This window comes from Streptomyces sp. NPDC050856 (assembly GCF_040653855.1).
Lineage (GTDB): Bacteria > Actinomycetota > Actinomycetes > Streptomycetales > Streptomycetaceae > Streptomyces.
Genome location: NZ_JBFAGV010000022.1, coordinates 57,672 through 104,370 on the forward strand (window position 1 = coordinate 57,672; position 46,699 = coordinate 104,370).

Genomic DNA, 46,699 nt, shown 5'->3' on the forward strand with positions numbered 1-46,699 from the left:
CGAACAGACGTCGAACAACTGGTGCCACACGGATCAAGTCGGAGGTTCGGTATGCGCGTTCCTGCGCACTCGGTGTGCACGGCGATCCGCGACGACATCGTCTCCGGTGTCCTGGAGCGGGGCGGCCGGCTCACCGAGGAGCAGCTGGCGCGCCGCTACGGCGTTTCCCGGGTCCCGGTCCGCGAAGCGCTGCGGACCCTGGAGTCCGAGGGGTTCGTGGTCAGCCGCCGGCACATCGGGGCCTGCGTCGCCGAGCCCACCGAGCAGGAGGCCGCCGACCTGCTGGAGATCCGTACGCTGCTGGAACCGCTCGGCGCAGCCCGGGCGGCCCGGCGCCGTACCGAGGCACACCTCAAGGTGCTGCGCGGCCTGGTCAGGCTGGGTCAGGAGCGGGCCCGCCGGGGGCAGGGCGAGGACCTGCGCTCGCTGGGCGGCTGGTTCCACGAGACGCTCGCCCAGGCGTCCGGCAGCCCGGGGCTGACGGCGCTGCTCACCCAGCTCCGGCACAAGATCGACTGGATGTACGCGGTCGACAGGACCGCCCAGCCGGTCGAGACCTGGGCCGAGCACGGCGCGATCGTCGACGCCGTGGCGCGCGGTGACGCGGAACGGGCCCGGGCGCTCACCGCGCTGCACGCGGAGCGCTCGCTGGGCGCCCACCGGCTGCGCCGCCCCGAGCCGCTCTCCGGCCGGGTGAGGACTTCGCAACATCCCGTCAACACGGCCGGCGCCCGGAATTAACGGCGCGGCCGTATACAGAGGGGGCGCCGGACCGGGTGCTGTTTTCCGCGCCCGGAATTCCCCGGCGAAATGACGTACCCGGGAGAATTCTCCGCGGAAAAACAGCGGAGCCGTACCGCCCGGAATTCCAGGGCGATACGGCTCGGCCGTGATGTCTCCTCGGCCGCGCGGCGGCGCGGGCGACCGGACGGGTCAGACCGTCTCGGGGAGCTCGTCGAGTCCCTCGGAGACCAGCTTCGCCAGGCGGTCCAGGGCGGCGTCCGCTCCCTCCGCGTCCGAAGCGAGTACGACCTCCTCGCCGCCCTGCGCGCCCAGGCCGAGCACCGCGAGCATCGACGCGGCGTTGACCGGGTTGCCGTCGGCCTTGGCGATCGTCACGGGGACGCCGGCGGCCGTGGCGGCACGGACGAAGATGGAGGCGGGGCGGGCGTGCAGGCCCTCGGCCCAGCCGACGTTGACGCGGCGCTCAGCCATGGTGTTGCCCTTCGAGTCCTAGCGGTTGTCTAGACCAGTCTCTCATGTCGTGCCGGGTGGTCTCACCGTACCCTTGCCCCATGCGGACCCCGTCGGATCAGCCGGAGCACGTCTACCCCGACCACTGGGAGGCCGACGTGGTGCTGCGGGACGGCGGCACCGCGCGGATCAGGCCGATCACCACCGACGACGCGGACCGTCTGGTCAGCTTCTACGAGCAGGTCTCGGACGAGTCGAAGTACTACCGGTTCTTCGCGCCGTACCCCCGGCTCTCCGCCAAGGACGTGCGTCGCTTCACCCACCACGACTACGTCGACCGGGTCGGCCTGGCGGCCACCGTCGGCGGCGAGTTCATCGCCACGGTCCGCTACGACCGGATCGACGAACGGGGGCGTCCGGCCGGCGCCCCCGCCGACGAGGCCGAGGTCGCCTTCCTGGTCCAGGACGCCCACCAGGGCCGGGGTGTCGCCTCCGCGCTGCTGGAACACATCGCGGCGGTCGCCCGGGAGCGCGGCATCCGGCGGTTCGCGGCCGAGGTGCTGCCCGCCAACACCAAGATGATCAAGGTGTTCACGGACGCCGGGTACACCCAGAAGCGCAGCTTCGAGGACGGCGCGGTCCGCCTCCAGCTCGACCTGGAGCCCACCGACCGGTCGCTCGCCGTGCAGCGCGCCCGCGAGCAGCGCGCCGAGGCGCGCTCCGTGCAGCGTCTGCTCGCGCCCGGCTCGGTCGCCGTCATCGGCGCCGGCCGCGCCCCCGGCGGCGTCGGCCGCACCGTGCTGCGCAACCTGCTGGGCGCCGGGTTCACCGGACGCACCTACGCGGTCAACCGTGCCCTGCCCGAGGAGGGCGCCTCGCTCGACGGCGTGCCCGCCTTCCGTTCGGTCGGCGACATCGGCGAGCCGGTCGACCTGGCGGTCGTCGCCGTACCGGCCGAGCGCGTCCCCGAGGCCGTCGCCGACTGCGGCGAACACGGCGTCCAGGGGCTGGTCGTGCTCTCCGCCGGCTACGCCGAGCAGGGCGCCGACGGGCGGGAGCGGCAGCGGGAGCTGGTCCGCCAGGCCCGCTCGTACGGCATGCGCATCATCGGCCCGAACGCCTTCGGCGTCATCAACACCGCGGGGGCCGTCCGGCTCAACGCCTCCCTCGCGCCGGGGTCCCCGGCCACCGGGCGGATCGGGCTGTTCACCCAGTCGGGCGCCATCGGCATCGCCCTGCTGTCCGGGCTGCACCGGCGCGGGGCGGGCCTGTCGTCCTTCATCTCGGCCGGCAACCGGGCGGACGTCTCCGGCAACGACATCCTTCAGTACTGGTACGAGGACCCCGACACCGATGTCGTGCTGCTCTACCTCGAATCGATCGGCAACCCGCGCAAGTTCACCCGGCTCGCCCGGCGCACGGCGGCGGTCAAACCGGTCGTCGTGGTCAAGGGCGCCCGGCACAGCGGCAGCGCCCCGCCGGGCCACGCCGTGCCGGTCACCCGCATCCCGCACGCCACGGTCTCCGCCCTGCTCCGGCAGGCCGGCGTGATCCGCGTCGACACGGTCACCGAGCTGGTCGACGCCGGCCTGCTGCTGGCCGGCCAGCCGCTCCCGGCGGGCCCGAGGGTGGCGATCCTCGGCAACTCCGAGTCGCTGGGCCTGCTGACGTACGACGCCTGCCTGACCGAGGGGCTGCGCCCGCTGCCACCGCTGGACCTGACGACCGCCGCGACCCCGGAGGACTTCCGCGTGGCCCTGGCAGGGGCGCTGCGGGACGACGCCTGCGACGCGGTCGTGGTCACCGCCATCCCCTGGGTCGGTGAGAACGGGACGACCGAGTCCGGCGACGGCCAGGTGCTGGCCGACGCCCTGCGCGCCGCCTCGGCCGCCTCCCCGGCGAAACCGGTCCTGGTGGTCCACGTCGAGATGGGCGCGCTGGCCGACGCCCTGGCCGCGGCCACCAGTACGGCCCCGGCGCGGGAGGCGCGCCGGGCCGGGCACGACAGCGAGGCACCGTGGGCACCACCGGTGCCACCGGCACCATCGCTGCCGCCGGCCCCCGGCGCCACGCCCGCGCCCCTTTCCCCGTCGGTCTCCGCCACCGGGGCAGCCCCCACCGCGCCACCCGCCCCCGGCGCCCGGCCGGCCCCAGCGGCCCCTTCCGCCCCGCCTGCCACATCCGCCCTGCCCGCCCGGCCCGCCCCGGAGGCCACCTCCGTCGCCGACCACCACCGCATCCCCGCCTACCCGGCGGCCGAACGGGCCGTCCGGGCGCTGGCCGAGGCGGTGCGGTACGCGCGGTGGCGGCGGCAGGCCGCCGAGCCGGGACGGGTGCCGGAACTGGACGGAATCGACGAGGCCGGGGCCGCCGCGCTGATCGAGCGGCTGCTCGGCGGCGACCCGGGCGATCCTGGCCACCCCGGCGGCCCTGGCCACCCCGGCGGCCCTGGCCAGGCCGGGCAAGGGGGACGGGTGGGCGAGCAGGGGATCACCCTGGCGCCCGGCGAGACCCGCGAGCTGCTCGGGCGGTACGGCATCGACGTACGGCCCACCCTGCCGGCCCCGGACCCGGACACCGCCGTACGGGCCGCCGGGCGGCTCGGCTACCCCGTCGCGCTCAAGACCACCGCCCCGCACCTGCGCCACCGCCCCGACCTCGGGGGCGTCCGCCTCGACCTGGCCACCGAGGAGCAGCTGCGCACCGCGTACGCCGAGCTGACCGCGGCCCTGGGCAGGCCGGTGGAACTCCAGCCGGTCGTGCAGGCCATGGTCCCGCGCGGGGTGGACACCGTCGTCCGCGCCGCCATCGACCCGGCGGCCGGTGCCGTGCTGTCCTTCGGGCTGGTGGGCGCGGCCTCCGAACTGCTCGGGGACACCGCGCACCGGCTCGTCCCGGCCACCGACCGGGACGTCGCCGAACAGATCCGGTCCATCCGGACGGCGCCGCTGCTGTTCGGCTGGCGCGGCTCCGCGCCCGTCGACACCCCGGCCCTCGAAGAGCTCCTGCTGCGCGTGTCGCGGCTGGTCGACGACCACCCCGAGATCGTCACCGTCGTCCTGGAGCCGGTCGTCGTGGCCCCGCGCGGCCTCGCCGTGCTCAGCGCGACCGTCCGCCTCGCCCCGCCGCGGGCCCACGGCGACGTCGGCCCCCGCCGGCTGCCCGACTACTGACCCGGCGCCCGTGCCGGGGCTCTCCGGGATCCGCCCCGCGCAGCGTCCCGCGCAGTCACCGCGCCCCCGTAGGATGGAGTCCATGGCGAAGACCGGTACGACGACCCAGGGGCTGCGCGCGGCGATCGAGCGCAGCGGCTATTACCCGGCCCTCGTGGCCGAGGCGGTGGAGGCCGCCGTCGGCGGCGAGCCGATCGCCTCGTACCTGGTCCATCAGGAGACCACCTTCGACGCCAACGAGGTGCGCCGCCACGTCACCGTCCTGGTCCTGACGGCCAACCGTTTCATCGTCAGCCACACCGACGAGCAGAACGCCGACACCAGCTCCCCGACGCCGTACGCCACGACCTCCACCGAGTCGGTCAAGCTCGGCCGGATCTCCTCGGTGGTGCTCAGCCGCGTGGTCGCCAACCCCGAGTCGTACACGCCGGGCACCCTGCCCCGCGAGGTCGTGCTCACCATCGGCTGGGGCGCGGTGTCCCGGATCGACCTGGAGCCCGCCGCCTGCGGCGACCCCAACTGCGAGGCCGACCACGGCTACACCGGCAACTCCACCGCCGACGACCTGAGCCTGCGGGTGAGCGAGGCGGGCGACGGCCCCGAGACCGTGCGCCAGGCGCTCGCCTTCGCCCAGGCGCTGTCCGAAGCCACCGCGGCCACCCGCTGATGGTCCAGCCCGCGCACACGGCGTCCGCCTGGCCCGAGGAGCCGGTCCCGCTCGCCCTCGACACCGCGCCCGTCCCCGAGTACGGCTCCGGTTCCCTCGCCGACCTGCTGCCCACGCTCGCCGCCGCCCAGGGTGTACCGGGCTGCGAGCACCGCATCGCCGAGCTGGCCCCGGCCGACCGCAACTGCGTGTTCCTGATCGACGGTCTCGGCTGGGAGCAGATCAAGGCCCACCCGGACGAGGCGCCCTACCTCACCTCGCTGCTCGGCTCCTCGCGCGGCGGCACCGGCCGCCCGCTGACCGCCGGCTTCCCCGCCACCACCGCGACCTCGCTCGCCTCGGTCGGTACGGGACTGCCGCCCGGCCGGCACGGCCTGCCGGGCTACACGGTGCGCGACCCCGACGCGGGCGAGCTGATGAACCAGCTCCGCTGGCGGCCGTACACCGACCCGGGCGCCTGGCAGCCGTACCCCACCCTCTTCCAGCTCGCGGACGCGGCCGGGGTGCACACCGCCCAGGTCTCCTCCCCGACCTTCCGCGACACCCCGCTCACCAAGGTGGCTCTCAGCGGAGGAACGTTCCACGGCCGGCTCACCGGCGAGGAGCGCATGGACCTGGCCGCCGAGCAGCTCGCGGCCGGCGACCGGTCGCTGATCTACACGTACTACAGCGAACTGGACGGCAGCGGCCACCGCTTCGGTGTCGACTCCGACGCCTGGCGCGGCCAGCTCATGTGCGTCGACCGGCTGGTCCAGCGCCTCGCCGAGCAGCTCCCGCCGCGTGCCGCGCTGTACGTCACGGCCGACCACGGCATGGTCGACATCCCCTTCGACGAGCGGTCCCGCATCGACTTCGACGAGGACTGGGAGCTGCGCGCCGGAGTCGCCCTGCTGGGCGGCGAGGGCCGGGCCCGCCATGTGTACGCCGTGCCCGGGGCCCAGGCCGACGTCCTGGCCTGCTGGCGCGAGGTGCTGGGCGAGCAGTTCTGGGTGGCGAGCCGCGAGGAGGCCGTCGAGGCGGGCTGGTTCGGGCCCCGGATCGACGAGCGGGTGCACGGCCGGATCGGTGACGTGGTCGCCGCCGCGCACGACGACGTGGTGATCACGGCGTCCGTCAACGAGCCGCACGAGTCGGCCATGGTCGGTGTGCACGGTTCGATGACCGCCGCCGAGCAGCTCGTGCCGCTCCTCGAAGTACGCTCGTAAGCCCCACCACCGCCAGACCCCGAAAGGTCGTCACTTCCCCATGCCCGAGCTGGTGTTCTTCTCCGGAACGATGGACTGCGGAAAGAGCACCCTGGCTCTGCAGATCGAGCACAACCGGTCCGCACGCGGCCTCCAGGGCATGATCTTCACCCGTGACGACCGGGCCGGCGAGGGCAAGCTCTCCTCCCGGCTCGGCCTGGTCACGGACGCCGTCGAGGCCGCCGAGGGCTTCGACTTCTACGCGTACCTCGTCGCCCACCTCTCACAGGGCGGGCGCTGCGACTATGTGATCGCCGACGAGGCGCAGTTCCTGGCGCCCGAGCAGATCGACCAGCTCGCCCGGGTCGTGGACGACCTGGAACTGGACGTCTTCGCCTTCGGCATCACCACCGACTTCCGCTCCAAGCTCTTCCCCGGCTCCCAGCGCCTGGTCGAGCTGGCCGACCGGGTGGAGGTGCTCCAGGTGGAGGCGCTGTGCTGGTGCGGTGCCCGCGCCACGCACAACGCGCGCACGGTCGGCGGGGTGATGGTCGTCGAGGGCGCCCAGGTCGTCGTCGGGGACGTCAACGCGGGTGACGAGGTGGGGTACGAGGTGCTGTGCCGCCGCCACCACCGCCGCCGTATGACCGCCGCCACCGCCCGCGCGGCGGCGCTCTCGCCGGACGTCCTGCCCGTGGAGGCGTCCGACCGGCTCAGCGCCCGGCCGACCGTACGATCGTGAAGACGGCCCCCTCCGGGTCCGCGACCGTCGCCGTCCGGCCGGCCGCGTCGTCCCGGGGCGGCCGCAGCACCTGACCGCCGAGCCCGGTGACCCGCCGGGCCGCCTCGTCGGTGTCCGCGACCTCGAACCAGGTCATCCAGTGGGCGCCCCGGTCGCGCGGCAGCGCGCTGCCGGCACCGTGCAGCGAGGCGACCGGACGGTCACCCACCCGCAGGGTCACCAGGTCCTGGTCGGCCGAGACCAGCGGGTCGAGCTCGAAGCCGAAGACCGTCTTGTAGAACTTGCCGACCGCCTCGGTCTCCTGCGTCAGCAGCTCGTACCACGCCGGTGTCCCGGGAGCGCCGGCCACCGCCGTACCCGGATGCGCGCCGGCCTGCCAGATCCCGAAGACCGCGCCGGTGGGGTCCGAGCAGATCGCCAGCCGGCCGGCGTCCCCGGCCTGGATCGGCCCGACGGCGACCGTGCCGCCGCCGGAGCGGATCGCTTCGGCGGTCTCGTCGGCGTCGTCGGAGGCCAGGTAGGTCGTCCACGCGGGCGGCAGGTCCCGGTCGGCCGGAAGCTGGCCGATTCCGGCGACCTCCCGGTCGCCGAGCAGGCCCCGTACCCGGAGCCCGAGCTGTTGCGGCCCGGGCCGGAACCGCCATCCGAACAACGCCCCGTAGAACTCCTGCGTCACGTCGAGCGAGCGCACCATCAAGCTCACCCAACAGGGTGTACCGGGTTTGCGCCGAGCCGGCTCGGTCATCGTCACTCTCTCCTCGGACCGTCGTCGTGGCCGTACGGGGGACCGGGCGCGAGCCGCGTCAGCCACCGGTTCGACGCCCCGTCAGATGCTTGCACCACCGGCCGCGCGGTGCCCTCCGGCCGCGCCGCGTGTTGGCGCGATCCGGCAGGAGGAAGCCCGGATTCCCGTCACCGGTCCGCGCGACCCCGTCACCGCGCCTGCCCGGCTGCGCGAGGATGGCAGCATGACACCCATCGTTTCCGCGCCCGACCTGGCGAACGAGCTCGCCGGGCCGCGCCCCCCGGTCCTGCTGGACGTCCGCTGGCAGCTGGGCGGCCCCCCCGGACGCCCCGCCTACGACGCCGGCCACCTCCCCGGTGCCGTCTACGTCGACCTCGACACCGAACTGGCCGGCCCGCCCGGTGCCGCCGGCCGCCACCCACTGCCCGACGTGGCGGAGTTCGGCGAGGTGATGCGCCGGGCAGGCGTCCGCGGCTCCTCCCGGGTCGTCGTCTACGACGGCGGGCAGGGCTGGGCCGCCGCCCGGGCCTGGTGGCTGCTGCGCTGGACGGGCCACCCGGACGTACGGGTCCTGGACGGCGGGCTCGCGGCCTGGCGGGGCGAGCTGTCCACCGGGACACCCGACCCCGAGCCCGGTGACTTCCGCCCCGAGCCGGGCGCGCTGCCGCTGCTGGACGCGGACGGGGCGGCGGCCCTGGCCCGCTCGGGCCTGCTGCTGGACGCCCGGGCCGCCGAGCGCTACCGGGGCGACGTGGAGCCGATCGACCGCGTGGGCGGTCACATCCCGGGCGCCGCCTCGGCCCCGACCACGGAGAACGTCGACGCGGACGGCCGTTTCCTGCCGGCCGAGGCCCTGGCCGCCCGCTTCAAGACCCTGGGTGCCACCGAGGCGCCGGAGGTCGGCGTCTACTGCGGCTCGGGCGTCTCGGGTGCCCATGAGGTGCTGGCGCTGGAGATCGCGGGCATCGGGGCGGCGCTGTACGCGGGTTCCTGGTCGGAGTGGTCCTCGGACCCCGCCCGGCCCGTCGCCACCGGACCCGGCCGGGGCTGACCCGGTTCACCGGCCGGCGGCCGGTCCGGTCCACGGGCGGTGCCGCGCGGCACACGGGCGGTGCCGCGCGGGGGACGCCGTGCACGTCGTGTCCCGCGCGCCACCGCGCCCGTCGCTACTCCTGCTTCTTGCGCCGCGTGCCGAAGACGATCTCGTCCCAGCTCGGGACCGCCGCCCGGCGGCCCGGGCGGACACCGTCCGCCTCGGCCTGACGGTCCGTGGTACCGGTCAGCCGGTCACGGTGACCGCTCACCGCGCGCGGCATCAGCACATCCGCGTACGCCGAACCCGCGCCCGCCGACGCGGCCGGCGGCTCCTCGGCCTCCGCCTCCTCGCCGGGCTCGGCCACCGTGGACTCCTGCGCGGCCGGGCGCTCCGGCACCACCATGTCGCCCCGGAAGCTGGGCACCGCCTCCAGCAGGCTGGTCAGCGAGTCCCGTTCGGACTCCTCCTCGGCGTCGACGGCCGGCGCGGGCGCCACCGGGCGTTCCATCTGCCGGTCCAGGGCCCGGTCCAGCGGCCGGTCGCGCGGCAGCCGCGCGATCCTCGGTACGAAGGGGAAGCTCGGCTCCTGGACCGCCACCGCGTCATCGGTCTCGCCGATCAGCGCCCGCGCCTCGTCGTCCACGGCCTGGACGAGCCGGCGCGGCGGGTCGTAGGTCCAGCTGGCCGAGTGCACCTCACCGGCGACCCGGTAGACCAGCAGCACCTCCCAGGTGCCGTCGTCCCGGCGCCAGGAGTCCCAGGCCACGGTGTCCCGGTCGGCGCCACGCAGCAGCAGCCGCTCCTGCACGGCCTCGCCGAGCTGCGGCCCGGTGTTCTCACCGGGGCGGCGTACGGGGGTCTTCCGGGCGCGCTCGGCCATGAAGGCCCGCTCGGCGAGCACCGGCCCCTCGAAGCGGCGCACCCGCTCGACGGGGATGCCCGCGAGCTGGGCGACCTCCTCGGCGGAGGCACCGGCACGTATCCGTGCCTGGATGTCCCGGGGCCGCAGGTGGCTCTCCACCTCGATCTCGATCTGGCCGAGGCGGGCGCGGTCGTTGCGGACGGCGGCCCGCAGGCGCTCGTCGATCGGGAGGGTGTACTCCGTGCTGTCAGCAGCCTTCAGCACCAGTCGTGTGCCGTCGTTGGAGACGGCCACGACACGCAGTTCGGGCATGGGGACCTCCCGGGTGGTGCCTGCCGACGTCACCTGCGTCGCTGCTTCCGCTAGTCGAGTGTGGCCTGCCCGGGTGCAGCCTGCCACAACCTTGCCGAGTTGCCCGGCGTGTCGGGCGTGGGCCCTGGAACGCCGTTATGGCACGGTTACCTCTTTGCCACGCAGGGTGACCGATGTCGTCACTCCACGCGGCAGGCCTCCGTGCCGTACCGCGGCGCCGCCGGATCGAGTGCCGTTTTCGGCCCCCTCCCGTTGGTTCCGGACACCGGTCGAGGACCGGGGCCCAGGATTCGCCACAGTACTCCATTCGGGCCAGCGGGGTGGACCGGCGCGCCGCCGAAGTTTGCCCCGGGTGCGGCAGTTGGGGCCCCGCGCGCCCACCCCGTACGTGTCGTCCTTCACAGAACCGGTAGAAACGGAACTATTCGCATTCGTTGATCGGTCCTCTGACATTGCATGCTGGGACAGATGGGTGATCAAAGGGCGCACATGGATCAGAAGCTGAATAAGCCCGATGGGGTGAACAACCGGACGGAAGGGGAGAAGAAGCGACTGGACCTCAGCGCCGCACAGGTCGCGGGCAGCGCGGTCGCCGCGGTCCTGGCCGCCACGCTCGCCTCGAAGATGGGCGTGTACGGCACGATCGCCGGCGCCGGAGTGATCAGCGTCATCGCCACCTGCGGCGGATCCGTCTTCCAACACCTGTTCAAAAGCACAGGTGAGCGGGTACGCGTGGTCACGGTGCAGGCCGCGGCGCCGGTCAAGGGCCGTCGTGCGCCGCTGGGTTCGCGCCGCCGTGGTCCGGCGGCCGGCGCCACGGCGCCGCTCCCGTCCGACGTGCCACCGGCCGGTGACGGGCAGTTCGGTGCCGCCACCGTCCACGGGGCACGTGTGCGTGGCTGGAAACGACCGGTCCTCGCCGCCGCTCTGGTCTTCTTCCTCGCCATGGCGGGCATCACCGTCTACGAGCTGGCCGCCGGACAGGACCTCAGCGGCGGCAAGGGGACCACGGTCAGCTCCGTGGTCCGTGGCGGTGACGCCCGGCCCGAGCCGTCCTCCCCGGACCCCGCGCCCGACCCGGGCCACGAAGACGGCCGCCCCGGACACGGCCCGGACCCCGGCGGCACCCCGGACGGCGACGGCGCCACGGGCCGGGACGGCACCTCCGGCGCCGCGTCCCCGTCCCCCTCCACGTCCGCCCCGTCGCCCTCGCGGCCCGCGGACGGCGGTACGGCGCCGGGCCCGGACCAGGAAGGCCCGCAGGGGCAGGACCAGGACGAGGGCCCGTCCCAGGACCCCGCCCGGCCCTCCGCCCCCGCGCCCTCCACCGGCCAGGGAGGTCAAGGGGGCCAGGATGGCGGGAGCGGCCAGGACGACGCGGTACCGACGCCGCCGACCCCCGCTCCCTGACCGGCCGGCTCAGTCGCCCAGCACCCGCCGCAGGTAGTCGTTGCCGAACAGCCGGTCCGGGTCCAGCCGGTCGCGCACCGCGGTGAACTCCCCGAACCGGGGGTACACGCCGGCGAGGTACCCGGCGTCGCGGGTGTGCAGCTTGCCCCAGTGCGGCCGGCCCCCGTGCGCCGTCAGGATGCGTTCCGCCGCCGTGAAATAGGCCCGGTGGGGCGTGCCCTTGTACATGTGCACGGCGATGTACGCGCTGTCGCGGCCCGACGCGGTGGAGAGCGGGATGTCGTCCGCGGGCGCGGTGCGCACCTCCACGGGGAAACTCACCCGCAGCGGCGAGCGGTCGATCATCGCCTTCAGCTCGCGCAGCGCCCCGATGGCGGCCTCGCGCGGAAGGGCGTACTCCATCTCCAGGAAGCGCACCCGGCGGGGGCTGGTGAAGACCTGGTGCGGGATGTCGGTGTAGGTACGGGCCGACAGGGCCCGGCTGGAGAGCCTGGCGATCGCCGGGACGGTCGCGGGCACCGCCCGGCCGATCGCGTTGGCCACCTGGAAGAGCCCGTTGGAGAGGAACTCGTCCTCGATCCAGCCGCTGATCCGGCCGGGCGGGTTCGCCGGGCCGGCACTGCGGTTGTTGCGCTTGGTGGTGCAGTTGCCGGTGTGCGGGAACCAGTAGAACTCGAAGTGCTCGTTCTCCGTGTACAGCGCCTCGAACTCCTCGGTGACCCGGTCGAAGGTCATCGGCTCCTCGCGCGCGGTGAGCAGGAACAGCGGCTCCACCGCGAAGGTGACCGCGGAGATCACGCCGAGCGCGCCGAGCCCGATCCGGGCGGCCGCGAAGACCTCGGGGTGCTCCTCGCGGGAACAGGTCATCACCCGGCCGTCGGCCGTGACCAGCTCCAGCTCGCTGATCTGGGCCGCGATGGACGCCGAGTCCCGTCCGGTGCCGTGCGTGCCGGTGCTGATCGCGCCCGCGACCGTCTGCTCCATGATGTCGCCCATGTTGGTGAGCGACAGGCCCTCCCGGGCCAGGGCCGTGTTCAGCCGCCTCAGCGGTGTCCCGGACTCCACGGTCACGGTCATCGCCCGCCGGTCGATCCGCCGGATCCCGGTGAGCAGGTCGGGCCGGACCAGCACACCGTCGGTCGCGGCTATCGCGGTGAAGGAGTGGCCGGTGCCGACGGTCTTGACGCGCAGGCCCTCCCCGGCGGCCCGGCGGACCGTTTCGGCGAGCTCCGCGACCGAGGCCGGGCGGGCCTCCCGTGCCGGTCTGGCGGCCACGTTCCCCGCCCAGTTACGCCATGTGGCCCTGGTCAGACTGTCGCGCGTCCCGCTCACGCTGCCCCTCCCGAGTCGGCACCGGCCCCCTGAGCCGGCGGTACCCCAGGAACGCCACCGCGGCCGCGAGCACCCCCGACACTCCGGGCACCGCGTACCCCGCCGCCGCCCCGTGCGCGTCGACCACCCAGCCGGCGGCCGAGGAGCCGAGCGCCACGCCGACCGCGAGCCCCGTACTCGTCCAGGACATGCCCTCGGTCAGTTTGGTGCGCGGTACGTGCGCTTCGACGAGAGCCATGGTCGTCACCATCGTCGGTGCGATGGCGAGGCCCGCGACAAAGAGCGCCACGGCCAGGAACGGCAGGCTCCCGGCCAGTTGGAGGGGGATCATACTCACGGCCATCGCGCAGACCCCCAGGACCCACCTGCGGGACGGCTCGCCCTTGAGGTGGAGCAGCCCGAACACCGCGCCCGCGAGACAGGAGCCCAGCGCGTACACCGCCAGCACCAGACTGGCCGCGGCCTTGTGGCCCCGCTCCTCGGCGAACGCCACCGTCACCACGTCGACCGCGCCGAAGATCGCCCCGGTGGCCACGAAGGCGGCCACCAGGACCTGGAGGCCGGGGGAGCGCAGGGCGCTGCCGCCGGTGTGCTGCTCGATCGGGTGCGGCTTCGGCTCGGTCCCGCGCTGCGCGGTCAGCCACCAGACGCCGGCCAGCAGGAACAGCGCCGCCAGCAACGGGCCCGCCTCCGGGAACCAGATGGTGGACAGGCCGATGGAGACGATCGGGCCGAAGATGAAGCACACCTCGTCGACGATCGACTCGAAGGAGTACGCGGTGTGCAGCTCACGCGCGGAACCCTGGTAGATCGTCGCCCAGCGGGCCCGGGTCATCGCGCCCACGCTGGGCACGCAGCCGGCCGCCGCGGCGAAGACGAACAGGGTCCACTCCGGGAAGTCCTGCTGGGCGCAGACCAGCAGCCCCGCGACGGCGGCGACCGCGACGAGGGTGGCCGGGCGCAGCACCCGGCGCTGACCGTGCCGGTCGACCAGGCGGGAGATCTGCGGGCCCAGCACGGCGGCGGAGACCGCCAGCGTCGCGGAGAGCGCGCCCGCCAGCCCGTAGCGCCCGGTGAGCTGGGAGACCATGGTGACGATGCCGATGCCCATCATGGCCAGGGGCATCCGGCCGAGGAAGCCCGCGGCGGAGAACCCCACGGTGCCGGGGGCGGCGAAGATCGCGCGGTAGGGACTGGGCAAGGAGTACTCCGGTAAGCCGTATGGGCAGCCTTGACAGCTTACGTTCCGCCCGCGTGTCCACGCACCGGGGTTTCCCCGCCGTCGGACCCGGGTGGCAGGATCGATCCATGTCCGATCAGCGTGATCCAGCTCCCTACGACGCCCTCCTGCTGCTCTCCTTCGGCGGGCCCGAGGGCCCCGACGACGTGGTCCCGTTCCTGGAGAACGTGACCAGGGGCCGGGGCATCCCCAAGGTACGGCTCAAGGAAGTGGGGCAGCACTACTTCCTGTTCGGCGGCGTCAGCCCCATCAACGACCAGAACCGCGCGCTGCTCGCCGCGCTGCGCGAGGACTTCGCCGCCGCCGGCCTGGACCTCCCGGTGTACTGGGGCAACCGGAACTGGGCGCCGTACCTGACCGACACCCTGCGCGAGATGGTCGCCGACGGGCGCCGCCGGATCGCCGTCCTCGCGACCAGCGCGTACGCCTCCTACTCCGGCTGCCGCCAGTACCGCGAGAACCTGGCCGACGCGCTCGCCGCGCTGGAGGCGGAAGGACTGCCCCGCCCCCGCGTCGACAAGCTGCGGCACTACTTCAACCACCCCGGGTTCGTCCGGCCCATGGTCGAGGGCGTCCTGGCGTCCCTGGCCGAGCTGGACGAGACCGTCCGCGCGGGGGCCCACCTCGCCTTCACCACGCACTCCATCCCGCTCTCCGCCGCCGACACCTCCGGCCCGGTGGAGGAGCACGGCGAGGGCGGCGCGTACGTCGCCCAGCACCTGGAGGTCGCCCGGCTGGTCGCCGAGGCGGTACGGGAGCAGACCGGCGTCGAGCACCCCTGGCGGCTCGTGTACCAGTCGCGCAGCGGCGCCCCGCACATCCCGTGGCTGGAGCCGGACATCTGCGACCACCTGGAGGAGTTGCACGCCACCGGGGCGCCCGCGGCCGTGATGGTGCCGATCGGGTTCGTGTCGGACCACATGGAGGTCCTGTACGACCTGGACACCGAGGCCACCGCCAAGGCCGCCGAGCTCGGGCTGCCGGTGCGCAGGTCCGCCACCGTCGGCGCCGACCCCCGGTTCGCCGCCGCCGTCCGCGACCTGCTCCTGGAACGCGCTGCCGCCGAGCGGGGCACCGCCGTGGAGCGGTGCCTGCTGGGCGCCCTGGGCCCCTCGCACGACCTGTGCCCGGTCGGCTGCTGCCCGGCCAGGACCCAGCGGCCCGCGGCGGCGGGCGCCGACAGCCCCTACGCCTGAGGAGACGCCGTGTCCGACCCGCTGCTGACCGAACTGCTGGACCTGGCCCTGGAGGCCGCCCGCCGGGCCGGCGCGCTGCTGCGCGACGGCCGGCCGGCCGACCTGGAGGTGGCGGCGACCAAGTCGAGCCCCATCGACGTGGTCACCGAGATGGACATCGCGGCGGAGAAGCTGATCACCGGTTTCCTGGCCGAGCACCGCCCCGACGACGGCCTGCTCGGCGAGGAGGGTGGCGTCACCGAGGGGACCAGCGGCATCCGCTGGGTGGTCGACCCGCTGGACGGCACGGTGAACTACCTGTACGGCCTGCCCACCTGGGCGGTCTCCGTGGCCGCCGAGCGGGACGGGGAGACCGTGGTGGGCGTCGTCGAGGCGCCGATGCGCGGGGAGACGTTCCACGCGGTCCTCGGCGGCGGGGCCCGTCTCAACGGCCGGGCCGTGCGCTGCCGGCCCGCCGCACCGCTGGAGCGGGCCCTGGTGTCGACCGGGTTCAACTACGTGACCGCGGTCCGCTCCCACCAGGCGGAGGTGGCGCACCGGCTCATCCCGCTGGTGCGCGACATCCGCCGCGGCGGCTCGGCCGCCATCGACCTGGCCGACGTCGCCGCCGGCCGTCTGGACGGGTACTACGAGCGCGGCCTCAGCCCCTGGGACCTGGCCGCCGGGGCCCTGATCGCCCGCGAGGCCGGCGCCCTGACCGGGGGCCGCCCCGGCGGCCCGCCGTCGGGGGAGCTGACGGTGGCGGCCCCGCCGGGGGTCTTCGAGCCGCTCCAGCGGCTCCTGGAGGAGTACGGGGCCTGGCACGACTAGGCGGTGCCGGGCGGCCCGGTGAGGGGCGCCGCGCACGCGGCAGGGCCCCGGTGCCCGAGGGAGGCACCGGGGCCCTTCACGTGCCGGCGCGCCGGGTCCGCCGACCGCCGGCGGGGCGGTCAGGCGGTCAGGCGGTCACGGCGGTGCGGGCGACCTCCACGCCGTGCTCGGCGGCCAGGCGGTGCAGATCCTCGAGCTCGGCCTGTTCGACGTCCGCGAGGAAGTCGTCGCCCGTCTCGCGAGCCCGCGTGAGGTCGGTCTCCGTGGCCCTTATGCGCTGCAGGAGTCCTGCGGTGAAAGCGTCCATCGTGCGCCCCCTCGTCATGGGTCGGTGGCACGGGGGTGTGCCGAGGGTGGATCGGTCGGACGATCACGCACGGACCTGCCTGGGGACAGAGCGGCTTGTGGCGCGCCACAGACGGGCGTGATCTCGGGTGTGCAGTCGTCCTCCCCAGCGCTTCCCTCAAGAAAACCTCAACCGGGTGGCGAGTCGGGTGAACAGCCGGAAACGGCCGCCGGCCACGGGCCGGTGCCGGGCGGCCGCAGGCCGCCTTACAGCCGGTTTACGCGCGTACGGGGCAGGATGGACACGCACAGTCAGTGTGGGAGACCTGCCCGGATCCGTCCGGGCTCGGAGGAAGGAACAACACCGTGCGCGTACTCGTCGTCGAGGACGAGCAACTGCTCGCCGATGCGGTGGCCACCGGGCTGCGCCGGGAGGCCATGGCTGTCGACGTCGTGTACGACGGGGCCGCCGCCCTGGAGCGCGTCGGGGTCAACGACTACGACGTGGTCGTCCTGGACCGCGACCTGCCGCTGGTGCACGGGGACGACGTCTGCCGCCGCATCGTCGACCTGGGCATGCCCACCCGGGTCCTGATGCTCACGGCGTCCGGCGACGTCAGCGACCGCGTCGAGGGCCTGGAGCTGGGCGCGGACGACTACCTGCCCAAGCCCTTCGCGTTCAGCGAGCTCATCGCGCGGGTGCGGGCGCTGGGCCGGCGGACGACCGTGCCGCTGCCGCCGGTCCTCGAACGGGCGGGGATCAAGCTCGACCCCAACCGCCGCGAGGTGTTCCGCGACGGCCGGGAGATCCAGCTCGCCCCCAAGGAGTTCGCCGTGCTGGAGGTCCTGATGCGCAGCGAGGGCGCGGTCGTCTCGGCCGAGCAGCTCCTGGAGAAGGCCTGGGACGAGAACACCGACCCGTTCACCAACGTCGTACGGGTCACGGTCATGACGCTGCGCCGCAAGCTCGGGGAGCCGCCGGTGATCGTCACCGTGCCCGGCTCCGGTTACCGGATCTGACCGCCGTGGCGACGACTCCCGCGCCACCACAGGCGCCCCCGAAACCCACCTGGGACCCCAGGGAACCGGTCCGCCCCTGGCTGCGCCCGACGATCCGGATACGGCTCACCCTGCTGTACGGCGGGATGTTCCTGATCGCCGGCATCCTGCTGCTGTCGATCATCTATCTGCTGGCCGCGCAGGCGATGCACGTGGGCAACGAGCTGCCGTTCCGCATCGTCAAGGGTGAGGTGACCAGCGAGGCGTGCACCTTCCCGGTCGGGGCCGACGCCGACCGGTTCAACGCGGCCATGAACGCCTGCGTCAACGAGCAGCGCCAGCACGCGCTGGACGACCTGCTGCGCAGGTCGCTGTTCGCGCTGCTGGGGCTGAGCATCATCGCCTTCGCCTTCGGCTACGCGATGGCGGGCCGGGTGCTGTCCCCGCTGGGCCGGATCACCCGCACCGCCCGCCAGGTGGCCGGCTCCGACCTCACCCGGCGCATCGAGCTGGACGGCCCGGACGACGAGCTCAAGGAGCTCGCGGACACCTTCGACGACATGTTGGACCGGCTGGAGCGGGCGTTCACCGCCCAGCAGCGGTTCGTCGCCAACGCCTCGCACGAGCTGCGCACACCGCTGGCGATCAACCGCACGCTGCTGGAGGTGCACCTCTCCGACCCGGGCGCCCCGGTGGAGCTCCAGCAGCTCGGCAAGACCCTGCTGGCCACCAATGAGCGCAGTGAGCAGCTGGTCGAGGGGCTGCTGCTGCTCGCCCGCAGCGACAACGAGATCGTCGAGCGCAAGCCGGTCGACCTGGCCGAGGTGGCCTCGCGGGCCATCGACCAGACGCGTGCCGAGGCCGAGGCCAAGGGCGTGGAGATCCGCGGCGAGCGCGCGCCGGCCGTGGTGCAGGGCAATGGCGTGCTGCTGGAGCGGATCGCCCTGAACCTGGTGCAGAACGCCGTGCGCTACAACCTGGCGGAGGACGGGTGGGTGGAGGTGATCACCCAGGTCCAGCACGGCCAGGCGGTGCTGGTGGTGTCGAACACCGGCCCGGTGGTCCCCGCCTACGAGATCGACAACCTCTTCGAGCCGTTCCGGCGGCTGCGGCAGGACCGCACCGGCAGCGACAAGGGCGTCGGTCTGGGCCTGTCGATCGCCCGGTCGGTCGCGCGGGCCCACGGGGGCCGTATCATCGCGGAGCCCCGCGAGGGCGGAGGGCTCGTGATGCGGGTCACCCTGCCCACGTGACCCAGCGGGGTCGGAGGAGAAAACGTGTTCGCTTTGCGCGGAATCCTCGGGGGCGGCCCCCGGTGAATCCCTGTGTGATCGATCACAGAAGGTCAATTCCGACCATCTACTCTCCGTGATCAACAATTCCCCGGAAAACCGGGAAAAGTCCGGGTTTCCCGGGGGTCTGATCACGGGAAGTACACGGGGTGGCGCCCGCCAAGCACGACCTGAGGACCGTGTACGGTCCCCTTCGCCACCCAAACCCGATCGCTCCCGAGGGGTCCGGTTGGGTGTCGATTGAGTAACAGACCTTGATGTGAGGCAAAATCTCCGCCTCAGGTCGGGCACAAGTCCGGCCTCTCACGCGTTACGTGCGCTGGAGACACCGCAAACACCCAGAGGGGGAGAGCGACATGGCAACGGACTACGACACCCCACGCAAGACCGACGACGACGTCGACTCGGACAGCCTTGAAGAACTGAAGGCCCGGCGCAACGACAAGTCGACCTCCACGGTCGACGTCGACGAGTTCGAGGCCGCCGAGGGCCTGGAACTGCCCGGCGCGGACCTCTCCAACGAGGAACTCGCCGTCCGGGTCCTGCCCAAGCAGGCCGACGAGTTCACCTGCATGAGCTGCTTCCTCGTGCACCACCGCAGCCAGCTGGCGCGCGAGAAGAACGGTCAGCCCATCTGCCGAGACTGCGACTGAGGTCGATCGGCCGTGGCAGGCGACACCCCGTCCCGGAAGCGACGTTTCCGGCTCCGTAGGAAGCCGGAGACGTATCGGAGCGGCGCCGGCCCGGCACAAGGCGCTCCCGACGCGCCCGCCGAGCACTCCGCTCCCCTGCCCTCCCCCGACGCACGTCACGACGAGCGGGGCCACCCGGCCTCGCTCGCAGCAGCGCGGGAGGACGGGGCCCCGGTCAGGGGACGCCGCATGGACGCCGTCAGGCACGGCGTGAGGAAGGGACGCGAGGGAGCCAGGGCGGGCCTGGCCCATCTCGCCGACCGCATCATCGACACCGCCCCGCGCGTTCCCGTCCGGGACCTGGCCGCCCTGCGCAAGCAGTTCCCCGGCCTCGGCCCCGAGGAACTCGCCGACAAGCTCGTCGCGGGCGCTGCCAACGCCACCTCCACCGTCGGAGCGGGCGTCGGCGCCGCCGCCATGCTCCCCGTACCCCCCGCGATGCCGGCCGAGCTGGCCGCGGAGATCACCGGCGTCGCGGCGATCGAGCTCAAGCTCATCGCCGAGCTGCACGAGGTCTACGGCCTGCGGCCACCGGGCAACCTCAGGGAACGCGCGAGCGCGTACCTGACCTCCTGGACGGAGGAGCGCGGCATCGACGTCACCAGGCCCACCACCGTCAACGCCGCCCTCGGCAACCGGATGAAGCGCGAACTGCGCCAGCGGATCATGAAGCGCACCATCCGCAACCTGCCGAACCTGATGCCTTTCATGGTCGGCGCGGCCGTCGGCGCGGTGATGAACCACCGCGACACCAGGAACCTCGCCGAACGCATCCGAACGGACCTGCGCCGCCGCCAGGTGCCCTGGGACGCCCTGCCCGAGCTGCCCGCGCTGGAGCAGCCGGCCAACCCCGGGGAGCTCGGCCTCTAGCCCCGGCCGCCGGCCCCCGACGTGCGCTCCGACTCGGCGCGCACCTGCGCCAGCGCCGCCACCAGGGCGCCGGGCGCACGGCTGGACAGATAGACGTACGGAGTCGGGTCGGCCGGATCCGTCACCTCGATCCGCACCGCTTCCGGGATGTAGCCCCGCAGCAGCATGAACGCGCGCGGATCCGCCTTGTGGGTACGCCAGGCGCGTGCCTCCTCCGCGTCCAGCACCTCCGGCTCGCCCAGCGCCGACACCGGGATCCGGGCGTCCCCCGCGACCAGCGAGCCCGCCACCACGCGGATGCGGGCCGAGCCGTAGGAGCTGACCCCCACCGCCGCCAGCGCGCCCGCCAGGATCAGCCCGCCGAGCAGCGGGAGGGTGCCCAGCGGCAGCATGATCAGACCGCCCGAGACGGCCACCAGGACGGCGATCAGCCACCAGGACCGGGGGGCGGTGAGACGTTCGTCGTACCGAGGGGCGGAGCCGGGGGCGGACGACGGGCCGGGAGCCGGGACGGAAGGCTGCATACACCCAAGCTTGGCACGGCGCGACCGCGGCCCGGCCGCGCGGGTAAGGTCTGCGGCTGTGAGCACTGCACTGACGCCTCCCGCCGAGGCCATACCGCCGGTACGGCACCCCGACGCGCCCGCCCCCGGCGAGCTGCTCGGCGCCCATTACGAGCACTGCTTCGGCTGCGGCGGCGGCCAGCCCCACGGGCTGCACCTCCAGGCGCGGGCCGGCGAGGGCGTGACCGTCACCGCCGGGTTCACGGTGACCACCGACCACCAGGGCGCCCCCGGCCTGGCGCACGGCGGCGTCCTGGCCACCGCGCTGGACGAGACCCTCGGCTCGCTGAACTGGCTGCTGCGGGTGATCGCGGTGACCGGCCGGCTGGAGACGGACTTCGTCCGCCCGGTGCCCGTCGGTACGGTGCTGCATCTGGAGGCCGAGGTCACCGCCGTGCACGGCCGCAAGATCTACTCCACGGCGACCGGACGGATCGGCGGCCCCGAGGGGCCCGTGGCGGTCCGCGCCGACGCCCTCTTCATCGAGGTCAAGGTCGATCACTTCATCGACAACGGCCGTCCGGAGGAGATCCGGGCGGCGATGGCCGACCCCGACCAGGTCCGGCGCGCCCGCGCCTTCGAGGTGAACCCCTGATGCGCAACCCTGTCGATGTGCTGATCCGCCGCCTGGACCCGGACGTGCCGCTCCCGGCGTACGGGCACCCGGGCGACGCCGGCGCCGATCTCGTGACCACCGAGGCCGCCGAACTCGCCCCCGGCGAGCGCGCGGTGCTGCCCACCGGAGTCTCCATCGCCCTGCCCGACGGGTACGCCGCCTTCGTGCACCCGCGCTCGGGGCTCGCGGCCCGCTGCGGAGTGGCCCTCGTGAATGCCCCGGGGACGGTGGATGCCGGGTACCGTGGAGAGATCAAGGTGATCGTGGTCAACCTCGACCCGCGGGAAAGCGTGCGGTTCGAACGGTTCGACCGGATCGCCCAACTGGTCGTTCAGCAAGTCGAGAAGGTCCGTTTCCACGAAGTGGCGGAGCTTCCCGGCTCGGCGCGGGCCGAGGGGGGCTTCGGGTCCACCGGCGGTCATGCCGCCGTGGAGGGCTGGACGGGTGGGAATCGATACGCTTCGGTCGTATCCGACCGGGAAGGACAGTGACGTGTTCGGACGTCGCAAGAAGAGCAGTGCCGCTGCCGACGCAGCGGGCGAGGCCGAGCAGGTCGTCGACGAGGTCGGCAGCGCCGACGCGGCGGAGGACGAGCCGCGCCGGGTGAACCTTCCGCCGGCGCCGCGGCCCGACGGCCCCTGGGACATCTCCGAGGTCTCCCGGCCCGAGGACGGCCGGGTCGACCTGGGCGGCATGTTCGTGCCCGGAGTCGAGGGCATGGAGCTGCGCGTGGAGGTCGCGGGCGACGCGATCGTCGCGGCCACGGTGGTGCTGCGGGACAGCGCCATCCAGCTGCAGGCGTTCGCCGCCCCCAAGAAGGAGGGCATCTGGGGCGAGGTACGTGAGGAGATCGCCTCCGGCATCACCCAGCAGGGCGGCGTCATCGACGAGGTCGAGGGACCGCTCGGCTGGGAGCTGCGCGCCCAGGTCCCGGTCCAGCTGCCGGACGGCACCGGCGGTGTGCAGCTGGTGCGCTTCGTCGGCGTCGACGGACCGCGCTGGTTCCTGCGCGGCGTCATCTCCGGCCAGGGCGCGGTGCAGCCGCAGACCGCCGGGCTGCTGGAGCAGGTCTTCCGGGACACCGTGGTGGTACGGGGCGAGGGCCCGATGGCGCCGCGCGACCCGATCGTCCTGAAGCTGCCGAACGACGCCCAGATGGTGCCCGAGGGCGTCCAGCAGGAGCAGCAGGAGGGCTCCCGGTTCTCCGGCGGCATGGGCCAGCTCCAGCGGGGCCCGGAGATCACCGAGGTCCGCTGACCCCGTTCCGTACGCCGTGGGCCGCACCCCCGTGCCGGGGGTGCGGCCCACCCGTATGCCGGCACCCCGCGGATGTCGGCCGACGGGTGCGTCAGAATCGCGTCAAGACGCCCCACAAGCCGCCCCCGCGTCCCGTTTGCCGGTATCCCTGGCCTTAGGGTCGACGCTGCGCGACCAGCCGTGGTAACGACGCGACGGCGACCGCCGGCGACCGACGGGCAACGACAATGAGGGGCGATGAGACGCGGCACACTCCGGATCTACCTCGGTGCGGCACCGGGCGTCGGCAAGACGTACGCGATGCTCTCCGAGGCCCACCGGCGCGTCGAGCGCGGCACCGACTGTGTGGTGGCCTTCGTGGAGCACCACGGCCGGCCCCGTACCGAAGTGATGCTGAGCGGCCTCGAACAGGTCCCCCGCAAGGAGCTCACGCACCGCGGCGGCACCTTCACCGAGATGGACGTGGACGCCGTCCTGGCGCGGCGGCCGGCCGTCGCCCTGGTCGACGAGCTCGCCCACACCAACGTCCCGGGCTCACGCCACCCCAAGCGCTGGCAGGACGTCGAGGACCTGCTCGCCGCCGGCATCGACGTGATCTCCACCGTCAACATCCAGCACCTGGAGTCGCTGGGCGACGTGGTGGAGTCCATCACCGGCGTACGCCAGCGCGAGACCGTCCCCGACGAGGTCGTCCGCCGCGCCGACCAGCTCGAACTGGTCGACATGTCGCCCCAGGCGCTGCGCCGCCGCATGGCCCACGGCAACATCTACACCTCCGACAAGGTCGACGCGGCCCTCTCCAACTACTTCCGCCCCGGCAACCTCACCGCCCTGCGCGAGCTCGCCCTGCTGTGGACCGCCGACCGGGTGGACGAGTACCTCCAGCAGTACCGGGGCGAGCACAACATCCGCACCACCTGGCAGGCCCGCGAACGCATCGTCGTCGGTCTCACCGGAGGCCCCGAGGGCCGTACGCTGATCCGCCGCGCGGCCCGGATGGCCGCCAAGGGCTCCGGCAGCGAGATCCTCGCCGTCTACATAGCCCGCAGCGACGGCCTGACCTCAGCCTCTCCCAAGGAACTGACCGTCCAGCGCACCCTGGTGGAGGACCTGGGCGGCTCCTTCCACCACGTCATAGGCGACGACATACCCTCCGCGCTGCTGGAGTTCGCCCGGGGCGTCAACGCCACCCAGATCGTCCTCGGCTCCAGCCGCCGCAAGACCTGGCAGTACGTCTTCGGCCCCGGCGTCGGCGTCACCGTCGCCCGCGACTCCGGCCCCGACCTCGACGTCCACATCGTCACCCACGAGGAGGTCGCCAGGGGCCGGGGACTGCCGGTGGCCCGCGGCGCCCGCCTGGGCCGCTCCCGCATCGTCTCCGGCTGGCTGGTCGGCCTCGCCGGGCCCGTACTGCTCGCCCTGCTCCTCACCCACGTCGACGCCGACCCGGGCCTGGCCAACGACATGCTGCTGTTCCTGTCGCTGACCGTGGCGGCGGCGCTGCTCGGCGGGCTGCTCCCGGCCCTGGCCGCGGCGGCCTCCGGCTCCCTGCTGCTCAACTGGTTCTTCGCCCCGCCCCTGTACCGGCTGACCGTCGCCGACCCCAAGAACATCGTCGCCATCACCGTCTTCTTCGGCGTCGCCGTCGCCGTCGCCTCGGTGGTCGACGTGGCCGCCCGCCGCACCCACCAGGCCGCCCGGCTGCGCGCCGAGTCGGAGGTGCTGTCCTTCCTGGCGGGCAGCGTGCTGCGCGGCGAGACCTCGCTGGACGCCCTGCTGGAACGCGTCCGCGAGACCTTCTCCATGGACTCCGTCGCCCTCCTGGAGCGGGAGAGCGACATCGCGCCCTGGTCCCGGGCCGGCAGCGTGGGCCCGCGACCCGTCGCCCGCCCCGAGGACGCCGACGTCGACATCCCGGTGGGCGACCACCTCGCGCTCGCGCTCTCCGGCCGGGTGCTGCCCGCCGAGGACCGCCGGGTGCTCGGCGCCTTCGCCGCCCAGGCCGCCGTGGTCCTGGACCGCCAGCGGCTGGTCGGCGAGGCCGAGGAGGCCCGCCGGCTCGCCGAGGGCAACCGGATCCGTACGGCGCTGCTGGCGGCCGTCAGCCACGACCTGCGCACCCCTCTGGCGGGCATCAAGGCCGCCGTGTCGTCCCTGCGCTCCGGCGACGTGGAGTGGTCCGAGGCGGACCGGGCGGAGCTCCTGGCGGGCATCGAGGACGGCGCCGACCGCCTCGACCACCTGGTCGGCAACCTGCTCGACATGTCCCGCCTCCAGACCGGCACCGTCCGGCCCATCATCCGCGGCATCGACCTGGACGAGGTCGTCCCGATGGCGCTCGGCGGCGTTCCCGACGGCAGCGCGGAGCTCGACGTCCCCGAGACCCTGCCGATGGTCGAGGTCGACAAGGGCCTGCTGGAGCGGGCCGTCGCCAACATCGTCGAGAACGCCGTCAAGTACAGCCCCGGCACCGCGCCCGTCCTGGTCTCGGCCAGCGCCATCGCCGACCGCGTCGAGCTGCGGGTGGCCGACCGGGGACCCGGCGTCCCCGACGACGCCAAGGAACGCATCTTCGAACCCTTCCAGCGCTTCGGCGACGCCCCGCGCGGCGCCGGAGTGGGTCTCGGCCTGGCCGTCGCCCGCGGTTTCGTGGAGGCGATGGGCGGCCGGCTCACCGCCGAGGACACCCCCGGCGGCGGGCTGACCATGGTCCTCACCCTCAGGGCGGCGGCCCGGACCGCCGCCGGTGCTCCCCCTCTACAGAAAGCAGGACCCTCATGACGCGGGTGCTCGTGGTGGACGACGAGCCGCAGATCGTACGCGCCCTCGTGATCAACCTGAAGGCGCGCAAGTACGAGGTCGACGCCGCGCCCGACGGCACGAGCGCACTGGAGCTGGCCGCCGCCCGCCACCCCGACGTGGTGGTGCTCGACCTGGGCCTGCCCGACATGGACGGCGTCGAGGTCATCAGGGGCCTGCGCGGCTGGACCCGGGTGCCGATCCTGGTGCTCTCCGCCCGGCACACCTCCGACGAGAAGGTCGAGGCCCTGGACGCGGGCGCCGACGACTACGTCACCAAGCCCTTCGGCATGGACGAACTGCTCGCCCGGCTGCGCGCCGCCGTCCGCAGGGCCGAGCCGCTCGGCGGCGCCGAGGACGGCACGGTCCTGGTCGAGACCGGGGGCTTCACCGTCGACCTGGCGGCGAAGAGGGTCCAGCGGGACGGGCGGGACGTCCGGCTGACACCCACCGAATGGCACCTGCTGGAGGTGCTGGTACGCAACAGCGGGCGGCTGGTCAGCCAGAAACAGCTCCTCCAGGAGGTCTGGGGGCCGTCCTACGGCACCGAGACCAACTACCTGCGGGTCTACATGGCCCAGCTCCGCCGGAAGCTGGAGGCGGACCCCTCGCACCCCCGTCACTTCATCACCGAGCCCGGCATGGGTTACCGGTTCGAGCATGGCGGCCGTGACGGTGCCGGCCGGTAGGCTTTCCGGTATGAGTGCTGCACCGCATACGGAGAAGCCGGCCGGACGCTTCCGCCGGATGCTCGACCGGCTGTCCAGCTCGCAGGGCGACCTGGAGTCGGAGGAGCTGCGCGAGGACGCGCAGGCTTCCGGGTGCATCCGCATCTCGGACTGTGACGACCGGCAGATAGTCAAGGTGACTGGTACCTTGCGGACCGTCACCCTGCGTCCCCGGGCCGGTGTGCCCGCGCTGGAGGCCGAGCTTTTCGACGGCACGGCTCCCCTGGACGTGGTGTGGCTGGGCCGGCGCTCCATCGTGGGCATAGAGCCGGGCCGCAAGCTCATCGCCTCCGGCCGGATCTCCATGAGCCACGGCCGCAGGGTCCTGTTCAACCCCAAATACGAGCTCCGACCGCTCGGACAGGAGTAGCCGGTGACGTCCCTCGACAAGCCGACCACCACGGACCAGGACGACCACGGCCGTCACGACCACCACGACGCGGCGGCAGCCAAGGCCGTGACGGAGGCCGCCCTGTTCGACGCCTTCGGCGGAGTGCGCGGCATGGTGGAGACGGTCCTGCCCGGACTGCTCTTCGTCACCATCTACACGATCAACAAGGACATGCACCTGTCGGCCCTCGCGGCCCTGGGCGTCTCCCTGCTGCTGGTGGCCGTCCGGCTGGTCCGCCGGGACACCGTCAAGCACGCCTTCAGCGGTGTCTTCGGTGTCGCCTTCGGCGTCGTCTTCGCGATGATGACCGGCAACGCCAAGGACTTCTACCTGCCCGGCATGCTCTACACGCTCGGCATGGGCCTCGCCTACATCGTGACCACGCTGGCGGGCGTCCCGCTGATCGGCCTCATCCTCGGCCCGATCTTCAAGGAGAACCTCTCCTGGCGCACCCGCAACCCGGGCCGCAAGAAGGCGTACGCCAAGGCCAGCTGGGCCTGGGGCCTGATCCTGCTGGGCAAGTGCGCCGTCCTGTTCCCGCTGTACTGGTGGGCGGACACGGAACAGCTGGGCTGGGTGCTGGTCGCCCTGAAGATCCCGCCGTTCCTGCTGGCGGTCTACCTGACGTGGGTGTTCCTGGCGAAGGCGCCGCCGCCGATCGACGTGTTCGCGGAGATGGAGGCACGGGAGGCAGCCGAGAAGGCCGCCAGGACCGCGCCCCACGACGCCTGACGCACCGCCGGGCCCGGGCATGGCCCGGCGGTACGGCCCGGCCGGTACGTCACGTCCGGGGAGGCGGCGGAGGACCGGTCCGCGGTGCCGCCCGGCCCAGCCCTCGTGACCGTCCGGCCGCCCGGCGCCCGCCCAGCCCCTCGCCACGGCCCGGCCGCCCGGCGCCGGGCCCGGCCCGGGGCCTCCCCGCCGCGAGGGCGGGGGACAGCGGCTCGGCGCGCGGAGCGTCGTACGGCCGCCCCCGCCGTGCCCGGACGCGCGGTGCCGGTACCACCCGCCCGCCGCCCCCGGCCCGCGCTCGGGGGCACCGGGCACGGGCCTCCTCGGACCCGCTCGTACGCCTGCCCCAGGACCGCCGCGTGCCGCGGAGCCGGGCCGTGCCGCACCCGCCACCTCCCGGCCCGGCCCGTCGCCGTGCCGCGCCCGCTCCCCGGCCCGGCGCCCGAGATCCCCTCCGCCCCGTCCCCGGCACGCCGGAGGGGGCCGCGGTGCACGCGGCCCCCTCCCGTGAACGGGACGGTCAGCCCGCCGCGTCCTCGCGGCGGACCGACAGCAGGTCCTCCAGTTGCTCCTCACGGGCCTGGGCGGCCACGAAGAGCAGCTCGTCACCCGCCTCCAGCGTCTCCTCCGGGCTCGGGGTGAGCACCCGGGAGCCGCGGATGATCGTCACCAGCGAGGTGTCCTCCGGCCACGCCACGTCGCCCACCTGCGTACCGGCCACCGCCGACTCCGGCGGCAGCGTCAGCTCGACGAGGTTCGCGTCCCCGTGGCTGAAGCGCAGCAGCCGGACCAGGTCGCCGACGCTCACCGCCTCCTCCACCAGCGCCGACATCAGGCGCGGCGTGGAGACCGCCACGTCGACGCCCCACGCCTCGTTGAACAGCCACTCGTTCTTGGGGTTGTTGACCCGGGCGACCACCCGGGGCACCCCGTACTCGGTCTTGGCGAGCAGCGAGACGACGAGGTTCACCTTGTCGTCGCCGGTCGCCGCGATGACCACGTTGCAGCGCTGCAGCGCCGCCTCGTCCAGCGAGGTGATCTCGCAGGCGTCGGCCAGCAGCCACTCGGCCTGCGGCACCCGCTCCACCGAGATGGCGGTGGGCGCCTTGTCGACGAGCAGCACCTCGTGCCCGTTCTCCAGCAGTTCACCGGCGATGGAACGGCCCACCGCGCCGGCGCCCGCAATAGCGACCCGCATCAGTGACCGCCCTCCTCAGGGCCCTCGGCGAACGCCGCCTCGACCTTCTCGATCTCGTCGGTCCGCATCATCACGTGGACCAGGTCGCCTTCCTGGAGGACCGTCTGCGACGTCGGCAGGACCGCCTCGCCCAGCCGGGTGAGGAACGCCACCCGCACCCCGGTCTCCTCCTGGAGCCGGCTCACCTTGTGGCCGATCCACGCCGGGGAGGTGTGCACCTCGGCGAGCTGGACACCGCCGCTCGGGTCCCGCCACAGCGGCTCGGCGCCGGACGGCAGCAGCCGCCGCAGCATCTGGTCGGCGGTCCAGCGGACCGTGGCGACCGTGGGGATGCCCAGGCGCTGGTACACCTCGGCGCGCCGCGGGTCGTAGATCCGGGCCGCGACGTTCTCGATGCCGAACATCTCCCGCGCCACTCGCGCGGCGATGATGTTGGAGTTGTCGCCGCTGCTCACCGCGGCGAACGCGCCGGCCTCCTCGATCCCCGCCTCACGCAGGGTGTCCTGGTCGAAACCGACACCGGTGACACGCCGGCCGCCGAACCCGGAGCCGAGCCGGCGGAAGGCCGTGGGGTCCTGGTCGACGACGGCGACCGTGTGCCCCTGTTGCTCCAGGGTCTGCGCGAGCGCGGCGCCCACTCGCCCGCATCCCATGATGACGATGTGCACGTCCGTTTACCCCGCACTCCTGGTCACTCTGCCGACCCGCGAAAACACCCTGCTCACTTCTCTCTCTCAGCCTGCCAGGCAACGACGAGGCAACAGCGTGCGGTGTTGCCTGATGACGAGCTTATGCCGGGACGGTGATGTTGCCCGCATCCGACGGCGTCCACGCTCCCCGCCCCGTTCCCGCCCCCCGCCCGGTCCCGTCGGCCCGCGCCCGTCCTTTCCCGTACGCGTACATGCAGCGGATTCCGTGGTGATGGGGGGTGGTGGGTGGGCGGGTCCCATTTCGAACGCTTACGATCCTCTGCGTGTCCAAACTGACCGACGTGCCCAAACGGATTCTGATCGGCCGGGCGCTGCGCAGCGACAGGCTGGGGGAAACCCTTCTCCCCAAGCGCATCGCCCTGCCCGTCTTCGCCTCCGACCCGCTCTCCTCGGTGGCGTACGCGCCTGGGGAGGTCCTGCTGGTCCTCTCCATCGCGGGTGTGTCGGCCTACCACTTCAGCCCCTGGATCGCGGCGGCCGTGGTGGTGCTGATGTTCACGGTGGTCGCCTCGTACCGGCAGAACGTGCACGCGTACCCCAGCGGTGGCGGCGACTACGAGGTCGCCAACACCAACCTCGGCCCCAAGGCCGGCCTCACCGTCGCCAGCGCGCTGCTCGTCGACTACGTCCTGACCGTCGCCGTCTCCATCTCCTCCGGGGTGGAGAACCTCGGCTCGGCCGTCCCGTTCGTCGTCGAGCACAAGGTCCTCAGCGCCGTCGTCATCATCCTTCTCCTCACGCTGATGAACCTGCGGGGCGTCAGGGAGTCGGGCAAGCTCTTCGCGATCCCCACCTACGTCTTCGTCGCGGGCGTCTTCATCATGATCGCCTGGGGTGCCTTCAAGGGCCTCGTCCTGGACGACACCATGAGGGCCCCGACCGCCGACTTCGAGATCAAGCCCGAACACCAGGGCCTGGCCGGGTTCGCGCTGGTCTTCCTGCTGCTGCGGGCGTTCTCCTCCGGCTGTGCCGCGCTCACCGGTGTGGAGGCGATCAGCAACGGCGTCCCCGCGTTCCGCAAGCCCAAGAGCAGGAACGCCGCCACCACCCTGGCCCTGATGGGCGGCCTCGCCGTCACCATGTTCTGCGGCATCATCGGCCTGGCCATGGCCACCAAGGTCAAGATGGCCGAGCAGCCGGCCCACGACCTGCTCCGCGACGGCGTGCCGGTCGGCCCCGACTACGTGCAGAACCCGGTGATCTCGCAGGTCGCCGCCGCCGTGTTCGGCCACGGCACCTTCTTCTTCGTGCTGCTGGCGGCGGCCACCGCGCTGGTGCTGTTCCTCGCCGCGAACACCGCGTACAACGGGTTCCCGCTGCTCGGCTCGATCCTCGCCCAGGACCGGTACCTGCCGCGCCAGCTCCACACCCGCGGCGACCGGCTCGCCTTCTCCAACGGCATCGTGCTGCTGGCGGGCGCCGCGATGCTGCTGGTGTGGCTGTACGGGGCGGACTCGACCCGGCTGATCCAGCTCTACATCGTCGGTGTCTTCGTCTCCTTCACGCTCAGCCAGACCGGCATGGTGCGGCACTGGAACCGCCACCTCAGGACGGAGACCGACCCGGCGGCCCGCCGCCGGATGATCCGGTCCCGCGCGATCAACACCTTCGGCGCGTTCTTCACCGGCCTGGTCCTGGTCGTCGTCCTCGCGACGAAGTTCACGCACGGCGCCTGGGTCGCGCTGCTCGGCATGGTCATCTTCTACGGCACGATGACCGCGATCCGTAAGCACTACGACCGGGTCGCCGCGGAGATCGCCGCCCCCGAGGGCCCCAGCGACGACAGCGTGCGCCCCTCCAGGGTCCACTCCATCGTCCTGGTCTCCAAGGTGCACCGGCCGACGCTGCGGGCCGTCGCGTACGCCAAGCTGATGCGCTCCGACAAGCTGGAGGCGCTGAGCATCAACGTCGACCCGGCCGAGACCAAGGCGCTCAAGACGGAGTGGGAGCGGCGCGGCATCAACGTCCCGCTGAAGATCCTCGACTCCCCGTACCGGGAGGTCACCCGCCCCGTCGTGGAGTACGTCAAGAGCCTGCGGCGCGAGAGCCCCCGGGACGCGGTCAGCGTGATCATCCCGGAGTACGTGGTGGGTCACTGGTACGAGCACCTGCTGCACAACCAGAGCGCCCTGCGCCTCAAGGGTCGGCTGCTGTTCACACCCGGGGTGATGGTGACCTCGGTGCCGTACCAGCTCCAGTCCTCCGAGGTCGCGAAGAGGCGCGAGAAGAAGCGCCAGGAGTGGAACGCGCCGGGCGCGGTGCGCCGCGGGCCCGTCGAGAAGGGCCCCAAGGAGCCGGCCGCCAAGAGCTGACCCCCGGGGCACGTAGACTGGAGGGCTGCCGCCCGGCAGCCCCCGTCTCACCCCCTGGAGTCACCCCCACATGCGACACGCACCGGAGTCCTCGCTCGTCGGCGAGGAGTACGAGGTCGAGGTCGGCCCCGTCGCGCACGGGGGCCACTGCATCGCCCGTACCGACGAGGGCCGCGTCCTTTTCGTGCGGCACGCGCTGCCCGGCGAGAAGGTCGTCGCCCGCGTCACCGAGGGCGAGGAGACCTCCCGCTACCTGCGCGCCGACGCGGTACGGGTGCTGGAGGCGTCCAAGGACCGGGTCGAGGCGCCCTGCCCGTACGCGGGTCCCGGAAAGTGCGGCGGCTGCGACTGGCAGCACGCCAAGCCCGGCGCCCAGCGCCGACTGAAGGGCGAGGTCGTCGCCGAGCAGCTGAAGCGGCTCGCGGGCCTGACGCCCGAGGAGGCCGGCTGGGACGGCACCGTGATGCCCGCCGAGGGCGACAAGGTCCCGGCCGGGGAGGTCCCGGCCTGGCGCACCCGCGTCCAGTACGCCGTCGACGCCTCCGGCCACGCGGGCCTGCGCAAGCACCGCTCCCACGACGTGCAGCCCATCGACCGCTGCCTGATCGCCGCGCCGGGCGTGAGCGAGCTGGGCATCGAGCGGCGCGACTGGTCGGGCATGGCGTCGGTGGACGCGATCGCGGCGAGCGGCTCGGGCGACCGCGCGGTCGTCCTCACCCCGCGCCCCGGTGCCCGCCTGCCGATCGTCGAGCTGGACAAGCCGGTGTCGGTCCTGCGCGTCGCCGAGGACGGGGGAGTGCACCGGGTCCACGGCCGCCCCTTCGTCCGCGAGCGCGCCGACGACCGCACGTACCGCGTCGGCAACGGCGGCTTCTGGCAGGTCCACCCGAAGGCCGCCGACACCCTGGTCCGCGCCGTCATGCAGGGGCTGCTGCCCCGCAAGGGCGACACGGCCCTGGACCTCTACTGCGGCGCCGGCCTCTTCGCGGGCGCGCTCGCCGACCGGGTGGGCGACAAGGGCGCGGTGCTGGGCATCGAGTCGGGCAAGCGCGCGGTGGAGGACGCCCGCCACAACCTCGAGCACTTCGAGCGCGTCCGCATCGAGCAGGGCAAGGTCGAGCAGGCCCTGCCGCGCACCGGGATCAGCGAGGTGGACCTGATCGTCCTGGACCCGCCCCGCGCGGGCGCCGGCAAGCAGACGGTCAAGCACCTGGCGGGCCTGGGCGCGCGGAAGATCGCCTACGTCGCCTGCGACCCGGCGGCCCTGGCCCGGGACATCGCGTACTTCCGCGACGCGGGGTACCGGGTGCGGACGCTGCGGGCGTTCGACCTGTTCCCGATGACCCATCATGTCGAATGCGTCGCGATCCTTGAGCCTGCTGGGAAGGGCCGCTGACCTGCGGTTTTGTGCGTGCGCATTATGTGCGGTGTGGGCGTTACGGGCGATATCTTGACGCTGAAATGACGCTCGTGACGCTCTTCTGCCGGGGTGCCACCTGGCCGGTCGTGCAGGCCGTGCCGGGTGGAGGGAGCGTTCGCGGCCACCGTCGAGCGCCTCGACCCGCTGAGCTCACCACCCCGGTTGCCCGACGTCCCTGACGCGTCCCACGCCCTGCCGAAGAGACCGCGGAGGCCGACGCCGGGAGTCGGCCTTCCGGCGGCCGGTATGGGCCCGTGTCCCCGGCACTCACCCACCGGCAGAGCCGGGGCGCCGGTGGTTCCGGTTCCTTACCCGCACCGCAAGTCAACTCGACGAGAACCAGGCGGAACAGGAAATTTCACCGGCAGAAGTAACGTCAAGTCTCCAGCTGCACCAGCAGGCCAGTGAGCTGGGCGAACACGTGTGCGCTCGTGAGGCTGACGGTGGTGATCAACTCGTTGCCTGAGGTGTGCGCCCGGAGTGCACGCCGACTCCGGTCTCCCGGGACACGCGTTCAGCGTGCCGCGGATGCCGGTGATGAGCCGATGGTTCCTGACGCCGGACTCCTGGTGAAGTCATCTATGCTCGCGCCCAGTCGGTACGACCAGTTCGCTGCAGGGGCGGGGAGCCGCATGGCTGATCAGATCAAGTACGACTACAAGGCCGTGCGGACGGTTCGGGGCACCGACGGTTTGGTGATCTCGAAGATGCAGAAGGACGGCTGGGAGCTCGTGGAACAGCTCCCGGGCAGACTTCGCACCACCCTTGCCTTCCGTAGGCCGAAAAGGTCACTACCGTGGCGTCCGATCGGGGCGGGGGCTGCCGTCCTCGTGGTCTTGGCCGCCGTCATCGGTACTGGCGTTGCGCTCGGCGACGGAGACGAGGAAAAGGGCGCGTCAGCCAGTTCGACGGCCATCGACGAGAAGCCTTCCGCTACGTCGCCCGCGGACGAGCCGACTGCCGCTGAGGTGATCACGTCGCAGAACGATCGCGAGTTCGCGGCGTTGTTGAAGGCGGATCCGTGCGACGAAGCGAACGCGCACTTCGCGACCAAGCACGAGGGGCGGACGGTCGCCTTCGACGGGTCGATCAGGCACATGGCGTCCCACGGGGCTGACCAGACCCGCTACGACTTCCTTCTCGGCCCGGGCGACAGGGGACCACGGACGACGGACGGCCCGAACTTCACGTACGAGGACGTCAGCACCGGCAACCTGCACCTGACCGGCAAGCAGGTCCCTGCGACCGTTGCGGTCGGCGACACGTTCCGCTTCGTCGCCGAGGTGATCGAGTTCAACGCCGTCCAGTGCCTCTTCCGCCTCGCCCCGGTCTCGACGGAGATCCGGTAGCCGAAGTGTGGAGGGGGCTGCGGGCGCGACGGCCTACGCCAGCACCGACCTCCTCGCTGCCCACGGGGTCGACACCCGCGAGGACCTCCACACGTGGCTCGATCATCAGGCCAACCGCGCCGCTCCGCGAGTGATGTGGCCCTGCGTCAGCCGCCTGGGAATCCGGACCGCGGGCAGATCAGAGCTGGAACTCGGCGGGAGACACTCCCAGCACCGTGCAGGCTTCCCGGATGATCATTTGCTCGGCCTGGGAGAAGTCGCCGTCGGCCCCGGCGACGACGATGCCGGTCTGGATCACCGCCCTCGCCTCGGTCGGCTTTTTGGCGGTCTTGGCGATGTCCTGCATCGCCTCGGCCCTGCCCTGCTGGAAGTTGTGCGTCAGCTGGTCGACATGCTTGTTGAAGCGCTGGCGCAACTGCTCCGGCGGGAAGTTCTGCAGCACCTCGTTACTGAGGATCAGCGACTCGACGTGCCGCCGCTCGGCCGGGTCCACATGCCCGTCCGCGGCCGCGACCAGTGCGCACATCGCCATGCTCGCGTCCCGGTACGCACCGCTCTTCAGCTCGGTCTTGAGGGAGCCGAGCTGCGTCTTCAACGCGCTCACCAGCTGGGCGCGTGAACCACCGCCGGACCCCGCGCCGCGGCTCGGTCCGTGGGTCGCACCGCCCCCGCGCTGGGCCTGCTGCAGATTCTTGGCCTGGTCCTTGAGCCGGTCCCACATCGCCATTGACGGCACCTCGATATCCCTCTGAGTCATCGGCCGCGATTCCGCTCGCGCGTTCACCTGACCAACGGCCGCCTCCGGGCAAAGGTTCCACAAAATGCCCTGCCCGCCCCTTGCCGGCTGCAAGGCCACTCCGTCGAGAGCCCTCCCGCGATCGATGTGGAGCTGCCGTGCGTGTGGTGACCGCCGAGGACGACACCTTGACTGCGGGAGGGGCTTGTCCTGCTGCTCACCCCGGCGGGGCACGAGGTCGTGGCCCCCGTCGGTACCGTGCACGAGGCCCCTGCCCGCGCCGCTCGCCCAACGCCCGGACGTGGCGGTGCTGGATGTCCGAATGTCACTCGGGGGGCCGGTGCGGCGGTCTGGATGAATATATCTGCGCTCGCGACGGGAGAGTTTCACGGACCGTGCAGTGAGAGTTATTGAAGCAACGGCCGGAGTCGAATTATTCGACGTACGCAGGCCATGGCGGCATGCTACTGTCCATCTCAGTTGCAGTTGTGGTTCCCAAAACTTCAAGTGCCCCCACCCGGCTCCTGCCGGTGGGAGCACTCTTGTATTTCCGGTCATTTTCCGGGCTGGGGTAATCATCGCGGCGACACGGCGTCCGCGCAGTGCGGATGCCGATGTACTGCCCCAAAGGAGATATGACATGAGTACTGGTACCGTGAAGTGGTTCAACGCGGAAAAGGGCTTCGGCTTCATCGAGCAGGACGGTGGCGGCGCTGACGTGTTCGCCCACTACTCGAACATCGCCGCCCAGGGCTTCCGTGAGCTGCTCGAAGGCCAGAAGGTGAACTTCGACATCGCGCAGGGCCAGAAGGGCCCGACCGCCGAGAACATCGTTCCGGCCTGACGCCGGCGCAGATGTGCAGCTGGGGCCCGCATCCTTCGGGGTGCGGGCCCCAGCTGCATGCGTTGCCGCATCGGTTTCCCTTGCGGGACGACTCGGGAGATCCGCAGCCGCACCCCGGGCGGCCCTACCTCCGGATGCGGGGGCGTCTTGAAGAGTCGCACCACGGCCGGCGCCCGGATGTTGCGATCCACGACTTCACCGAATTCCAGCACCTGCGCCCGGGTGGATTTCCGCCGGCCGGATCGCCTTCTATGGTCACCGACTTGTGATTCCCTGTGCCGCTCATCGCTGCGGAAATTCCTTGATATGCGCCATATCGAGGAAAGTTCCGCATGAACCGCACCCGCAGTGACGACCGCTCCGCCCGCATCCGGCAGGGCAGTGTCGACTCCGAAAAGGGCGGCAACCGCTTCGGCTCGCCGGCACCGCGCCGTCCCGCCGTCCCGGCGAGCAGGCCGGCTCCGGCGGTCACGGCCGTCGGCCCGCCGCAGCGCAAGGTGAGTTCGCCCTCCCCAAGACGATCACGCCCGCCCTGCCCGCCGTCGATGTCGCGGCGCGCGGCATTCACGTCGACAACCTTGACCTCGTCGTCAACGTCGACCCGCCGACCGGCCGCGAGGACTACCCGCACCGCGGCGGCCGTAGCGCCCGCGCCGGCGAGTCCGGCAGCGTCGTCACGCTCGTCACGCTCGTCACGCCGAACCAGCGCCGCGGTATGGCCCGCCTCATGTCGGACGCCGGGATCCGGCCGCGGACCACGCACATCCACTCGGGCGACGAAGTTTTGAGCCGGATCACCGGCGCCCAGGCCCCGTCGGGCGTCCTCGTCGTGATCACCGCACCGGTGGTCGAACGCCCCGAGCGCAGTACCTCCTCCTGTGGCCGACGCCGCCCCTCCTCGGCGGCCAGGCGCGCGCCTGTGGGCCGGTCCGTCTCCGACGCCGCGGTCTGACCCTCGCGGTCAGGAAGCGGACCCTCTCGTCAGAAGGCACTTCTCGACGCTGGTTCCGACGCGGCCCCGCCCGGCGAGCGCCGGCCTCGTGCGCAGGACAGTGGTTGAGGTCACGGACGGCCGGACCGCGGGTCCGTGACGACCTGGGCGTCGGAGTGGCGCTGCCCGTCATGGCCGCCGCCCGCGCGGGTCGGCTGGTCGTCCGCGACACGGCCAGTGCGCCGGCCGGGTCACCCAGGCCGAACCCACCGCCGTCAGCGACAGCTCCGCCTGCACCGACCGGGTCCGCCTGCGTGACGTCCCCGGCCGACCACCGCCCCTTCACCGCACCCGGGAACACGATGACTGAAGCCGAGCACGCGAGGTGTTCCTCCGGCTCGGTGCCCTGCCGGTGGTCGACGAGCAAGGCGGTGCCCTCTTCACCGGTCGTCCCGTCCCTTCAGCCGGTCCCGTCACCGAGCGAGCAGGGCGCGCGCCCGTCTCTCCGCCAGAGGCCGGGAGGGTGGCTGCGGTCGCGCCGGCGAGACGGCCGGCCATGGGCCAGTCGAAGCCCCCGGTACCGCCGTTCGGGTCGGGGGGGGCATGCGGCGCCTGCGGGCCGGGGTCATGAAAGGTCACCCCGAGACTGTCCGGGTGTGCGGTCAGGCCCGGGGCGCGGGTGCCACCGCCGGGACAGGAACTTCACCGATGCCTGCCCGCACGCACGGGCTTGTGCCTCGGTCGGTGGCCGGGCCATGGCTGCCCCTGCGCCTGCCCGTGTCGCTGTCCGGGGTCGATTACCTCACCGTCGAACAGCGAAAATCTACGGCGGCCAGAGTAGACTTTCGGTGGTCTTGTGGTTATGGTTTCTCCCGTAGCCCAGAGAGACCGCAGGGCTCGGCAGAGACGAACTGCCGGGCAGCATCACCCGCAGTTGCAGTTCGCAGGACGGTCCGGTGACGGAGTTCCGAAGCCACGGTTGTTTCAGGACGGCGACGGGACTGGTGGCCGGACCGGGCGGCCCGGAGTGATCAGGGGTCGCCGTGAGCAGTACCCGTAGTGAGTGCAGTTCGCAGTACCCAGCAGTGAAGTCAGTGAGCAGTACCTCGGTGAAGGCGTCGGCTGCGGGCGCGCGCACCGGGAGGTTCGGCAGCGGGGCTCTGTGCCAGAGCGGACGCAGGATGGCAACGGGGCCGGCTGCCGAAGGTGATTGGTTCAGAGGGAAGAACGGAGGAGCCGAGCACCATCAGGATCGCCTGGGCGGAGGTCTTGAGCCCGGGTACCGCAGGACATCGACAGTGAGGTGGTCTCCGGTCACGCATCCGCGATCCCCGTGCCCCCGGCGGCATTTCGGTCGGGCGCGCGGAAACAGAATGCCGGCGCAGTATCAGGGCCGGTGGATGGTGTAGCAGTTCCTTCGGGGCCCTGGTGCCGGTACGGCACCAGGGCCCCTCCACGCATTTCCCCCGGAGGCGCGACGACCGCGCACGACTCGCACGGGACTTCTCGCCAGGGCGCCGGCATCGAAGCCGTCGGCATGGGACGAGCGTGCCCGCCGGCGTTGGCGGGCACCGCCCGCACCGTCCCGGTGCCGCGGCGTGGCGACCGCGCGAGCCGGGGACGACGCTTGAAGCGACCGAACTCAGACCCCTTGTCCGACTCCCGGGGCCACCACGCTACGGGCGGGCGGAGAGCCCGTCCGGAAGCCCTGGCCGTTCCCGTGCCCAGCCGCTCCACTCGCTTCGGCGGATTCGATCGGCGGTGGGATCGAGGGGCCCGAGTTCGCGGCGGCGCACCGGCCCATGCCCGGCGGCGTGGTCCTGGCTCTGGAGACCCGCCTCCTCGAATGCCGTCGGTGGGAGGTCTCCTAGCATGGGCGCATGATGACCGGTGGCGCCCAGGAGGCACAGGGAGGACGAGGAGCTGTGTCCCGCGACGACGCCGAAGCCGAACGCATGCACGTCGCGTCAGCGCGTGGAGAACGTCGTGAGGACGGGCTGCCCGGCGGAGCACAAGGTGACGACGCGGGGGAGGACGCTCACTCGGTCGCCGCTCTGCTGGAGCGGGCGGCCGACCTGGCCGAACCGATCAAGCCCAGGCTGCGTGGCTGGCTTCACGCCGGAATGGTCCCCGCCGCGCTGATCGCGGGCGTCGTGCTCATCTGCCTGGCGCGCACCCCGCAGGCGGCCCTGGCCTGCGCGGTGTACTCGGTCACCGCCTGGCTGCTGTTCGTGACGAGTGCCATCTACCACCGCGGCACCTGGGGCCCGCTCGGCGAGGCTCTTCTGCAACGCCTCGACCACGCGAACATCTTCCTCATCATCGCAGGTACCTGCACCCCCCTCGCCGTCCTCCTCCTGCCGGTGGAACAGCGGTCCACGCTGCTGTGGATCGTGTGGACGGGCGCGTCGGCGGGCATCGCGTTCCGGGTCCTGTGGGTCGCGGCCCCGCGCTGGTTGTACACCCCGTGCTACCTGGCCCTGGGGTGGGCACCGGCGCGCTACCTGCCCGACTTCCTGCACACCGGCGGAGCGGCCGTACTCGCCCTGATCGTGGCCGGCGGTCTCCTCTACAGCGCGGGCGCGGTCGTCTACGCCCTGCGGCGCCCCGACCCCTCGCCCCGCTGGTTCGGCTTCCACGAGGTGTTCCACGCGCTGACCGTGGCAGCATTCACCGCGCACTACATCGCCATCTCCCTGGCCGCCTACTGACCGCGGCGGGCTGGCTGGACGACCGCCGAGGCGTCGCGCCACGCGCGAAGGTCGTCTCCCCCTTCCGGCCTGCGAGCCGGCCGGTCGTCGGGATGTGACGTCCCGTAGGCAGGCGAGGAGGGCGAGCGAGAGCAGGACGAGACAGGGGTCTTCAGCTGACCCGCGGCAGAGAGGGCCCACGTGTTCCGGGGGGCCGTCAGGGAGTGGCGCGGCCACGATGTGGTCGATCACGAGCGGCACAGGATCGGCGCCCCGGAGGCGGTGCACGTCGACACGGCCACGGGTCAGCCCGCGTGCGCACGCGGACACGTCCGGGTGCCGCGTGTGCGGCCGATCCTCCTGTGGCGAGCCCGTGGCGCGGGGCCGCCGGTCGGCCTCGGTCGGTGAGAGAACTTCCCGGCCGTACGGCTCGTTCGGCCCCCTTGACGGCCGGTGAGCACGGTCACGGCCGCGGCCCCCGTCTGACCTGGACCTTTGCCGCCCTCTGCTTTTTGTCACCTCTTTCGATGACGTTCGTCATGTGGCGGGCGCGGCGTTGCTCGATGGTGCCGCGGCAGGGCTTCTGGCCTGCTGTTTCTCGGATTCCGCCCAGAGCCGGCCTTGATCGGGTCTGCGCGGGTAGCGCGGCGCTGACGTGCGGTTTTCGGTTTGAGCTGAGAGATCTTGCCATTCTCGACGGTATTGATGAGTCTGTGACCGAAAGTCGGGCTGTCCCTACCGGAGGAGGTAGAGCCAGCCATCCCATACACCGGTCGAGCGGCCGCCCAGGCCGCGCGACACTCTCGAACGGGGGTACGAGAGCATGGACGTCGACGTCCTCTCCGGCACGGTGAAGGAGCTGATTCGCGATCACCGAATACCGGGGGCCCAGCTGTCCTTGTACAGCGACGGCGTGCTGCGGGAAGTCTGCACTGGCGTCGAGCGGATGGGCTCCGGCGTGCCGGTGTCCGTGAGATCCCGTTTCGCCTACGGCTCGGTGAGCAAGGTCTTCACGGCCGCGCTCGTCATGCAGCTGGTCGAGGAGGGCGAGGTGGAGCTCGACGCGCCGGTGATGGAGCTCCTCGCGGACATCGCGGGGCACACCGGAGTACCCGCGGAGCATCCGATGCACCGGGTGACGCTGCGTCAACTGCTGAGCCACACCGCCGGACTCGTGTCCGACCACGAGGGGGCCCCGCTGCGTTCCCCTTCCCTGCGCCGCTACTTCGAGTCGGTCGTGCGCGACGGGCACTTCGGTGTGCCCGGCACCGCCTTCTCGTACTCGAACACCGGCTACGCCGTGGCCGCGTACGTGATAGAGGTGCTCACCGGGCAGAGCTGGTGGGACTCGCTGGAGTCCTACGTGGCGCACCCGGCCGGGCTGGATCTCGCGTTCGTCGAGGACCCGCGGCCGGGCCGCGCCCCGGGCGCCACCGTGAGCGGCCACGCCGTGAACCCGCGGACCGGCCGCACCGACCCCGTGGACTTCTACTGCGAGTCGACGCTCGCCGCGGCCGGAGGCATCGCGGGCAGCGCCACCGACCTGGTGCGCTTCGGCCGGGCGTTCCTCGGCGAGGGCCACGAGGCCCTGGACGCCGACATCGCCGACCCCGAGGTGCTGGCGGCGATGGGCCACGCCGTGCCGGCCGCGGAACCCTTCGGCCTGGCGGCGGGGTGGGGCGCCGGCTGGGGTCTCTACCCTGCCGGGGACAGCCTGTGGCTCGGCCACGACGGCACTCTCGACGGCGGCTCCTGCAACGTCCGCGTCGACCAGGCCAGCGGCACCGTACTCGCCTTCACCACCAACTCCACCACCGGACTGGCGGCCTGGTTCGACCTCGTCGGCGAGCTGGACCGCACCCTCGGCCTGCGCGTCGGCCACTACGAGCAGCCCGCCCCCACCGGCCGCCCGTACGACGAGGCCGCCGCCCTCGCCGGCGAGTTCGTCAACGGGGAGCTCGCCATCCGGGTGTCCCATGAGACGAACGGCGGCGGGATGCTGCGCCTGGACGCCGACAACGGCGTCTCCGGGGTGCTCACCGTCGGCTCCGACCTCATCTTCAGCGTGCGGGCCGCGAACCAGAGCGACGTGCTGTTCAGCGGCCGTTTCCTCAGCACCGCGGAGGGCCGCCCGGCCGACCTGATGCAGTACAACGGCCGGACCCTGCGCCGGGCGAGCGAAATCTGCCAGGCCGCCTGACCCTGCTCCGTCCCCCTCCCTCCCGTTCCCCTTCGCGCCGCCGGCCCGGCCGGCGGCACGGCCCTGCCCTTCCCCTTACGTGACGCCGCACCGGCGTGCGGCTCCTCAGCCCGCGCCGGACCGATGCCGCGGCGCGTACCGCTCTCGAAGGAGTAGCAACCGTGGTTCCTGCCCAGCATGCGGAGAGCCGGACGCTGCCGGCGCTGTTCGGCGCACAGGTGGCCCACCGGCCCGACGCGACCGCGCTGATGGCCGAATCCGGATCCACGAGCTACGCCGAGCTGGACGCGCGCGTGGCGCGGGCAGCCGCCGTGCTGCACGGCCACGGGGTGCGGCGCGGAACGCCGGTCGGCGTGTGCCTGGAGCGCGGCACCGCACTGGTGGTGTCGATGCTCGCCGTCATGCGGGCGGGCGGTGTGTACGTGCCGCTGGACCCGGCCTATCCGGCGGAGCGGCTGCGCTACATGACCGATGACTCCGGGATCGGCCTGGTGATCACCCAGCCGTCCGTGGCCGACCGGGTGCCGGACGGGCCAGGGCGGCTGCTCCTGGCGGATCTGGACGACGCGCCGGCGGCCGGGGCGCCCGCCCCGGAGCTGGGCCCCGACGACGCCGCCTACATGATCTACACCTCGGGCTCCACCGGCCGCCCCAAGGGAGTCGTCGTCACCCACCGCGGGATCGCCGACCTGGCCCGCACCCAGCGGGAGCGGATGGAGGTGACGCCCGGCTCGCGGGTGCTGCAGTTCGCCTCGCCCAGCTTCGACGCGGCCGTCTTCGAGGTCACCAAGTCGCTGCTGAACGGCGCGGCCCTGGTCGTACTCGACCGCGGCGGGCTGGCCGGCGCCGAACTGGCCGGAGCGCTGCGGGACTTCGAGGTCACCCATGTGACGCTGCCTCCCGCCGTGCTGCCCACCATGGACCCCGAGGGCCTGCCCGGCCTCGCCGCCCTGATGGTCGCCGGTGAGGCGTGCCCCGGCGAGCTGGTCGACCTGTGGTCGCGCGGCCGTCGTGTGTACAACGGCTACGGGCCGACCGAGACCACCGTGTGCGCCACCATGAGCGCCCCGATGAACGGCAGCGGCACCCCGCCGCTCGGCGTCGCGGTCGAGGGCACCGAGGTGTACGTCCTGGACGACCGGCTGCGGCCGGTCCCGGCGGGTGCCACCGGTGAGCTCTACATCGCCGGTGAGGGGCTGGCCCGCGGCTACTGGGCGCGGCCCGACCTGACGGCGGAGCGTTTCGTCGCGAACCCGCACGGCCCCGCCGGGGCGCGCATGTACCGCACCGGCGACCTGGTGCGGCGCACCGACGACGGTGAGCTGGAGTTCGCCGGCCGTGTCGACGAGCAGGTCAAGCTGCGCGGCTTCCGCATCGAGCTCGGCGAGATCGAGGCCGCCGCGATGCGGCTGCCCGGCATCGCCCACGCCGTCGCCCTGGTCCGGGAGGACCGTCCGGGCGACCGCCGCCTGGTGGCGTACGCCGTCCCGGACACCGCGACGGACGCTCCCGCGCCCTCCGCGGTCCGCACCGCCCTGCGGCGCGAGCTGCCCGACCACATGGTGCCGTCGGCCGTCGTCGTGCTGGACGCGCTGCCGCTCACCGTCAACGGCAAGATCGACCGGGCCGCGCTGCCCGAACCGTCCCTCGGCCAGCTGGTCGGGGAGTACCTCGCCCCCCGCGACGCCACGGAGGAGGCCGTCGCCGAGGTGTTCGCCGAGGTGCTCGGAGTGGCCCGGGTCGGTGTCCACGACGACTTCTTCGACCTCGGCGGCGACTCCATCCGCGCCGTCCACGCCCTGTCGCGCATCGAGGCCCGGCTGGGAGTCAGGGCCGCACGGCGCGCCCTGTTCGCCCACCCCACCGTCGCCGAACTCGTCGCCGGGGGGCTGGCCGCCTCGTCCGCCGACGACGCCATACCGCGCGCCGACCGCGACCGCCCGCTGCCGCTGTCGTCCGCGCAGCGCCGCCTGTGGTTCCTCGACCAGTACGAGGGCGGCTCCACCGAGTACTACACCGGCAGCGCCTACCGGCTGAGCGGTGCCCTCGACGTGCCCGCGCTGCGCACCGCCCTGCGCGGGCTGGTCGCCCGGCACGAGTCCCTGCGGACCACCTTCCACGAGGACGGCGGCCAGCCGGTCCAGCGGGTGCACGCCGTCGCCGACGCCCCGCTCGCCCTCGACGAGAGGGACCTGTCGGCGCTGCCCGACGCCGGCCGCGGGGAGGCGCTGTCCGCGTTACTGCTCGCCGAGGTGGAGACGCCGTTCGACCTGACGGCGGGCCCGCTGCTGCGGGCGGTGCTGGTGCGGTTCGCCGACGACGAGCACGTCCTGGTCCTGAGCACCCACCACATCGTCAGCGACGGCTGGTCGCTGGACGTGCTGACCAAGGACCTCACGGCGCTCTACCGGGCCGCGGCCGACCCGCAGGCCGCCCCGCCGGCCGAACTGTCCGTGCAGTACGCGGACTTCGCCGCCTGGGAGCAGAGCAGCTGGGACCGCGCCGCGGCCGGTGACCGCTTCGCCTACTGGGCGCGGCAGCTGGACGAGGTGCCGCCGCTCGCGCTGCCCACCGACCGGCCGCGCCCCGAGGTCCGTACCACCACGGGAGCGGTGCACCGCTTCGAGCTGACCACCGCCGAGACCGAAGCGCTGAAGGAGCTGGGCCGCGGCCGGGGCGCGACCCTCTTCATGACGCTGACCGCGATGACGCAGCTGCTGCTGGCGACCGCCTCCGGCACCCGTGACGTGGCCCTGGGCGTAGCCTCGGCGGGCCGGGAGCATCAGCAGACCGACGACCTGGTCGGCTTCTTCGTCAATCCCGTCGTCATCCGTTCCCGGCCGCGCACCACGGACACCGTGGTGTCCTTCCTCGACGACGTACGCGCCACCGTGCGGGACGCCTTCGACCATGAGCTCCCCTTCGACCGGCTGGTCGAGGAACTGGTCACCGAGCGCGACCCCAGCCGCACCCCGCTGTTCCAGGCCATGATGGTGCTGCAGAACACCCTTCCCCAGCGCGTCGAGCTGCCCGGCCTCGACATCGCCGAGGTGCCGCTCCCGCGCACCCGCTCGCTGTTCGACCTGGTGGTGGAGTTCGAGGAGCGCGACGGCTCCCTGCGGGTCGCCCTCGAGTACAACACCGACCTGTTCGAGGAGGCGTCGGCCCGGCGCCTCGGCGAGCGGCTGCGCCGCCTCGTCGCCACGGCCACCGCACGGCCCCACCTGCCCCTCGCCGCCCTCGACCTGCTGTCGCCCGACGAGCGGCGCCGGCTCGCGCGGTGGTCCGGCAGCGCCCCGGAGGGCGCGGTGCCGGGCGTCCCCGAACGGTTCGCCGAGGTCGCCGCCCGGACACCCGAGGCGACCGCCGTCATCGGCACCGCCGAACACCTCAGCTACGCCGAGCTCGACTCCCGCGCCGACGCCCTGGCCCGCCGTCTGCGCGCCGCGGGTGTGAGCGCCGAGAAGCCGGTCGTGCTCGTCCTGGAGCGCGGTGTGCAGGTCGTGGTCGCCATGCTCGCCGTGCTGCGCGCGGGCGGCGCCTACGCGCCGGCGCACTCCGGGTACCCGCTGGACCGGGTCCGGGCGCTGATCGGGCAGGCCGGGGCGGTCTGCGTGATCGCCGACGAGCCGTCGCTGGACCGGGTCCCGCAGGACACCGGGCTGCCCCTGATGGTCCTCGACGAGGGTGGCAGACCGACGTCCGAGGGCCCGCGGGAACCGCTCGCCGGGACCGCCACGCACCACCCCGACCAGCTCGCCTACCTCATGTTCACCTCGGGTTCCACCGGCACCCCGAAGGGCGTCGGCGTCACCCACGACGACATCGTCCGGCTCGCCGTCGACAGCCGCTGGCGCGACGGCCGCCACGAGCGGACGCTGTTCCACTCCTCGCACGCCTTCGACGCGGCGACCTTCGAGATCTGGGTGCCGCTGCTGAACGGCGGCAGTGTGGTCGTCGCCCCGCCGGAGCAGCTCGACGCGGCGGCCTTCGGCGCGCTGGTCGACGCACAGGGCGTCCAGTCGACGTTCGTCACCACCTCGCTGTTCAACCTGTACGCCAACCAACGGCCGGAGTGCTTCTCCGGCATGCGCGCGGTGCTCACCGGCGGCGAGGCCGCGAACGCGCAGGCCTTCCGCAGGGTCGCCGACGCCTGCCCGGACCTGCTGATCCACAACGCCTACGGACCCACCGAGACCACCACCTTCGCCACCGTCCACGCCTCCGCGCCGCAGGAGAGCGAGGCGCCGGCACCGCCCATCGGCACCGCCCTCGACGGCACCCGGCTGCTGGTCCTCGACGGATTCCTGCGGCCGGTGCCGGCCGGGGTCACCGGTGAGCTCTACATCGGCGGCGCCGGACTCGCCCGCGGCTACTGGGCGCGCCCCGACCTGACCGCCGAGCGGTTCGTCGCCCACCCGACGGCGCCCGGGGAGCGCCTCTACCGCACCGGTGACCTGGTGCGCTGGACGCCCGAGGGCGAACTGGAGTACCTGGGGCGGGCCGACGCCCAGGTGAAGATCCGCGGCTTCCGCATCGAACTCGGCGAGATCGAGGCGGCGCTGCTGCGGCTGCCGGAGATCGGCGAGGCGACCGTGGTGGTGCACGGCACCGATGCCGGCGGCAAGCGGATCATCGCCTATGTGGTGGCGGAGCGGGACCTGAACGCCCCGCCGGACCTCGACGGCTGCCGGGCCCGGCTGGCCGAGTGGCTTCCCGAGTACATGGTCCCGGCGGCGCTGGTCCCGCTCGACACCATGCCGCTGAACAGCAACGGCAAGGTCGACCGGAGCGCCCTGCCCGCCCCGGCCCTCGACGTCACGGCCGGCGCCGCGTACGTGGCGCCGCGCAACGCGGTCGAGCGGGTGCTGGCGGAGGTGTGCGCGTCGGTGCTCGGGGTGGAGCGGGTCGGTGTGCACGACAACTTCTTCGATCTGGGTGGCGACTCGATCCTGAGCATCCAGCTCGTCTCCCGCGCCCGCAAGGAGGGGCTGGAGCTCAGCTCCAAGGACGTCTTCGTCCGGCAGACCGTCGCCGGCCTGGCGACCGTGGCCGTTCCGGCCGGCGGCACTCGGACCCTCACGGACCAGGGTCCGGTGACGGGTGGGGTGGCGGTGACGCCGATCGTGGAGTGGTTCTTCGGTTCGCATCCGGTGGCTCCGCAGCATTTCAACATGGCGGT

The 46,699-nt window shown here is 72.8% G+C and carries 37 protein-coding genes and 2 pseudogenes; 29 read left to right on the top strand and 10 right to left on the bottom strand.

Going from position 1 to position 46,699, the window contains the following annotated elements; genetic code table 11:
* The first annotated feature begins 51 nt into the window (after nt 1-51).
* Nucleotides 52-741 (top strand): GntR family transcriptional regulator, encoded by a 690-nt coding sequence (locus tag AB0H53_RS20065; protein ID WP_362114794.1) that lies wholly within the window; start codon nt 52-54, stop codon nt 739-741.
* Nucleotides 742-933: 192 nt separating this feature from the next.
* On the opposite strand, the gene AB0H53_RS20070 is transcribed toward AB0H53_RS20065, so the two are convergent.
* A complete protein-coding gene (locus tag AB0H53_RS20070; RefSeq protein WP_362114797.1) occupies nt 934-1,215 on the bottom strand; it encodes an HPr family phosphocarrier protein in 282 nt (93 codons plus the stop codon).
* Between the two features lie 80 nt (nt 1,216-1,295).
* Here AB0H53_RS20070 and AB0H53_RS20075 point away from each other — a divergent pair, with 80 nt between their 5' ends.
* The 4 genes from AB0H53_RS20075 (at nt 1,296) to AB0H53_RS20090 (ending at nt 6,960) form a co-directional block, all read left to right on the top strand.
* Nucleotides 1,296-4,367: a GNAT family N-acetyltransferase gene (locus AB0H53_RS20075; protein ID WP_362114800.1), complete on the top strand. Its 3,072-nt coding sequence runs from the start codon at nt 1,296-1,298 to the stop codon at nt 4,365-4,367.
* Nucleotides 4,368-4,440: 73 nt separating this feature from the next.
* On the top strand, nt 4,441-5,034 hold the full coding sequence (locus AB0H53_RS20080; RefSeq protein WP_362114803.1) for a DUF5998 family protein: 594 nt from the start codon (nt 4,441-4,443) through the stop codon (nt 5,032-5,034).
* Nucleotides 5,034-6,239, top strand: a complete 1,206-nt coding sequence (locus AB0H53_RS20085; protein ID WP_362114806.1) for a nucleotide pyrophosphatase/phosphodiesterase family protein — start codon at nt 5,034-5,036, stop codon at nt 6,237-6,239. Before AB0H53_RS20080 ends, AB0H53_RS20085 begins: the two co-directional genes overlap by 1 nt.
* Nucleotides 6,240-6,279: 40 nt before the next feature.
* Nucleotides 6,280-6,960 (top strand): thymidine kinase, encoded by a 681-nt coding sequence (locus AB0H53_RS20090; RefSeq protein ID WP_362114809.1) that lies wholly within the window; start codon nt 6,280-6,282, stop codon nt 6,958-6,960.
* Here the strand turns inward: AB0H53_RS20090 and AB0H53_RS20095 are convergent.
* Nucleotides 6,932-7,705 (bottom strand): VOC family protein, encoded by a 774-nt coding sequence (locus AB0H53_RS20095; protein ID WP_362114812.1) that lies wholly within the window; start codon nt 7,703-7,705, stop codon nt 6,932-6,934. The two genes, AB0H53_RS20090 and AB0H53_RS20095, sit on opposite strands and share 29 nt — an antisense overlap.
* Nucleotides 7,706-7,928: 223 nt before the next feature.
* Here AB0H53_RS20095 and AB0H53_RS20100 point away from each other — a divergent pair, with 223 nt between their 5' ends.
* Nucleotides 7,929-8,756: a sulfurtransferase gene (locus AB0H53_RS20100; protein ID WP_362114815.1), complete on the top strand. Its 828-nt coding sequence runs from the start codon at nt 7,929-7,931 to the stop codon at nt 8,754-8,756.
* 115 nt (nt 8,757-8,871) lie between these two features.
* Here the strand turns inward: AB0H53_RS20100 and sepH are convergent, their stop codons facing one another.
* Nucleotides 8,872-9,915, bottom strand: coding sequence for a septation protein SepH (gene sepH, locus AB0H53_RS20105; protein WP_362114818.1), 1,044 nt, complete (start codon nt 9,913-9,915; stop codon nt 8,872-8,874).
* A 489-nt stretch (nt 9,916-10,404) separates the two neighbouring features.
* Between sepH and AB0H53_RS20110 the strand changes: the two genes are divergently transcribed.
* Entirely contained in the window at nt 10,405-11,325 is a 921-nt protein-coding gene (locus AB0H53_RS20110; protein WP_362114821.1) for a hypothetical protein, read from the top strand.
* Between the two features lie 9 nt (nt 11,326-11,334).
* Here AB0H53_RS20110 and AB0H53_RS20115 read toward each other — a convergent pair whose 3' ends face one another.
* Entirely contained in the window at nt 11,335-12,657 is a 1,323-nt protein-coding gene (locus tag AB0H53_RS20115; protein WP_362114828.1) for a D-arabinono-1,4-lactone oxidase, read from the bottom strand.
* On the bottom strand, nt 12,614-13,858 hold the full coding sequence (locus AB0H53_RS20120; RefSeq protein ID WP_362114831.1) for an MFS transporter: 1,245 nt from the start codon (nt 13,856-13,858) through the stop codon (nt 12,614-12,616). Before AB0H53_RS20120 ends, AB0H53_RS20115 begins: the two co-directional genes overlap by 44 nt.
* Before the next feature lie 107 nt (nt 13,859-13,965).
* On the opposite strand from AB0H53_RS20120, the gene AB0H53_RS20125 reads away from it, so the two are divergent.
* Together AB0H53_RS20125 and AB0H53_RS20130 are read left to right on the top strand one after the other, a co-directional pair.
* Nucleotides 13,966-15,093 carry a ferrochelatase gene (locus AB0H53_RS20125; protein WP_362114834.1) on the top strand — a complete coding sequence of 376 codons (1,128 nt, stop codon included), beginning with the start codon at nt 13,966-13,968 and terminating at the stop codon, nt 15,091-15,093.
* A 9-nt stretch (nt 15,094-15,102) separates the two neighbouring features.
* Nucleotides 15,103-15,903: an inositol monophosphatase family protein gene (locus tag AB0H53_RS20130; protein ID WP_362114837.1), complete on the top strand. Its 801-nt coding sequence runs from the start codon at nt 15,103-15,105 to the stop codon at nt 15,901-15,903.
* A gap of 127 nt (nt 15,904-16,030) precedes the next feature.
* On the opposite strand, the gene AB0H53_RS20135 is transcribed toward AB0H53_RS20130, so the two are convergent.
* Entirely contained in the window at nt 16,031-16,210 is a 180-nt protein-coding gene (locus tag AB0H53_RS20135) for a hypothetical protein (protein ID WP_362114840.1), read from the bottom strand.
* Between the two features lie 344 nt (nt 16,211-16,554).
* Between AB0H53_RS20135 and AB0H53_RS20140 the strand changes: the two genes are divergently transcribed.
* From AB0H53_RS20140 to AB0H53_RS20155, 4 genes are all read left to right on the top strand, one after another.
* Nucleotides 16,555-17,208 (top strand): response regulator transcription factor, encoded by a 654-nt coding sequence (locus AB0H53_RS20140; RefSeq protein WP_362114843.1) that lies wholly within the window; start codon nt 16,555-16,557, stop codon nt 17,206-17,208.
* A gap of 5 nt (nt 17,209-17,213) precedes the next feature.
* Complete coding sequence (locus AB0H53_RS20145) at nt 17,214-18,440, top strand: HAMP domain-containing sensor histidine kinase (protein ID WP_362114846.1); 1,227 nt, start codon at nt 17,214-17,216, stop codon at nt 18,438-18,440.
* A gap of 395 nt (nt 18,441-18,835) precedes the next feature.
* A complete protein-coding gene (locus AB0H53_RS20150) occupies nt 18,836-19,132 on the top strand; it encodes a DUF4193 domain-containing protein (RefSeq protein ID WP_003955561.1) in 297 nt (98 codons plus the stop codon).
* 12 nt (nt 19,133-19,144) lie between these two features.
* Complete coding sequence (locus AB0H53_RS20155; protein WP_362114849.1) at nt 19,145-20,041, top strand: hypothetical protein; 897 nt, start codon at nt 19,145-19,147, stop codon at nt 20,039-20,041.
* Here the strand turns inward: AB0H53_RS20155 and AB0H53_RS20160 are convergent.
* Nucleotides 20,038-20,565, bottom strand: coding sequence for a DUF3093 domain-containing protein (locus AB0H53_RS20160; RefSeq protein WP_362114852.1), 528 nt, complete (start codon nt 20,563-20,565; stop codon nt 20,038-20,040). The genes AB0H53_RS20155 and AB0H53_RS20160 overlap by 4 nt on opposite strands.
* 58 nt (nt 20,566-20,623) lie before the next feature.
* Here AB0H53_RS20160 and AB0H53_RS20165 point away from each other — a divergent pair, with 58 nt between their 5' ends.
* From AB0H53_RS20165 to AB0H53_RS20195, 7 genes are all read left to right on the top strand, one after another.
* Entirely contained in the window at nt 20,624-21,199 is a 576-nt protein-coding gene (locus tag AB0H53_RS20165) for a PaaI family thioesterase (protein WP_362114855.1), read from the top strand.
* Complete coding sequence (gene dut / locus AB0H53_RS20170) at nt 21,199-21,711, top strand: dUTP diphosphatase (RefSeq protein WP_362114858.1); 513 nt, start codon at nt 21,199-21,201, stop codon at nt 21,709-21,711. The genes AB0H53_RS20165 and dut overlap by 1 nt, the downstream gene beginning before the upstream one ends.
* A gap of 1 nt (nt 21,712) precedes the next feature.
* Nucleotides 21,713-22,477: a DUF3710 domain-containing protein gene (locus AB0H53_RS20175; RefSeq protein ID WP_362114861.1), complete on the top strand. Its 765-nt coding sequence runs from the start codon at nt 21,713-21,715 to the stop codon at nt 22,475-22,477.
* A gap of 237 nt (nt 22,478-22,714) precedes the next feature.
* Nucleotides 22,715-25,258: a sensor histidine kinase KdpD gene (locus tag AB0H53_RS20180; protein ID WP_362114864.1), complete on the top strand. Its 2,544-nt coding sequence runs from the start codon at nt 22,715-22,717 to the stop codon at nt 25,256-25,258.
* The gene (locus tag AB0H53_RS20185) at nt 25,255-25,965 is read left to right on the top strand and encodes a response regulator (protein ID WP_362114867.1); all 711 of its coding nucleotides are present in this window, start codon (nt 25,255-25,257) and stop codon (nt 25,963-25,965) included. The genes AB0H53_RS20180 and AB0H53_RS20185 overlap by 4 nt, the downstream gene beginning before the upstream one ends.
* Before the next feature lie 10 nt (nt 25,966-25,975).
* Complete coding sequence (locus tag AB0H53_RS20190) at nt 25,976-26,374, top strand: OB-fold nucleic acid binding domain-containing protein (protein WP_362114870.1); 399 nt, start codon at nt 25,976-25,978, stop codon at nt 26,372-26,374.
* 3 nt (nt 26,375-26,377) lie between these two features.
* Entirely contained in the window at nt 26,378-27,127 is a 750-nt protein-coding gene (locus AB0H53_RS20195) for a DUF3159 domain-containing protein (protein WP_362114873.1), read from the top strand.
* Nucleotides 27,128-27,647: 520 nt separating this feature from the next.
* Here the strand turns inward: AB0H53_RS20195 and AB0H53_RS20200 are convergent.
* On the bottom strand, nt 27,648-28,325 hold the full coding sequence (locus tag AB0H53_RS20200) for a TrkA family potassium uptake protein (protein WP_362114876.1): 678 nt from the start codon (nt 28,323-28,325) through the stop codon (nt 27,648-27,650).
* Nucleotides 28,325-28,993: a TrkA family potassium uptake protein gene (locus AB0H53_RS20205; RefSeq protein WP_362114879.1), complete on the bottom strand. Its 669-nt coding sequence runs from the start codon at nt 28,991-28,993 to the stop codon at nt 28,325-28,327. The genes AB0H53_RS20200 and AB0H53_RS20205 overlap by 1 nt, the downstream gene beginning before the upstream one ends.
* 305 nt (nt 28,994-29,298) lie before the next feature.
* Between AB0H53_RS20205 and AB0H53_RS20210 the strand changes: the two genes are divergently transcribed.
* The 3 genes from AB0H53_RS20210 (at nt 29,299) to AB0H53_RS20220 (ending at nt 34,116) form a co-directional block, all read left to right on the top strand.
* A complete protein-coding gene (locus AB0H53_RS20210) occupies nt 29,299-31,347 on the top strand; it encodes an APC family permease (protein WP_362114882.1) in 2,049 nt (682 codons plus the stop codon).
* 70 nt (nt 31,348-31,417) lie between these two features.
* The gene (locus AB0H53_RS20215; RefSeq protein WP_362114885.1) at nt 31,418-32,743 is read left to right on the top strand and encodes a class I SAM-dependent RNA methyltransferase; all 1,326 of its coding nucleotides are present in this window, start codon (nt 31,418-31,420) and stop codon (nt 32,741-32,743) included.
* Nucleotides 32,744-33,399: 656 nt separating this feature from the next.
* Entirely contained in the window at nt 33,400-34,116 is a 717-nt protein-coding gene (locus tag AB0H53_RS20220; RefSeq protein WP_362114888.1) for a DUF4839 domain-containing protein, read from the top strand.
* Nucleotides 34,117-34,294: 178 nt separating this feature from the next.
* On the opposite strand, the gene AB0H53_RS20225 is transcribed toward AB0H53_RS20220, so the two are convergent.
* Nucleotides 34,295-34,843 (bottom strand): TerB family tellurite resistance protein, encoded by a 549-nt coding sequence (locus AB0H53_RS20225; RefSeq protein ID WP_362114904.1) that lies wholly within the window; start codon nt 34,841-34,843, stop codon nt 34,295-34,297.
* A gap of 649 nt (nt 34,844-35,492) precedes the next feature.
* Here AB0H53_RS20225 and AB0H53_RS20230 point away from each other — a divergent pair.
* From AB0H53_RS20230 to AB0H53_RS20255, 6 genes and pseudogenes are all read left to right on the top strand, one after another.
* Nucleotides 35,493-35,696 (top strand): cold-shock protein, encoded by a 204-nt coding sequence (locus AB0H53_RS20230; protein WP_356897193.1) that lies wholly within the window; start codon nt 35,493-35,495, stop codon nt 35,694-35,696.
* A gap of 532 nt (nt 35,697-36,228) precedes the next feature.
* Nucleotides 36,229-36,648: pseudogene (locus AB0H53_RS20235) on the top strand (helicase-related protein); the annotation flags it as partial.
* A gap of 2,036 nt (nt 36,649-38,684) precedes the next feature.
* Nucleotides 38,685-39,338: a hemolysin III family protein gene (locus AB0H53_RS20240; protein WP_362114907.1), complete on the top strand. Its 654-nt coding sequence runs from the start codon at nt 38,685-38,687 to the stop codon at nt 39,336-39,338.
* A 180-nt stretch (nt 39,339-39,518) separates the two neighbouring features.
* A pseudogene (locus AB0H53_RS20245) lies at nt 39,519-39,638 on the top strand (PRC-barrel domain containing protein); the annotation flags it as partial.
* 502 nt (nt 39,639-40,140) lie between these two features.
* The gene (locus AB0H53_RS20250; RefSeq protein ID WP_362114892.1) at nt 40,141-41,517 is read left to right on the top strand and encodes a serine hydrolase domain-containing protein; all 1,377 of its coding nucleotides are present in this window, start codon (nt 40,141-40,143) and stop codon (nt 41,515-41,517) included.
* A 161-nt stretch (nt 41,518-41,678) separates the two neighbouring features.
* The coding region (locus AB0H53_RS20255) for an amino acid adenylation domain-containing protein (protein WP_362114895.1) at nt 41,679-46,699 on the top strand (5,021 nt) is incomplete at its 3' end.

Excerpts from the sequence above, each read along its gene's own strand:
- AB0H53_RS20125 (WP_362114834.1), top strand. The coding sequence starts at position 13,966 with ATGTCCGATCAGCGTGATCCAGCTCCCTACGACGCCCTCCTGCTGCTC.
- AB0H53_RS20180 (WP_362114864.1), top strand. The coding sequence starts at position 22,715 with ATGAGACGCGGCACACTCCGGATCTACCTCGGTGCGGCACCGGGCGTC.
- AB0H53_RS20080 (WP_362114803.1), top strand. The coding sequence starts at position 4,441 with ATGGAGTCCATGGCGAAGACCGGTACGACGACCCAGGGGCTGCGCGCG.
- AB0H53_RS20225 (WP_362114904.1), bottom strand. The coding sequence starts at position 34,843 with ATGGCGATGTGGGACCGGCTCAAGGACCAGGCCAAGAATCTGCAGCAG.
- dut (WP_362114858.1), top strand. The coding sequence starts at position 21,199 with ATGCGCAACCCTGTCGATGTGCTGATCCGCCGCCTGGACCCGGACGTG.
- AB0H53_RS20070 (WP_362114797.1), bottom strand. The coding sequence starts at position 1,215 with ATGGCTGAGCGCCGCGTCAACGTCGGCTGGGCCGAGGGCCTGCACGCC.
- AB0H53_RS20110 (WP_362114821.1), top strand. The coding sequence starts at position 10,405 with ATGGATCAGAAGCTGAATAAGCCCGATGGGGTGAACAACCGGACGGAA.
- AB0H53_RS20215 (WP_362114885.1), top strand. The coding sequence starts at position 31,418 with ATGCGACACGCACCGGAGTCCTCGCTCGTCGGCGAGGAGTACGAGGTC.
- AB0H53_RS20230 (WP_356897193.1), top strand. The coding sequence starts at position 35,493 with ATGAGTACTGGTACCGTGAAGTGGTTCAACGCGGAAAAGGGCTTCGGC.
- AB0H53_RS20075 (WP_362114800.1), top strand. The coding sequence starts at position 1,296 with ATGCGGACCCCGTCGGATCAGCCGGAGCACGTCTACCCCGACCACTGG.
- AB0H53_RS20200 (WP_362114876.1), bottom strand. The coding sequence starts at position 28,325 with ATGCGGGTCGCTATTGCGGGCGCCGGCGCGGTGGGCCGTTCCATCGCC.
- AB0H53_RS20190 (WP_362114870.1), top strand. The coding sequence starts at position 25,976 with ATGAGTGCTGCACCGCATACGGAGAAGCCGGCCGGACGCTTCCGCCGG.
- AB0H53_RS20160 (WP_362114852.1), bottom strand. The coding sequence starts at position 20,565 with ATGCAGCCTTCCGTCCCGGCTCCCGGCCCGTCGTCCGCCCCCGGCTCC.
- AB0H53_RS20220 (WP_362114888.1), top strand. The coding sequence starts at position 33,400 with ATGGCTGATCAGATCAAGTACGACTACAAGGCCGTGCGGACGGTTCGG.
- AB0H53_RS20250 (WP_362114892.1), top strand. The coding sequence starts at position 40,141 with ATGGACGTCGACGTCCTCTCCGGCACGGTGAAGGAGCTGATTCGCGAT.
- AB0H53_RS20095 (WP_362114812.1), bottom strand. The coding sequence starts at position 7,705 with ATGACCGAGCCGGCTCGGCGCAAACCCGGTACACCCTGTTGGGTGAGC.
- AB0H53_RS20150 (WP_003955561.1), top strand. The coding sequence starts at position 18,836 with ATGGCAACGGACTACGACACCCCACGCAAGACCGACGACGACGTCGAC.
- AB0H53_RS20065 (WP_362114794.1), top strand. The coding sequence starts at position 52 with ATGCGCGTTCCTGCGCACTCGGTGTGCACGGCGATCCGCGACGACATC.
- AB0H53_RS20100 (WP_362114815.1), top strand. The coding sequence starts at position 7,929 with ATGACACCCATCGTTTCCGCGCCCGACCTGGCGAACGAGCTCGCCGGG.
- sepH (WP_362114818.1), bottom strand. The coding sequence starts at position 9,915 with ATGCCCGAACTGCGTGTCGTGGCCGTCTCCAACGACGGCACACGACTG.
- AB0H53_RS20090 (WP_362114809.1), top strand. The coding sequence starts at position 6,280 with ATGCCCGAGCTGGTGTTCTTCTCCGGAACGATGGACTGCGGAAAGAGC.
- AB0H53_RS20085 (WP_362114806.1), top strand. The coding sequence starts at position 5,034 with ATGGTCCAGCCCGCGCACACGGCGTCCGCCTGGCCCGAGGAGCCGGTC.
- AB0H53_RS20185 (WP_362114867.1), top strand. The coding sequence starts at position 25,255 with ATGACGCGGGTGCTCGTGGTGGACGACGAGCCGCAGATCGTACGCGCC.
- AB0H53_RS20135 (WP_362114840.1), bottom strand. The coding sequence starts at position 16,210 with ATGGACGCTTTCACCGCAGGACTCCTGCAGCGCATAAGGGCCACGGAG.